Consider the following 57,671-nt stretch of genomic DNA (forward strand, 5'->3'; position numbering starts at 1 on the left):
TCCGTTTGAATGCAATATGGTTGTGCAGTCTTTCTACTTGGCGTCTGGCTTTTTCATAGTTTTTAGAACGCTTTTGTTTCTTGGATAACCTGCGTTGTAGCACTTTTAGCCTACGGTGCATATCCTTGAAGAATTTACGTCCTGGTTCTACGAAACCATCACTGGTTGCTAAATAACTATTCAATCCAACATCTACCCCAATAAAGTGACCATGCGGCACAGGTTCAGGAATGAAAATATCAGATTGAATGCTAACTACAGCAAACCAACCTACAGCTTTTTTAAGTATCCTGACTTGTTTGACAATAAACCCATCAGGAATCGGTCGATGGAGATTGACTTGTACTTTTCCTAGCTTGGGTAATTTGATTTGCCATCCCGTTATTGGATTTACCTTGAATTGAGGAAAAAGTATCGACTTCATTTGCCCATACTTTTTAAACCCATCTTCCCCATCTTCCAGACGTTCCACCGGAACGTCTCTACAACCTCATCTTCCCCATCTCCCCCATCTCCCTCATCTTCCCCATCTCCCCCACCTTCCCCATCTTCCCCACCTTCCCTCTGGAAAAAGTGCAGTTACTCTTGAGATGGGATATATAAGAGAAGAAGAGACATCGGATAAATGATCGACCCAAAGCAGTAGCTTAGTATGGGACTAACTGGGACTGTATTCCTGGCATAGCCCTGCTAATTACGACTTTTGGGATGCACCAACCGCCTAACCTAGCCATCATGCACCGCATACGCCAACACCCATGAACATCACTCCCACTCAAAACCATGTCCTTGAGCGACGTGAAGAATCGGTCAGGGCGGGTTTTGTACAAACGTTACCATCAATAGCGACAAGAAAGTCCCTAAACCCGCCCCTACGCACTCACGCACCCGGTTCTCTTGAAGGAAGGAAAAGGTTCAAACTCTCTGATTACGGATCAATGACTTGATACCCTGCATAAACGACTTAGATTAGACTATTCAGCTAGGCTGCTATTTTGAGGACTCCCATGACCACCCTCGTCATCGTCGAATCTCCCACCAAAGCCCGCACCATTCGCAACTACTTGCCTTCGGGCTATCAAGTAGAAGCGTCAATGGGTCATATTCGTGACCTCCCTCAATCGGCTAGTGAGATCCCCGAAGCCGTCAAGGGAGAAAAATGGGCGCAGTTGGGGGTCAATGTAGAGGCGGATTTTGAACCCATCTACGTTGTCCCCAAGGATAAAAAGAAAGTTGTCAAACAACTCAAAGACGCCTTGAAAAACGCCGAAGAGTTGGTACTCGCTACAGACGAAGACCGGGAAGGGGAAAGCATTAGTTGGCATTTATTGCAAGTCCTCAAACCCAAAGTACCCTGCAAACGCATGGTTTTTCATGAAATTACCCAAGAAGCCATTCGTGACGCCCTGCAAAATTGTCGGGAGATTGATGACCAACTGGTACACGCCCAAGAAACCCGCCGAATTTTAGACCGATTGGTAGGCTATACCCTTTCGCCTCTACTGTGGAAAAAAATCGCCTGGGGATTATCAGCCGGTCGGGTTCAGTCCGTTTCCGTGCGGCTGCTGGTGCATCGAGAACGCCAACGCCGTGCGTTCCGTCAAGGGAGTTATTGGGATTTAAAAGCCCTTTTAGACCAAGACAACACCCCCTTTGAATCCAAACTCATCACCCTAGCCGGGACAAAAATAGCCACCGGAAGTGATTTCGACGCCAACACCGGGCAAATTATTGAAGGGCGAAATGTGCGGCTGCTGAATGAAGCCGAAGCGCGAGACTTGCAGGCGCGGCTAATGGACAAAACCTGGACGGTGACTGACCTAGACGAACGCCCCGTCACCCGGAAACCCGCCCCCCCGTTTACCACCTCCACCCTGCAACAGGAAGCCAACCGCAAATTAAGCCTATCGGCGCGAGATACGATGCGGACGGCTCAAAATTTGTATGAACAGGGGTATATTACCTATATGCGGACGGATTCGGTGCATTTATCCGCACAAGCGATCGCGGCAGCCCGGAGTTGCGTCGAACAAATGTATGGTCAGCAATACCTCAGCCCCAAACCGCGTCAGTACAGCACTAAAAGTAAAGCCGCCCAAGAAGCCCACGAAGCGATTCGCCCCGCCGGAAACACGTTCCGTACTCCCAGAGATACTGGACTATCGGGTCGTGAATTGCAACTGTATGAGTTAATTTGGAAGCGCACCGTCGCCACCCAAATGGCAGACTCGCGCCAAACCCACATTACGGTAGACTTAGACGTTGAAGATGCCGGATTTCGGTCTACCGGAAAACGTATCGATTTTCCCGGTTATCTGCGGGCGTATGTGGAGGGTTCCGATGATCCTGACGCCGCCTTAGAAGACCAAGAAGTCGTCCTTCCCGCCTTAGCCGTTGGAGATCATCCCGAGTGCAAAAACCTGGAAGCCATCGGTCATGAAACCCAACCCCCAGGGCGCTACACCGAAGCCTCCCTGGTCAAAACCCTAGAAAGTGAAGGAATTGGGCGTCCCAGTACCTACGCCAGCATTATCGGTACGATTATCGATCGCGGCTATGCCCAAATGCAAAAAAAGACCCTGATCCCCACCTTCACCGCCTTCGCCGTCACCAGTTTATTAGAGAAACACTTCCCAGACTTGGTAGACACCAGTTTTACCGCCAAAATGGAACAAACCCTCGACGAAATCTCCACCGGGGAAGCCCAATGGCTACCCTATCTGGAGGAATTTTATCGGGGTGACAAGGGCTTAGAAACCCAAGTTCGCGAACGGGAAGACCAAATTGACCCCAATGAAGCCCGGAGTATCGAACTGGAAAATCTGGATGTCAAAGTTCGCATTGGTAAATTTGGTCCCTACATCGAAGCCGAAAATGGCGAGGGTTCCGTTACCGCCTCCATTCCCCAAGACTTGACCCCCTCGGAACTGGATGCAGAACAGGTGGAGGTGATTCTCAAGCAAAAAACCCAAGGACCCGAAAAACTGGGACTACATCCGGAAACAGGCGAACCGATTTATCTGTTAATCGGGAGTTATGGTCCTTATGTGCAATTGGGTGAAGTCTCGGAGGAGAATAAGAAACCGAAGCGGATGTCTTTACCCAAAGGGGTGAACATGGAAGATGTCACTCTAGACATGGCGCTGGGTTTATTATCGCTTCCACGTACCCTGGGCGTTCATCCTGCTACTGGGGGTAAAGTTCAGGCGGGATTAGGACGCTTTGGTCCTTATGTTGTCCATAACCAAGGTAAAGAGGGCAAAGATTATCGTTCCCTGAAAAAAGAGGACGATGTATTGACAATTTCCATGGATCGTGCATTAGAGATATTGTCTCAGCCGAAAAAATCCAAAGGAGGTAGTCGCAGCAAGTCTAAGACTCCTTTAAAGGAATTAGGGGAACATCCGGAGGACAAAGAACCCGTCAATGTCTACGAGGGTCCTTATGGGACTTATGTCAAGCATGGTAAAACCAATGCGGGACTCCCGGAGGATTTATCGGTTGAGGATATTACCCTAGAAAAAGCCGTGGAACTCTTAGCGGCGAAAAAATCCAGCAGTCGTTCCAAAAAATCAAAATCCTCAAAATCCTCAAAAAGTCGTAAAAGTACGAAAAAATAGGTTGGTGTAGAGACGTAGCATGCTACGTCTCTACCTAGCGTTTAGGTTGAGGTAGATTCAAATGAGAGAAACGACACTAAAAATGATGTAAAAATACAGTGGCGAGAAAAGGGGATTATAAGCGTGTTGCAAGCATTACATCTCAAGCAAGTAGGACCCGCCCCTGAATTTGATGTCGAATTTGCTGAAAGACTGAATATTTTCACAGGAGATAATGGCTTAGGAAAAACCTTTCTACTTGACATTGCTTGGTGGACACTAACCGGAAACTGGATTGATCAACCTGCTTATCCCCAAAGACAAGGGCAACCTGAAATCACTTGCCACGTAGACAGTCCAACCGCTTCAAATAATCAGGACTATCATAGCTCTTTCGATTTTGATAAGCAACAATGGCGTAAGCTGCTAATACCAGATCGTTTTAAAGGAATTGTCATTTACGCTCGTGCTGATGGTGGTTTTTCGGTTGTCGATCCAGCTCGGAAACGGGATACGGCTTATAACTTTACTGCCAACACGCTATGGAACGGTTTAAGATCAGGGAAAAAAGTTCTTTGTAAGGGTTTAATTGATGATTGGGTGAAGTGGCAAATTCAGCCTGATCAAACCCAATTTAATTTACTCTCTCAGGTTATCCACAAACTTGCCCCCCATCCAGGAGAATGGATAGAACCTGGAGAACCCACCAGAATTTCTGTAGAAGATGTCCGCGATATTCCAACGGTTAACCTTCCCTATGGAAATGTGCCTATCGTTCATGTTTCAAACGGCATGAAGCGGATTCTGGGACTGGCTTACTTGCTGGTTTGGACATGGTATGAACATAGCCAAGCCTCAAAACTGCGTCAAAATAAAGCATCAGATCAGATCATTTTTCTCATGGATGAGGTAGAGTCTCATCTCCATCCTCGTTGGCAACGAACAATTTTACCTGCCATTCTAGAGGTAATTAAGGGATTTCAAGACAATTTAAACGTCCAAACCCTAATTACTACTCACTCTCCCCTTGTCCTCGCATCTGTTGAACCCATTTTCCAAGACGAGCGCGATCGTTTATTTTTATTCGAGTTACAAGGTGACAGAGTAACCTTAGACGAAATTCCTTGGACGAAGCAAGGCGATAGTGTCGGATGGCTAACCTCAGAAATTTTTGGACTTCAGCAGGCGCGTTCAAAGCAAGCTGAACAAGCCATAGAAGCGGCGGAAGCTTGGATGCGACACGATGATATGAGCAACTTTCCTGACTATTTGAGAACAAAAGAGCAAATTCACCAACAACTACTGCATCTTCTACCTGGACATGATCCCTTCTTTCCCCGTTGGATTGTCACAATGGAGAAACGGCAAGCATGATTCCCGTTTCTCCCCCTCCTGAACCACCTAATTTTGATGCTCAAGTCAGACAACCTGGTAATAGATGGTTAGCTACCCATCGAGACAAAAAAAGACCAAGAGATTATTGGTCATCGTTTAAAGGTGACTTAGCCAATGGGTTTAACCATCTTTGTGGCTACTCAGCCATGTATGAACCGATTGGAACAGTCGATCACTATCTCAGTTTCGAGAATTATCCCCATCTCGCTTACGAGTGGAGCAATTATCGCTATGCGGCACAGTGGATTAACAGTAGTAAACGAACCTTAGATGAGCAAATTCTTGATCCATTTCAAGTTGGAGACGATTGGTTTGAGATTCTTCTACCCTCCTTACAATTAGTTGTAACGGACAAAGTACCACCATCGGAACGAAAAAGGGCAGAATTCACACTACAACGCTTACACCTACAGGATGATGAAAGAGTGATTCGCCAACGTCAACAGTGGTATCAGTTGTATCTGGATGGGGATTTAACGTTGACAGGATTAGAGAAGAAAGCCCCGTTGATTGCCCGTGCGATACGAAAACAGCAGTAGTCTAACAAGGCATAAAATCAATAAAAAAGGACAAATGACATGAATCTGATACTTTCTTTCCTTATTTATTCACTCAATTGAATAAATTATGGAATGGCTATAGGGCTTGATCTACCGACTGACAATAGAATCGACGGATATACTTATATCAGGAAACGCTAGGGGATAAATTATCCCTCCAGTTAAGGTAGATCGGGAAGCGTATTCTCCATCTTGGGGATCTCGAAATACAATCAGTTGTCTTCTTTTCAGGTTAACAACCCAGTATTCAGAAATACCAACTTGGGCATAAATTTTACGTTTTATCTCTAAGTCTTTCTCTAAACTGGACTCGGAATACTCAATTAACCAAAAAATGTTGTCTGGATAAGGGTGATGGTCTAGGTATTCACGCCCCAATCGTTGCACAATGGCGATATCGGGTTCAGGTTCAGAGTTGTTTGGGAGTGTTATCGGTTTAGCTAACCGAACCATCGCGCGATCGCTTAACCACCGCATCAGATATTCCCCGGCTTCACTACTGAAGTAGGCGTGGGGTTCTCCTTCTGGTGACATCTCGATAATTTCTCCTTGGAGTAGTTCCACCCGCCGATCCTCTAAAATCCCCGCCGCAATCATGCGATGATACTCGTCTATTGTCCATTTTGCTGTGGTGATTGCCATTGCGATCGCGTTTCTGTTGCTTTAAAGATGAAACAGTGATTAGGGCTTGCTGCACAAAGCCAGAACCCTTAGCTATCAATACTTTGAGCTTTATTGACAGAGGGTTTAATTCAAGGAAATCGGGTAGTATTCTTTAAATGTATGGCATCACCTTGCTCAGGAAAAATGTATCCTTGCTCCCCCAGCTTCCCCAGCTTCCCCAGCTTCCCCCGCTCTCCCTCACCACAACACCTATTCAGCAGCCCCTGATTATTTTTAGGTTTCCTTCAATCTAAATCCTTATGGGTAAAGGATTTGGCATCCTTGCCACTATAACTCGCAACAACCTGACCTTGACCTGTCATTTGATACTTATACGTCACCAATCCCTCCAATCCTACAGGACCACGGGGCGGTAATTTATTTGTACTAATTCCCACTTCCGCGCCAAACCCATAGCGGAACCCATCTGCAAACCGAGTCGAACAGTTGTGGAACACATTCGCGCCATCGACTTGATTGAGGAATATCTGGGCAATGTCTGGATCTTCGGTGACAATAACATCGGTATGCCCAGAACCATAATGATTAATATGGTTAATGGCGTCTTCTAAGGAATCGACTATTTTAATCGACAGTATTAAATCATTGTATTCTGTAGACCAATCCGCATCTGTGGCGGCTGAACAATCGATCATTTGGCAAGTCGCTTCATCGCCACGAAGTTCAACCAGCCGTTCTTGCAAAGCTTTTGCAGCCAGGGGAAGAAAGCTAGGCGCGATCGCCCGATGTACCAGTAGCGTTTCTATCGCGTTACACACCGCCGGATACTGGGTTTTCGCATCAACGGTAATCTCCACCGCTTTTTGCAAGTCAGCCGCGCGATCGATATAACCATGACAGATTCCATCAGCATGACCCAATACCGGAATTCGGGTATTATCTTGAACGAAGCGGACAAAGGAATTCGATCCTCTGGGAATAATTAAATCAATGTAGTCATCCAACTGCAATAGCGCCATTGTCTCCTCTCTGGTGGTTAAGAGTTGCACCACCGCCGGATCAACAGAACTCGTGGATAATCCTTTGTGAATCGCGTTAACAATCGCTTCACAGGATCGAACGGCTTCCTTCCCACCTTTGAGAATCACGCCATTCCCCGATTTTACCGCCAGGGAACTAATTTGCATCACCGCATCGGGACGTGCTTCAAAGATAACGCCTAAGACTCCCAGGGGACAAGTGACACGCTTGAGAACTAATCCTGTATCGAGTTCCCGATGAATTTGGATTGCGCCAATGGGATCAGTCAACTTCCCCACATCCCGCACTCCCGCGATCGCGGCGTTCAGTTTCGTCTCATCCAGCTTCAGGCGATTGTACAGGGGTTTAGGGATACTCTCCGCTTCTGCGGCTTGACAATCTGCGATATTCGCCGCCAAAATATCCGGTGCTGCGGTTTCTAAGGATTTCGCGATCGCTTCAATGGCTAGATTTTTGGTATCAGTGGACATAACCGCCAACTGTCGTGCCGCTTGGCGAGTGGATTGTGCGATCGCGCTGAGGGATTGGGATGGTACTGGAGTCGCTGTCATGGCTGGAGATACAAATACCAACTAAGTCATCTGAAGTCTAGCAAAATCCTGGGCTGGGTTGAAATTATGATTGATGTCGTTCCCGGAAGCCACAAGTCCCGTGTTAAGACAACCCTATAAGTTCTCAATTTTTGTTCGTAATTCCATCAAATCAGGATATTGAGTAATATCAAGTTGCTCAATTGCCCAAGCAAAAAAGTTTTTTAAAGAGATGTATTGAGATTCTTGCTGCTGCATCGCTTTTTGCAAATCTTTGCCATGGAACCAGATCATGTACTGCTTCTGTTGCCAAAATTCGTCTTGGCTAAACTTAGCATGATAGATACCTAAACTTTCCTCAAATCTGTCTTGGGTGACTTGATCAACAGCTTCTCTGAACGTCTGAATTAGTTTTTTAGCTTCAGCTTCACAGTGTTGTAAACCTAAATCAGCCGGAAGTTCACCGCTATTTTTTTTCCAAGTTGTTTTAAGGTGCGATCGCGCCACACTCGGCTTCGCTACATCAGCCAATGCCCATCGTACCGCTTGATAATCTTGCAACGTTCTTGCTGACCTATCAATCCATGCTGTAATTGTCTCAATTCCCACTGAATCGCCATGTCCCCACTTTGATAAAGGATTTTCCGATTTTTCGGCAAATTTAGCTTGCCAATAATTATGAATTAAATCAGCATCTAAAAGATAATTTTCAATACAAGCACGATGAGTTAAAAAACAGCGTTGTCCCAGTTTTAGCAATTTAACCTCTGAGGTTGGCTGAACATCAAAATCTCTATCCCTAAAAATGATGTATCGTTTATTTATTGCTTCATCAGGAAAAAAGTAACCTTGAGCAAAAACCGAAAATGTAAACTTCCCACCAGCCGACACAATTGTTAGTCGCTGTCCAGGTTGTTTTGCTAAAACGCGCTCTAGAAGTTTGATATCTAAACTGGTTTGTTTTCCCTCACAGAAAATAACCTTATCAACGACACTCACAATTACACTCCTAATCGAATAATATGTGCTTCAGGTACTAATTGCTCGACATAATCAGAGTGAGTTGTGATAATGAATTGATTATTTTTACCCAATTTAGGTAAAGTTCTCAGCAATGCTTGTTGCATTGGCGGATGTAAATGTAATTCCAGTTCATCAATCAAAATGACTGAATTATGAATATTCCAATTTGCAAAGTCCATTAATATGGGAAAAATAGCCCGCTCTCCCCCAGACATTTCTGAAATTTCATACTGGTTTTTGCTATCGTGGAGATAAAACCAAGGTTCACTCAGGATGTCATCAATATTCTCACGAGGAACCGGACCTTCAAAACTACGTTCGGGAAAAACCTTCTGGTAAGCTCGTTCAATTTCAGCATACACATCTTTTTGTCCTGGACGTAGTTGCTTAATTCTACCTGTTTCAACATCTTGGTGGAATTGCCGCCATTTTGATAGGCGATCGCGTAAAATGTTTTCAGTTATTTCGATTGTATGACCGGGATCTTCACTGGTTAAACTTGTTGACGTTCTTTGTTCGGTATACCAGAAGACTGTACCCACTCGTTCAAACACATAGAAGCCTTCAGATCGAAGTAGTTGTTTAGCATAGTCTCGTCCTTTAAATTGGAACAATTGAGCCGCCGTATCTGCTTGGACTCGCTCACCTTGCCATCTCAAAGTTGCTAGATAATCCTCTGCTGGAGGAACGGGGAAATGACAACCCATTTCTTGTAATTTTTGATGGAACTCCTGAACAGCTTGGAGTTCTTGAGATGAAAATTGTACCTTTAGATTTACCTCTTGCTCAAATCGACCCCAGTTATTTCCTAGCAATTCATAATTAAATCCTACCCAATCTAAATCAGTAAGTTTTTGTAATCGCCCAGTTGCTACTCCCAGCGTCGCCGCAATTGCCTGTAAAAGACTGGTTTTTCCCGTACCATTCATGCCAATTAGGACAATAATATTTCGTGCCAAACCAGTTTCAGAATCCGTAAAATCAAAGGTATAATTCCTAATTTTCTTGAAATACTTCAATTCGATAGATTGGACTTTCATGGCAAACTATTTAAATCTTTACGTGTTTACTCACCTGAATCAGTCTCAGTATATAGTTGGGCAATTATATCATTCAGTAGCATAACCTAAAAACACTTGTATTTATTTACTATTTCAGTTTCATGTTTTTTGTCCCTTTGTCCACTCAATTAAATAAATGTTTGAACAGCCAAGCGCTCCAAAACATGATATGAAAAGCCACAATTGCCCAAAATACGACTTGGTAAGAATTTTTGCTACTTTTGTGGCGTAGAGTGCGTTGAGCAATGAATGCGCCTAACCATCCACCTGCTAGTTCGCACAAATGTAATGTTTTCTCAGGTATCCTCGATTCTCCGGTTCTAGCACGGGACTTATCGTGAGCATAAAGGACAAAGGTTAACCCACTCATGATCAAATACAGCAGGAGAGGAATTAAATTTGATGTTATTGATGCCAAGTGAACCGATCCGCCGATAGGAAATAGAGATAAAAACAAAACTTCCCAGACTAATGAAGACGATTTTGTTCTCTTTTTCGATCGCTTTCTTTTAACAGAGATTTTGGACAAATGTTTAGGACTAGGCTGAGATGCCGTTCCTTCGATGACAGCATGACTAGCACGAAGTTTTCCTTTCTTGCCAATAGTTAATTGATAACGGATAATGTCACCGACTTGGGGACGGCGATTAGGATTCTTTAATCCAGTGATATGCAGAAAAACGTTTTGATCGCCATGATCGGGTTTGATAAAGCCAAACCCTTCTTCGTCTTTCCAAACTATTAATTGACCTTTATGCGTTTTGGGTTTCATCCATAAAACTCAATGCTAACTATAGAGGCGAATCCAGCGCTTACTACGAACGAACCGCGATCGCGTTTATGAAAGCTGGCTTTATTATAGACGGCGCTAACTATAGAGGCGCTGAAGCGCCTACTACGAACGGCACACTCACCCTATATTCAAAAAGTGAATATATAATGAGATCATGAATATAAAAGGGATGACCCGATGGCTACTCGCAACAAAGACGACACGCTGAATCTGACGTTAATCGAAGAGTCGATCCTGAATGCGCTGATGTATCGAGAACGTTATGGATTGGAGATTATGAGTGCGATCGCGCAAGCTAGCAATGGTGAACGCACCATTGGCTTCAGTTCTCTTTACCCCACCTTGCGAAAACTGGAAAAGCGGGGTTTCGTTACCTCTCGCTGGGGTGATGAAGCGCCGGAGGAAACCACAGGCGCACGCCGACGTTATTACAAAATCACAGGTTCTGGCTTGCAAGCCTTGGAGAAAAAGCAACAATTCCTCACCGCCTTACAGCATTTGCAACCTGCACTGGGAGAACTCTAATATGATGCACCGAAACCGTCACCGCCGCCGTGTTGTTCCGCAAATAGTACGTTTGATCTGGCGTAGTGTACAAGCGATCGCCAAAGCGTTGATTTATCTGGCTGTTGAATTTACCGTCTACGTTGCTATCGGTGGACTCGCGATCGCGCTTTTCTGGCTGGGATTACCCAGCTATGTCGCCTTAGGATTAAGTATCGGGTTAGTGATCCTCAGCCTGATCGTGAGTTTTCTGGCTTACCGACAACATCGCCGGATCACTAGGCGATCGGTCAAAACCGATGCTTCTCCTATGATTAAAGGGGATGTTCAATTAGCTGACTGGATTGCTCAAACCCTTGCCACAAAAGCACCTCAGGAGTGGGAGGAATACCAAGATTGGCTACATGATATTTTACTCGATCGTCGCCAACGTCTAGATCAGGGTGATCCTTATTGGCGGGTAACGGCTTTAACCTACTGGCGATTAACTGGACTCTGCATTACCGTCAGTTTGATCAAGCTGAGACGACTTGCGATCGCGGCGAGACGAATGCGTTAAGAATTTCCCATGATTGCGATCGTTATGGATGAATGATCCAAAACACCTGTTCCGTGTAGGGGCGACCCGCTTGCACTAATTCAAAACTCCATTCCACTCAATTGGATCGGGTCGCCCTCTACTCAATGAATGTCGAGATCGGTTCGTCCTGATTCGCCAAGGACAAAGGACAAAAAAAAAGAGAGTCACCTAAGCAACTCTCTAGATTATCAGGGTGCATCTACTAAGCATAATTATAGTCATTGGGGGTGAGGGGTGTCACCCCCTATTTACCAAAAATATGTTTAGTTTTGTAAAGAAGTGGCAGCGTAACCCCCGATCTCTGACCCCTGACCGATGAAAATAAAAGCTGTAGTGTAGGTAGTGCGTGAGGAGACAGCCATGGAACTGAAGTCAGTTCCCGTAGAGCTTCCGGAAGGTGTAATATCATTATCGGTCATAGCCACTTCATTAAGGAGGTAAAGCAGCGCCAGGAATTTCTACGTCAGATTGGCTATAAGCTTTAGTCAGTAATTGGGAGGAATTCAAAATTCACGTTTACTCATCGGCTTAGAGAAATTTTGGCGTATAACTTAACTTACCCAAGACAAAGGATGATCCTCTCCCGTTGTGGACGTGGTAAACAGCATCAATTGTGACAGTTCTGGCTGAGATAAATTCGCGCCTTGTCGCCCAAAAATAAACTCGCTGTAATCGGCTAGATTATCAAGTCCTAGGAGATTGAGCAATATCTCAGCCGCTAACCATACCGTTGTTTTTGCCAGTAATGCTTTCCAGTTTACCGTCATGGATTTGTCCCCCTTGGAATAAAAAAGTGGCGAGTGGTGAACGCCAACGATTTATTGCATCACCAGCATAGGGGGAGACTTGGGAGAACAGACACCGTGATTTTATCCAACTTAAGGGGTCAGTTGAATCAGCATCCGTAGATCTACCGAGAACACGGCTTTAACCCGAGAAAATTAAACAGAAGGGTTAATCCATAAAAATCGATAACAATTCCAGATAAGTCATAATCATGTCCGCATCTAGCCATAAGAATCAGTCTGCCCCGAATTACACCCAACAGTTACAATACCTCATGCAGCAGGTAGATGTGTCCAGTTTTCGCCAACTGAGTCGCGTCAGTGGTGTGTCTGAACGACAACTGAAACGTCTGCGACAAGGAGAGGTATCGCAAATGCGGGTAGAGACGCTGCTGAAATTATCGCAGGTATTGCAAATATCGGTCGATCAATTGCTAACCTTATTTTCACCCGAATCAATCTCGCCGATGACGCCGCCGCCGCGCGATCGCACTCCATCGAGTTCTGAGATTCCCACACGGCAAAGCCTTGATAACCTCAAGCAGGAATACCACCGACTACAACAGCAATTCGCCGAACAACGCGAAACCCTGCTACAGGAATTTCAGCAATCGAGTGTGCAGGTATTAGAATCATGGTTATTACAGTGGCCCACAGCCGCTTATGCCGTAACTCAGAATGACCAGTTACCCGCTATCCGATTATTGCCCCTAATCAAGCCAGTGGAACAACTTCTGCAACAATGGGGCATAGACGCGATCGCCTCAGTTGGTGATGAATTGGCGTATAATCCCCAATGGCATCAATTAATGTCGGGAACCGTTCAACCCGGAGAGGTGGTGCGAGTTCGTTATGTTGGCTATCGGCAGGGTGATAAATTATTGTATCGGGCTAAAGTTAGTCCGGTGAATAATGAAGGATAAAATATTTTTTTTAGCCATTATTATACTCGCTCCCTTGAGAAGCAAGCTATGTTTAAGTAGGTGGGGACAATTAAAGTTAACGGTGGGGATCGTCATTCGTCATTCGTCATTCGTCATTTGTAAGGGTTTGAGGCTTGTTAACATAACTTAACATGGTTGAGTTTATTTCCACCAACCTACTTATGTAAGGGTTTGAGGCTTATTTACAAAACTTAGTACAGTATCCTCAGTAGGAGTAATATCGTGTCCGGTCAAACACCCCGAATAAAAATGCCTGAAACCCTTGTTATTACGGTATTGTAATTATGGGCAATCGTCAGGACATGATATAATTCATGAATTACCCCTACAACTAGTGGTTTTAATCTTGATAAAGCTTGCCCACATTACAGGCTTCTTCGGTAATCCAAAAGCGAAAATCTAAAATTGAATAGTCTTGTTTTTCCTGTCTGCGGGAACTGCCTCGACATTCAGAACGGGTCGGAAAATTGTGCGGGGAAGGTCGAGGCTCTTTATTACTACTTGTCGTTGTTGGATTCAAGGTTAAATCTCCTGTAGGTTTAAAAATTAGCAGTTTTTGATTTGGTAAAACCACCCATTTAGAATTAGCACAAATAATTGCTTGGTTAGTTGATAAATCGTTAAATGCAGGTATAGCATGACTAGCGGCGGCAAAGGTTAAAGTTCCTAAAATGCTAGTGCTAGCTAGACGAAGTAAGCATTTAGTCATTTATCGACCTAGGGTTAGGTTGCTGATTTTTATTGTGGCATTCTTATTTAAACTAAAATTCGGTTTTATTGAGGAGTTTAAAAGACCCAATTTAGGCGTAGTCAGAGTTGACATTAATGATTTAGGGTTTTTGTTCTAAATTTTTAATGTTTTCTGAGAGTTACCTCAATTATCCTGAATTTAACTCAACCGGAAACCGTAGGGACGCACGTCGGTGCATCCGTGTCAACTTAAAGCCACAATTCTTGCCAACTCCCGGTAGATCCCCGACTTCTTCGTTGAAACCCTGATTCTCACCAATGAACTAGATTTGATCTGGTTTCTGCCCATTGCAAGAAAGCCCAGCGCGTAGCGCTATACTCCCCGCACCCCTGCACCGCCACTTTTTTACATGACGCTTCAAGCATTGGTCAACAAGCCCTATAATTAGTGTTCCTTTCCTAAGCAATCCAGTTTAACTACTAGATGTAGTGTAGTCTTGCGTATGAACCCCTTAATCTCTAATCCCGTGAATTATCTGCAAGAATGGAACAATAGCTGTATCGATGACCAACTCACGCGCCTAAACGTTATCCCTTTAACTGGCACTTGCCCATCGAACTATTTATTTTACGCGGATACATTACCACGACGGAATGATGGTCGGGTCAGTCACCGCATCCTGAAGCGCTACGAACATACGGAACAAGGAGGATGGTGGTGTTCCGGAATTGACGTACTCACGGGTAATGATGACCTTTGGGGTTGTTTCAAGCCTAGTTCTCCTCGGCGCAATACTCAGACGGGAAAACCGATTAAATACGAACATCCGCCCCTAGCCCCCACAGGTGTTTTTGCTCTGCGTGTCCCCCTACATCTGTGGCAGGATATTGCTAATCGCTATAACCTGACGCTTCCATTTGATGCGTCTGGGGGTGGGTTTAATCACGTCATCGACAATCGTGAAAACCTCGCCGACACATCAGTCAGGGCGGGATGTGTACTAACTTTACCATCAATCGCCCCAAGTAAGTCCCTAAACCCACACCTACAAACCATGCCCTTGATCGTCGCCAAGGGTGAACATTCGGTCAGGGCGGGTTTTGAGGAAACGTTACCATCAATCGCCCCAGGCGAGTCCCTAAACCCGCCCCTACAAACCATGCCCTTGATCGTCGCCAAGGGTGAAAATTCGGTCAGGGCGGGTTTTGTACAAACGTTATCATCAATCACCCAAGGCGAGTCCCTAAACCCGCCCCTACAAACTCAAAATGTCTCCGGCGGATTTTGGCAGTGGTTGATTGCCCATCCCGAAATTCCGTTGTGTATTACTGAGGGCGCAAAGAAAGCGGGGACTTTACTCACCGCCGGCTATGCGGCAATTGCCCTCCCTGGTGTATTCGGAGGCTATCGTGTCCCTAGAGATGAACAGGGAAATCGTATCGGCAAGTCTCGCCTCATCCCCCAGTTACTCAAATTAGCAACACCGGGGAGAACAATTTATATTGCCTTCGACCAAGACACTAAACCCAGTACCATCAAAGCTGTTAATGCCGCTATTCGTCAGTTGGGATATTTGTTAACCCAAAAAGGATGTTCTGTCAAGATAATCAGTTGGCATCCAGACCAAGGGAAAGGGGTGGATGATTTAATTGCCAACCATACTCAAACAGCATTTGACGAAGCCTATCAAACGGCTGTCCCCCTAGATACCTGGAAAGCCCAATCCTTAACCGGGCTGACGTATCCGCCCACGATACAGATAAATCGTCGCTATTTAGGGGAATTATCGATTCCTGAGGATGCCAAGTTGATTGGAATTAAATCCCCCAAAGGGACAGGGAAAACTCAGTGGTTAGAAACAATTGTTAAAGAGGCGATTAAGCAGCAGAAATGGGTTTTGGTGATTGGTCATCGGGTGCGACTCGTGGAGGCGTTATGTCAGCGCTTTGGCTTGAACTATGTCACTCAGATACAGGATACAGAAACGGGTGCTAGGTTAGGCTATGGTCTCTGCGTTGACTCTCTCCATCCTACCTCTCAGGCTGGCTTTGAGGCGGTGAACTGGTCAGATGGAGTGGTAATTATTGATGAAGTGGAACAGGTTCTTTGGCATGGGTTGGATTCGGATACTTGCAGTAGTAACCGAGTGGCGATTCTGAAATCTCTGAAGACATTGATGCAGAATGTTTTGGGAGATGAGGGACAAGTTTATGTGGCGGATGCGGATTTGAGTGATGTTTCTATCGATTACTTGATTTCTTTATCGGGGGTTCCCCACCATCCTTATATTATTCACAACACCTGGAAACCCAGCGAGGCTGAATCCTGGCGGGTAAACTATTATCCAGAACGTAAGCCAGAACGCTTGATTCAGGATTTGGAACGACACATTGCCGCAGGTGGGAAACCCTTTGTTTGCCTTTCCGCCCAGAAACGGGGGAGTCAGTGGGGAACCTGTACGTTGGAAGCCTATCTACGTTCTCGATTTCCTGAGGCGAAGATTCTCCGCATTGATTCAGAATCTCTGACTGAACCGACTCATCCGGCGTATGGCTGTATGCGTGATTTGGATGGGGTGTTGAGTCAGTATGATATTGTTCTGGCAAGTCCGGTGATTGAAACGGGCGTAAGCATTGAGTTGCAGGGACATTTCACCTCGGTTTGGGGAATTGCGATTGGGGTGCAAAGTGAAAATTCGGTGCGTCAGGCGTTGGGGCGAGTGCGGGAAAATCTGCCTCGGTTCCTCTGGGTGGCGTCTTGTGGGTTTAATCGGGTGGGAAATGGTTCTACGTCGATTCCAGCTTTGCTGACATCGGGACGACGTTTGACTCAGCTTAATATTCGATTATTACAACAATCTGATTTTGATGCCTTGGATGATATTGAGACGGGTTTTCAGGCGGAATCCCTATTGTGTTGGGCAAGAATGGCGGTGAGACATAATGCGTCGATGTTTCAGTATCGGGAATCGGTACTGGCGGCGCTGCGTAGGGAAGGGCATCAGGTGGTTGAGGCTACGGATCAGGAGATGGGAGGAGGGGATAGTGTGTCCTCTGTTTCCCAGACACAGGGGAAGAGTGAACCCAATTCGTTGACGGCTGCGATCGCGGCGGTGAAAGACCAAAATTATCAGGCAGAATGTTTAGCGATCGCGCGGGCTAAAAATCTGAGTGATCATCAATATCATACTGGGCAAAAACGATTAGTGAAAACTCTTGCCCAACGACGGGCGATTCGCAAATATGAGTTAAAGCAGCGTTATCGAATTCCCGTAACTGCCCAACTGGTGGCTAAGGATGATGAGGGTTGGTATCAAAAGCTATTGCTGCATTATTTTCTCACCTTAGGGCGAGATCATTTAGCGCAACGGGATGCGATGATGGCACGTAAATTGATTGAGTTAGGCGGTGGGAGTATTTTCTTGCCCGATTTTAATCGTTCCCAATTGGGGGCGGCGGTAGGGACAATGGAACTTTTGGGGGTTCCCGTGTTGCTGACGGATCGGGGGCGTGAGTTAAGAGGAACAGATGAGGATTTGCAGGCGATGGCGCGATTGGCATTATCGAATCGGGCGTCGATTAAAACCACGTTGGGGATGGGATTAGCCCGAAATGCGACACCGATTCGGATTGTCCGGCGTTTGTTGGATAAAATTGGCTATGGACTTCAATGTATTGGTCGTGAAAGTAAACGTTTAAATCGCGTGCGTGTCTATCAGGTGGTTCATCCCTCGGATGGGCGGTTTGAGGTATTTCAGCAATGGTTGGCGCAAAGTTGTGAGGTGTTAGAGAAGTCTCATCAACGACTTGATGCTTGTTCAAGAGAGGCAAAAAATAACGCTGACGTTGATGCCGGGGTTGACTATGTTCAGCTTTCTCTTAATTTGTCGGATTGTTGATTGTTATTTGTCATTTGTCATTTGTCATTTGTCATTTGTCATTTGTCATTTGTCGTTTGTCGAAGATGACCTGCACTTTAATCGGGGCGGGTTTAGTTATATCAGGGTGAAAACCAAATGTTAATGGTAAAACCCGCCCCTACACATTCTTTCCCATTGCCCATTGCCCATTGCCCATTCCCGAAAATTACCAGATTTTTGGACACGACTCAAATAGGATTGCTATATAATAAAGGATCTAACTTGCCTTGACTATCTAAACTGTAGAGATCATCACAGCCACCGATATGCTGGTTGTTAATAAAAATCTGGGGAACGGTTCGCCGTCCGTTTGCTCGTTCTGCCATTTTCATTCTGGCACTTCCATCGCCGTCGATTTTATATTCTGTGCAGTTAACGCCTTTCCACCACAGTAATAGCTTGGCACGAATACAAAAGGGGCAAGTTTGCCAGGTGTAAATTTCCACGTTGGCGTTGATGCGTTCGGGATGACGTCCGAGGAGGGAGTTGATCAAGTTGAACATTTTATCACTATTTTCAAGGGTTCTATTTTCTAGTCTAAGATATTAAGCTGTGTTAAGCAAATCCTTGTACTCTATCATTTTTACCGCTAGTGCTAGGGTAATTTAAAATTATCAAAGAATAATATTACATTAATTTATATAACAAATAAACATTATTTTTGCGGGGTTACGCACTAGGGAATACAGCAGTTCGTTTCATCGATTAAATGACCGCCTAACCCACCCTACAGAGAATTAATGGCTTTGCAATCAATGGTCTCTCAGTCTAGATTAAGTTATTTAGTTTACCGGAATTTTCACCAAAGAGCTTGATAGTAATGGTAGCATGTACCCTCCAATTGCTAGGTTGGAGCTAGCTATTGGAGATGGAGGGATTCAGGAGGGAGATATCTGATGGGTTCAAAGCTGAAAACCTGGATTAAGCAGTGGCAAGGAGTATTATTAATCGCGCCGAGTGTGACGCTGATTATTCTTGCGCTGAATGCGGCAGGTTTATTTCAGCTATTGGAATGGGCAACGCTGGATCAATATTTTCGGCTGCGCCCTCAAGAATCTCCAGATTCTCGCATTCTCCTGGTTTCAATTGATGAAACGGATATTAATCGAGTGGGGCGGTGGCCCATTCCGGATGGGGTTTTGGCTGACTTAATTACTACGCTGAAAGCGGCTGAACCACGAGTGATTGGTTTAAATCTGTATCGAGATTTACCTGTAGAACCGGGACATCAGCAATGGGTGGAGGTGATGCAGTCTACGCCGAATTTAATCGGAGTAGAAAAACGAGTGGGCGATCGCGTGGCTTCTCCACCCACTCTGGACGCTTTAAACCGAGTTGCTTTGGCGGATCTGATGGTGGATGCGGATGGCAAGATTCGCCGAGGGTTATTGTCGATTAAACAGGAAAATGATGAGTTGCAATTAAGTTTAGCCGCCCGTTTAGCGTTACTGTATTTAGAGGATGAGGGGATTAGTTTAGAGGTAATTAATGCGAATCAGCAGCATTATCGCTTGGGAAAAACTATCTTTACGCCTTTCCAGACTCATGATGGGGGGTACGTGGATGTAGATGCGGGAGGGTATCAGATTCTCTTAAATTATCGTGGTGTTTCAGGCAGCTTTGATACCGTCTCATTAAGGGATGTTTTAGCCGATCGCGTTCCCCCAGAAAAAATCCGCGATCGCATCATCTTAATTGGATCTAAAGCCCAAAGTACCAACGATTTATTTTTTACGCCTTATGATAGCACAATATTTGCCCCTCCCCGTCGCGCTGCTGCTGTTGTTATTCACGCGAATTTGACCAGTCAAGTTATCAGTAGTGCCATTGATGGACGCCCATTGATTAAAGTCTTAGCCAATCCAGTCGAAGGGGTAATGGTTTTGTGTTGGTCGTTTCTGGGTGCAGCCGGAAGTTTAGTTTGGCTAAAGAATAAATGGTTGAATCCCAAAACCTTACTTCAATTATTTGCCCTAGGCATTTATATTATATTGGCAAGTGGTTGTAGTTTAATCGGTACTTATCTCTTATTTCTAGCCGGGTGGTGGTTACCTGTAATTCCCTCATTACTCGCCTTGACGGGTTCAGCCGTTATCACTGCCGATTATCAGAGTCGGCGGTTACAGCAGGAAGCCCAACAGAAATATCGCCGTATCTTTGAAAATGCCCTAGAAGGTATTTTTCAGACCACTCTTGATGGACGCTATCGCAGTGCGAATCCGGCGTTGGCAAAGATTTATGGGTATAAGTCTCCAGAGGAGTTAATCGCCAGTATTACTAATATAAAAACTCAGCTTTATGTTGACCCAAAGCGGCGAGATTATTTTATTCAACTGATGGAAGAACAAGGAGAAGTTGTCGGCTTTGAGTCCCAAGTTTATCGCCGGGATGGCAGCATCATTTGGATTTGTGAACATGCGCGATCGGTTTGTGATGATCAAGGAAATGTTCTCTACTATCAGGGATTTATTGAAGATATTAGTGAACGGAAACAGGCGCAAGTCGAGCGTGAAGCGTTTACTAGAGAACTTTTCCAGTTGAATCAATCCTTCTCTCAATTTGTACCCCGGCAATTCTTGCAGTTACTAAAAAAAGACAGTATTTGTGATGTTAGACTAGGCGATCAATCTCAGCAAAATATGTCAGTCCTCTTTGCGGATATTCGCAACTTTACGAGTCTATCAGAGGCGATGAAGCCGCAAGAAACCTTTAATTTTATTAATCGCTATCTTTCCTATATGGAACCTGCAATTATCGAAAATCAAGGCTTTATAGATAAATATATTGGTGATGCAATTATGGCGTTATTTAGTGGCAGTGCCGATGATGCGGTCAACGCCGCAATTGCTATGTTGCAACACTTAAAATGCTATAATCAAGAGCGACAAAAAGCTGGAGAATCTCCGATCGAAATCGGGATTGGTATTAATACTGGCTTGATGATGTTAGGAACAGTGGGCGGTAAAACCCATATTAATAGTACGGTGCTTAGTGATGCTGTGAATTTAGCCTCTCGCTTGGAACATTTGACTAAAGAGTATGGGGTATCGCTGCTGATTTCACATTACACTTTTGACCATTTGCGTGACCCTTCTAACTATTCGTTTCGTCTCATTGGTCGGGTCAAGGTTAAAGGTAAATCCCAAACCGTGTCGGTGTTTGATGTGTTTGATGCTGATCCGCCTCCGGTTCGTCAGCGGAAGCTGAAAACAAAGACAATGTTTGAACAAGCGTTATGCCTTTATTCGCAACGAGAGTTTAGTAAAGCGGCTAAATTATTTCAATGGTGTCTAGAGTTTGTGCCTGAGGATAAAACCGCTAAAATCTATCTGCAACGCTGCCATAGGTAGAGATGTAATAGGCTAGATTGACACACAGGTAACACACAGTTTTAATTTTATAAAAATTTTAATCTTCCTCCAAAAGAGTACGGGTATGGTTACGACGGGACTGTATAGAGAAAAAGAACCGAATCATTGGGTTTAACCTCTTGTCAATGAATTTTACCGGATTTTTTGTCTCAAATCCAGTTCAACTGATGAATCCAGTTAATCTTATAGCAATCGCCATAGCGGTTAGGACGCATCATTTTGTAGAGACGTTGCATGCAACGTCTCTACAACTCAAAAGCCTAAACAGTCGGCAAGCATTAAAATGGTTCTGCTATTTTGGACTTGTATCCAGTCAGATTTTTTATGCAGCAAAGATTAATGCCCAACTGGTTCCTGATGATACGTTAGGTGCAGAAAATTCAATCGTTGTTCCCCAAGAGGCGCGGGATTTGATTCAAGGCGGGGCAAGACGAGGGAGTAATCTGTTCCACAGTTTCCAGGAGTTCAATGTTGATCCCGGACAGCAGGTTTACTTTGCCAATCCTACGGATGTTGACCATATTCTCACTCGTGTTACGGGAACGAATCTATCCAATATTTTTGGCACTCTCGGTGTGGAAGGGGCGGCAAGTTTATACTTAATTAATCCTAATGGAATTATTTTTGGTCAAGACGCTAGGTTAGATGTAACAGGGTCATTTGTGGCGAGTACGGCGGATGGGATTCGCCTGGGTGAACAGGGATTATTTTTGGCAACAGAACCGGAAAAAAGTACCCTTCTATCGATTCAGCCAGGGGTATTCTTTTTTAATTATTTGACAGGTGAATCGGCAACGATTACCAACGCAGGGAATTTATCGGTGGGAGGGAATCTTACTCTAGCGGCTAATACTCTTAATTTACAAGGTCAGCTTATCGCTGGGGAGAATCTTACTCTGCACGCTAATCATACTGTAAATATTCGAGACAGTCTGGTAAATCCGTTCATCGCTAAGGCTGGCGGAAATATGCAGGTACAAGGCGATCGCACAATTGATATTTTTGCCCTGAATCATCCGGATAGTGGTGTTTTCGCCAATGGGGATATGGTATTCCGTTCGGCTAATCCGGTGCAAGGAGATGCCCATTTTTGGAGTGGTGGCGAGTTTCGGATTGAACAGCTTGATGGGAATCTGGGAACTCTGAGGAGTCCCAATGATCCGGTGATTCGCAGCCGTGGGGATGTTTTAATGGGGGCTTATCAAGGCGCTTCACTGCATATTTTTGCTGGTGGAAGTGTGACGATTCCGGGTGGTGTTTTGATTGATAATGTCGATGCCGAAAATGGCATTGTTGAGACGATTACTCTATCTGATGGCACATCCATATTAATTGATGGGAAAACTCAACCCACTCTGGATATCCGCGCTGGAACAACCGCTTTTGGGATTCCAGGCGTTAATGGGATTCCATCGAATGGAATTATTGTTCCGCCGTTCCCCAATCTCCTGGAAAGTCCCACCCGTGCGACGATTTCCATTGGCAATATTGTTAACCCAGGTGGAACTGTATTTTTAACTAATCAGTATCAGCCGAATCCATCGTTAGCCGGGGGGATAACGGTTGGTTCAATGAATACCCAAGGAATGATCGCAGGGGGTACGATTATTATCGACTCTAAAGGATTAATTGATACCACGTCTGGTACAATTGATACCAGTTCTTTGGGTGAAGCTGGTGATATATTACTTCAAGCTGTTGGTGATATTGGAGTGAGTGATATAAATACCAATGGGCAAATTGGCGGTCGTATTTCTCTGAATAGTGGCGCAACCCTAACTATCGATAATTCAATTATTACTAGCGTTACCCGTTTAGGCAAAGGCGGTGATATTGAACTTTTTGCCCCGTCTCTGGTGTTGAGTGGTGGGTCGAAAATTTTTAGCGTTACGGTTGGTTCTGGACAAGGGGGTAATATTCAGATTAATGCTGATTCAATTCGCGCCGACGATAACTCGGATATTAATACGATATCAGCGAGTCTAAACGATAACGCTGATATCAATAACATTATCGAAATTCTAGGTTCACCGACGGGTGACATTGCAGATCTCATCCAATTTTTACCCGCTAATAATACATTGGGTAGCATTTCCGGTTCAGGAGGTAATATTCAGGTTAGCGCAGAATCTATTACCTTGGCAGATGAATCGAATATTGCCACAGCAACCTTTGCGAATGGTGGACAGGCGGGAAATGTGAGGATTAATGGGACGTCAGTTAACCTGTTGGATGATGGTACTGTAGGTTCACTAACCTATGGGGCGGGTGATGCTGGACATTTAACCCTAAATAGCCGCCAGTTACTGATTCAAAATAATAAAATTAAGTCAGAGGTAGGAACGGGAATTTCTACAGCAGCCCGCACCAATAGTAGTGGTGATGCTGGAGATTTAATCATCAACGCCGAATCCATAGAAATTATTGGCAATGAACCCGGTGCGGCTGTTGCGCCAACTGACCTCAATACCCTCTTAGAGTTAGCTAAGTTGCGAACAGGTTTGACCTCTGCAACTCAAGGAAGTGGAGATGCTGGAAATGTCACGATTAATAGCGATCGCTTGGTGGTGCGAGATGGTGCTGGAATTGCGACGTCGGCTGACTTCACGAGTACAGGAACCGCCGGAACTTTGCGCGTGAATGCGACTCAGATAGAATTGCAAGGAAAGGGAGGAATAACCACGTTAACCCTAGGTTCTGGTGATACTAGAGCCGGCAATTTGTACATCAACGCTGAGCGTGTGACGCTTTTGGATGGCGCCGGAATTGGTACGGGGACGCTATCAGGTAATGGTGGTAATATTATCCTCACCGCAACGGATTTATTACTGATGCAAAATAACAGTTTAATCACCACTACAGCCGGACAAGCTGGGGCGGGTGGAGATGGTGGCGATATCAATATTGATGCTAAGTTTATCGTCGCGGTTCTGGATGAAAATAGTGATATCGCGGCTAATGCTTTTGAGGGAAATGGCGGAAATATTGACATAACTACGCAAGGCATTTTTGGCTTGCAGGTGAGTGATAAACTTACCCCAAATAATGATATTACGGCGAGTTCTCAGTTAGGCATTGATGGCAGAATTACGATTAATACTCCCAATGTTGACCCCTCTCGTGGCTTAACTGAATTGCCTTTTAATTTTACTGATCCATCGAATCAAATTATTGCGGGTTGTCCGGCGGATACCGGGAATCGCTTTACGGCTATCGGACGCGGCGGTATTCCCGATAATCCCCGTGACTATTTGCCAGGAAATGCGGTTTGGCAAGATCGGCGAAATGTGGCAGCGTTTCCTGATAATCAACCTACTGTAACCCTTCCATCTGAGACACCTGAAAAGCAGATAATTGAAGCCCAAGGTTGGATTGTGAATGAAGAGGGTACGGTGATTCTAACGGCTGAATCGAGTGGAGGAAACCGAGGGGATTTTGGGGGAGTATCGTCTTCGTGTGGGGGCATAAATGACTTAGATTAAATTTAATGGGTGAGATTGCAATTATATTTTCTTAACGCAGAGGAACGCAGAGGTTTTCGCAGAGGGCGCAGAGGTGATTGAAGGATTGGGGGCGAAAATTTTATAGAATGGGGGAAATAACTGGAGATGATTGGACAAATAACAAAGGACGAATAACCAATGATAACAGTAACTCGTACTGATTTACCCCCACCATTTCCTGATCATACTCAACTTCCCGAATCAGATGGTACGTTTGTGAAAAATTTCCAGGCGCATCCCCAAAGCATTATTTTAACCGATTCTATTGGCTCAGTTTTGCGGCAACTTCATCCTGATAATCAATATGCTATTGGACAAGATTGTGGGATTTATTGGCGTGAAACTGATCCCCCAGAAAAAGGTGCTGAAGCACCGGATTGGTTCTATGTTGCTAATGTTCCGCCGCTTCTGAATGGAGAAATTCGCCGTTCTTATGTCCTGTGGCGAGAATTCATGGCACCAACGATTGCGATTGAGTTTGCTAGTGGAGATGGAGAAGAGGAACGGGATGCTACACCCTTATCCGTTTCGGCGGAGGGAAAAACGACGAAACCGGGTAAATTTTGGGTTTATGGACATATTATTCGCATTCCTTACTATGCCATTTACGAAATTAAAAATGGCAAATTAGAGGTGTATCATTTGCAAGATTTTTCCTATCAACGGATAGACCCGAATGAACGGGGTCATTATTCTATTCCACCGTTAGGAGTAGAACTGGGACTTTGGCAGGGAACGTATCAAAATCAAACTCAACTCTGGCTGCGCTGGTGGGATAGTGAAGGGAATCTTTTACTGATTGGTGAAGAACGGGCGGAATTGGAACAGCAACGAGCAGAAACTGAACGACAACGAGCGGAAACCGAACGACAACGAGCGGAAAAAGCCGAACAAAAAGCGGCAAAATTAGCTGCACGATTACGGGAAATGGGAATTGACCCGGATGCCAACGACTTAGAGTAAATGAGGGGTTATGAAACGGTTAAGAAGAAGCAGTAAAAAGCAACTATTTTTCTGGGGATTAGTCCTAGTCACTTGCTTCGTGATGGTGACGGTTCGTCCTGTCGCGGCACAGGATTCTTCTAACCGTTTTTTGACCTCTCACCCTACCCTTCTCCTACAAGGAGAGGGGAGACAGATAGATAATTCTAACCTTGTCAGTCAAGGTAAAACTGACGATGAAACTGGACATTTAGCTGATACAATAAAGACTTGGCAAGAGGCGGTAAAGAATTATGAAAAAGCTGGCGATCGCACGAATCAAGCGTTAGCCTTACATTACTTATCCTTAGCCTATCAAGACGTGGGACAATGGCAACAAGCAGAAGCGGCAATTACTCAAAGCCTTGACTTACTCCAACCCCAAGCCAATCCCGCGATTCTAGCCCCCATTTTAAATACCAAAGGAAGTCTGCAACTGGTAATGGGACAACCCCAGGCGGCGCTAGACACCTGGAAACAGGCGGAAACTATTTATGCCCAAGCCGATGATCAGATGGGGGTATTGGGGAGCAAAATTAATCAGGCTCAAGCATGGCAAAGTTTGGGAATGGTTCAGCGATCGCGGCAACTTCTCGAATCGGTACAGCCACAGCTAACCACCCAACCGGATTCTATCATGAAAGCGACTGGATTACGCAGCCTGGGTAGGGTCTGGGAAGCCATCGGTGATTTGTCAGCCGCCCAGACTCTCTTACAGGAAAGTTTAGCTGTAGCACAACTCCTTAATTCTGCCCCCGATATCAGTGCAGCTTTGTTGAGTTTAGGTAATATTAGCCGCAACTTGGCAGAAATGCCAGCAGCATTAGCCTACTATCAACAAGCTGCCGAAATTGCCACGACTCCTCTGTCTCAAGTCCAAGCCCAACTCAACCAACTTAAGCTACTGATTCATCTAGAAAAGTTTACCGACGCCCAAGAATTAGTTCCCCAAATTCAACGCAATCTGTCCCAGTTGTCTCCGAGTCGAGAGGCGATTTATGCCCAAGTTAACTACGCTGAACGTTTAATCGAACTCGTCGAAACCTCCGGCTTAGGTTCTCCAAACCTTGCCAATTATCAAACCATTGCCCAACAGTTAGCTGATACCCTACAAGCGGCAAAAACCTTAAACGATAAACGGGCAGAATCGCTGAGTTTAGGCATCCTCGGAAAAGTATACGACAAAACTCAACAATGGTCTCAAGCGCAAGATTTAACCGAACAAGCCCTATTTTTGTCTCAGAGTATCAACGCTGCTGACTTATCCTATCAATGGTACTGGCAACTGGCACAAATCCTGACAAAGGTAGGCGATAAACAAAGCGCGATCGCGGCAAATAAACAGGCATTTGATACGGTACAATCCTTACGGGGGGATCTGGTTGCCATGAATGCGGATGTGCGGTTCTCCTTTCAAGAGAAAATTGAACCCATTTATCGTCACTTCGTCAGTCTTTTATTAGACTCTCCCTCACCCGAACATCTGCAACAAGCCCGGACTGTGATTGAATCCTTACAATTAGCGGAACTAGAAAACTTTTTCCGCACCGCCTGTTTAGAGACGCAAGCCGAACAAATTGATACCGTCATCGAAAAAGGTGATACGAAGGCGGCGGTGATTTACCCGATTATTTTACCCAACCGTTTAGCGGTGATTCTTTCTTTACCGGGACAACCTCTACAGTCTTACCAAACCAATGTATCTTCCCAAGAAATTGAAGCCACAATCAGCCGTTTACGCCAAACCATGAGTCCGGCTTTATCGAATAAAGAACGGCTCAAGCTTTCTCAAACGGTTTATGATTGGTTGATTCGTCCGATTGACAATCAATTAACCAGTAACCAGATTAAAACCTTAGTCTTTATTCTGGATGGTGTTTTGCGGAATATACCCATGACAGCCCTCCATGATGGTAACCAATATTTGATTGAGAAATACAGTGTGGCGTTAACACCAGGATTGCAGTTACTTGAACCGCGATCACTCAGACAAGTGGCACTATCTTCTTTAACAGCAGGATTAAGCGAAGCCCGTCAAGGCTTTGTCGCCTTACCAGCAGTTGAACAAGAAATTAAACAAATTAGTAATGATTTACCTTCAGAAATTATATTGAATGAAACCTTTACTCGTGCAACAATAGAAAAGGAACTCAAAAACCCTTCCTTTAACATTCTCCATCTTGCCACCCATGGTCAGTTTAGTTCTCAACCCGAAGACACGTTTATTCTTACCTGGAATGAACGTGTCAATGCTAATACCTTATCTGAATTGCTTAAAACGAGAGAACAAAGCAATTCTGAACCGATTGAACTGTTAGTCCTCAGTGCTTGTCAAACGGCAACTGGAGACAAACGAGCCGCGTTAGGATTAGCTGGATTAGCTGTGCGTTCTGGCGCTCGGAGTACGATTGCTACGCTTTGGTCGGTGAATGACCAATCTACTGCCGATGCGATGATTGAATTTTATCATCATTTGCGCCAAGGTGATGGCAACCGAGCGGAAGCACTGCGTCAAGCTCAGTTATCATTATTAAAGCAAGAAGCCTATCAGCATCCCTATTACTGGGCACCTTTTGTTTTAGTGGGGAATTGGCTGTAATTATTAATCAGAAAAACCAGGTTTCAAAAACGTATTACTTTTGGGTCAGAGTTTGCTCAATTCCAACTAAACATAAATCTGAGGAGGATTGAAATCATGAACATAGTTAAATCTTTATCCCTATTCGGCATAGCGTTATCCTTGTACGTGTTAGTCGGTTCGGATTTAATGGCACAATCTAACTCAATTAATACCCAGTTGTGGGTAACCTTTGATCCGCCAAAAGAAGGAACTCCATACGATACAACTGGTGGCGCATCTCGGGGAACCTGTCCGGGGGATGAACTCATAGGCGATGAAGGCTTATCCTCGTTAATGCCCACCCATAGCGAAACGGATATCGAACGTCCCAGTTTTGCCGTATATCTTCCCAAAACCGGAGCTAAACAAGTATTTTTCAGCTTAAAAGATGCTGATGAAGACTATTTTTATCAGGCACAATTGCCACTACCGACAACTCCGGGTACGTATCGTTTAGAGTTGCCAACCGATGCTCCAGCACTAGATTCTAATATAGAATATCAGTGGTCTATAGGGTTAATATGTGGGCAAGCTGTCGATCCTAATGATCCGAGAGTTGGTGGGATGATTCTGTATAGGAGTCCCTAATGCAGGGTGGCAGAAATAGAGGAATGTTAGGGGTCAGGAGTGAGAGGTTATAGCGGTACTAAGACAGGTTATTCTCTGTGTCAATCTGTGTCCCTGACAATTCAGTGTTCTCAATTGTGGATAATTTCCATACCCTAAACCGACAATGTTTCCTCCCTGGTAAGTTTCTAGAACCCAATCCAACCCACGATTCCCTTACGAGATAAGGCGAAGAATTTGTTCGTGGATTCCCCCTCCCATCACCAACGCTGTGAATATGTGGCGCTGGTGAACAAATTTTAAGGATGGGAGAATTTCACGATGTCATTGGATGGTAAAAATAAGCCGACTCGAACGGGAATTGGATTAACGATTATCGTCTTGGCGATTGAAGGATTAGACGAACTTGTGGATGGCGTGTGGGGTGCAGCCTATCCGTTGATTCGTAATGATTTGCATCTTTCCTACCTGCAGGTGGGACTGTTGCTGACTATACCCACGATCGTCAGTAGTCTGATCGAGCCAATCTTAGGTATTTTAGCTGATTTAGGTCAGCGACGGCAATTAATTTTAGGGGGAGGGATAGCGTTTGCGATCGCGCTAGTCCTGATTTCCCTAAGTGATCACTTTTTCGGATTATTAGCGGCGCTCGTGTTGTTTTATCCCGCATCGGGAGGCTTTGTCAGTCTTTCTGAAGCAACGTTAATGGACATGGAACCCACACGCCACGAGTATAATATGGCACGTTGGGCATTAGCGGGTTCGGTGGGAAACGTGATTGGACCCTTGATTTTAGCGAGTGCGATCGCATTGGATCAAAGTTGGCGAAGTGTGTTTCTCGGATTGGCGGTACTCACGGTATTACTGGTAAAAACACTGTGGCACTACCCGATTGTACCTGCAACAGCATCCGCTACAATTGATCAACCCCTGCACAGCTTCAACCAGGGTATCCATCATGCTATCAACGCCTTAAAACGCCCTCAAATACAGCGTTGGTTAACGTTATTACAATTTGCGGATTTAATGTTAGATGTTTTGCAGGGTTTTTTAGCTTTGTATTTTGTCGATGTTGTCGGCGCAACCAGTACGCAAGCAAGCTTGGCTATCACCGTCTGGTTAGGATTTGGCTTGTTGGGCGATTTTTCGCTTATTCCTTTACTTGAACGGATACGAGGATTAAATTATTTGAGGGTTAGTGCCATCATAGTCTTGTGTCTTTATCCAGCGTTTTTAGTTATATCCAATATCCCGATCAAGCTGATTATGCTTGGCTTATTGGGTTTCCTCAATTCAGGTTGGTACTCAATTCTCCAGGGGCGACTGTACACAGCAATGCCGGGACAAAGTGGTACAGTGATGACGTTAAACAACCTGGCGGGTTTAGTGGGGGGTTTAATGCCGCTTGTCTTGGGTTGGGTTGCTCAACAGTATGGTTTGTCACAGACAATGTGGATGTTACTTGCAGCGCCTATAACCTTGCTCATTGGACTTTTTGTCGAATAGGTTGTAGGTTGAGTTGACGCCTGTTTCCCAAGAAAATCTCAGGTTCGTATAGGAGATATAAATGGGGATGGTGTTGATGACTTGATTATTGATACCAAGGGGGGTGAAGCAAACTTGCGTTAGCTAAAGATTTTATAACAACCAGGCATTAAGCGAAAATTAATTCAATCTTAACCCCAAAAATCCTTTGTAAAAACTATGGCTATTTTTTTAAAGTTTAAGTTAAACTAATTATAAGAATAAAATACATTTGTTATGATGGGCTTGATTCAAACAATGAACTTTGCTGGAATCAAACCTCAAACTCTCACCCCATCAATTAAATTAAGTGCATCAATCTCCTAATTTGAGTAAACCCTAAAAAAACTGAATTAGAATTGTGCTTGTTCAACAATTAGATAAGCTGACGCTCGATTCAACCTTGGCTCACCTCCCTAGCCATGACTTTCAAGTGGAATTAACCACATTAGGTCAGGTTGTCGCCCAAGAATTCCAGCAGCATGCAGAACTCCCCGGTGTGATCATTACGGATGCCAATCAAATTATCGGCGTGATTTCCAGAACCCAATTTTTTGAGTGGCTCAGTCGTCCTTATGGGTTAGAGACGTTCCTCAAACGCCCGATTCGCTCGTTGTGGAAGATGATTGCCAAAACAGAAGGAATTTTAAATACCGAAAAATTAGCCGAAAAGTACCTGCTGCTGAGTAACACTTGTTCCATAGAAAAAGCTGTAAAATTAGCACTCAATCGTCCTGCATCGTTAGCTTATGAGCCGATTATGATTGAAAGAGAAGATGGGCAGCAACGGTTGCTGAATATGCAGGTTTTGCTTTTAGCTCAATCTCGCTTATTTGCCCTAGCTAAAGAAGCTGCTGAAGCAGGGAACAGAGCTAAAAGTGAGTTTTTAGCTAACATGAGTCATGAACTGCTCACGCCTCTGAGTACAATCCTTGGCTTCAGCCAACTGATCAGCCGCGAATCATTTCTTTCTCCTGAACACCAGCACTATTTAGACGTAATTAAGCATTCAGGGGAACATCTATCGAAATTACTTGATCAGATTCTGTTGGGGAAAAACACAACATCGGCGTTTGATAGTCAGATTGCCATTGCCAAAGCCGATAAAATTCAGACCTCTCAAAAAAATCGCCAAGTGATTAGACTAGCACCAGCTCAACTCCATTATCGGGTTTTGCTGGCGGAACATCGTCCACAGATGCGGATTTTTTTGGTTAAGATGTTGACATCTATTGGCTTTTGTGTTCGCGAAGCTGAAAATGGTCAAGAAGCAGTGGAAATTCGCTCCAGCTATTTACCTCACCTAATTTTAATGAATATGCGAATGCCGATAATGGATGGCTATCAAGCCACTCGCCGAATTCGCTCTGTCGAGAAGTTCCGCCGCAGCTTTTCTCAAGAACAAGCAACCGTGATTATTGGCTTGATTTTTAGTGCTTTTTCTGAAGACAGTTCCCAGGTTTTATCAGTCGGATGCAATGATTTTATTTGTCAGCCTTTCCGCGAGGAGGTGCTTTTGGAAAAAATCGCTCAACATTTAGGAGTGCGCTATCTGTACAAGGAGTAATTTTCTGCCTATCTACGATTAATTTGAAAGTTTATATAAAAACTTGCCTACTGCAAAAGTGAGAACTTAAATTAATGAAGATAGCCCTCAAGACGTACAGAAAGAGAACTACACAGTGTCTTTGCTTCCCGTTGTCGAGTAGATCCCCGACAACTCCTACGAAGTCGGGGATCTGGCTTGGACTTGGTAGTAGTATTAGACCGCTACGAAAGACTCCTGAGTCAGATTACTCGCATCCACCTGATTCAGAATCGCCAACGTCTCGTTGTCTAACCCAATCAGCGTATTGTCGCCATCCTGAGTGATAGTTAACTCTCCAAATGTCAGGTCTCCGACCAAACCGATGAAATCTTCACCACCATTGAAATCAACAATCGTGTCGGTTCCTTCACCCGCAGCCAGGACAAACGTATCACTTCCCTGACCCCCAGAGAAGTCATCGCCGGTCAAGGTATCATTACCCAAACCGCCGCGCAGGATATCATCCCCATCATCACCCCAGATTTGGTCGTCGCCGTCTTCACCCAAGAGGATATCATTACCCCCTTTACCGCCAATCCGGTCATTCCCGTTACCACCGTAAATCACGTCATCCCCGCCGACTTGACCGCCAGAAGAACGACTGTTGCGATCGCCCCGCAGTACATCGTCACCATCTTCACCGACAATGATGTCATGACCCATCTCGCCAGCAACGGTATCATCGCCGTCACTCGCCAAGATCAAGTCATCCAGGTCAACCTCACCCACGAGGGTGTCACCATCAGAACTGGCTTGGATAATACTACCTTCGGGATAACCCGGTTCAACCCCACCGATGTCTGGATCATAACCCAGCGTCGGGTCAAAACCATTGGTGTCATACGCCGGTAAGTCATGCACCGAGGCATACTTGTTATAGGTCGTCACATCCCAGGTAGACGAGAAACCCGTCCAGCCATCACTCAGTTCACCCCAATCATGCCAAGCAAGTCCATTATCTTCTCCATACAAATAACGGCTACCCGCAATTTCATGCTCAATGTTCATCCCGTCACCGATGAACAAGATCACATGTTCCACCCCGTCTTGAGTGGCTTGATTCATCGCCTGGTAAATCTGGGTATTATCCACGATATCTGTCCCCGGATACCAGGAACCCGCATACTCTGAGAACGACGTCGCACCTGCACCACGAGCGGACAAAGTTACCAGTTCATTGGTATGATTCGTGGTGTGGTAGGAGACTTCCCCATCCGGATACAACCAGGGACTGCCATAACCACTATCCCCACTGGCTTCCACCTGCTGCGGTAAGTCACCTTTACCCAGTACCTCTTTGTTGCGGAGATAGCTGTTGGAATGGTCAGAGGTGACGATCATTAAAGTATTAGACCAGTCCAAATCATCGCCAGGTTGAGCGATAAACGCTTCTGCGGCTTGCACAGCTTGGTCTAAATCCCAAACCCCGCCAATCATCGTTTCAAAGTTATTACCGTGGTTTGACCAGTCGATATCCCCCTGCTCAAACATGACGAAGAAACCATCGGGATCTTGATTGAGTACCGATAACGTCGCATTCGTTGCTTCCGTCAACGTGGGATTCTCCACACTACCGGGAGTGACAGATGGATTCCCTGGCGTATCAGACGCCTGATGGAAATCGAAATTGCCACCCTCACCACCAAACAAGCCGAAGAGTTTCTCCCCAGCATTAACATCGATCGTCTCGGCGGCTGTCAGTAAAGCATCACCGCCATTAACATCGGCTGTCCATTCCACAAAGGTATAGCCAGCGTCACCAGAGTTCAGCGCATTGTAATCCGACTCTGAGAGATAGCGAAAACGACCATAGGTATTGGGATGACCCCCACCAATCACCACATCAGGCTGAGTGGTGTTGATGATTTCATTGGCGATTTCAAAGTAGTTGTTACGATTAACGTTATGGCTCACAAACGCCGCAGGTGTGGCGTGGCTGAAGGGTACGGTGCTAACGACACCGATGGAAAAGCCTTGGTCACTGCGTAATGTTTCTGCAATCGTTGTTAATGCACCATCGGCTGGATCACCCGTTAGCCAAGCAATATTGCCAGCATCGGTTTTCTGCCCTGTGGCGATCGCGGTGGCGGCGGATGCTGAATCGGTTGCTGGTTCTTTGCCGTCGATCTGTTTCAGGAAATAAGCGTCACGAATTAGAGTTTCTGACATGGGTAAGGTAAAGTAACCTACCATAAAGCTACTCCTAGAATGCTTATTGAACGTGTCTGGAAAGATCGACCTCTCTAAGTAAATACTCCTAGTGCAAGTTTAACTCGTTATTATTATTCGGTTAAAAAGGGTTTGATTGTAATGTTTTGAAAATTATCTACAAATTATTTAATCGACTCAATGAAACGATGGGCAATAAGAGAGTTTTTTGTATCTTTGGATGAAGGTAGGTTAGCTGATCCGGCGATCAGTTCCCCACGCTGAATTAACAGCGTGGGATGAATCCGGTTTTAAATCACCAGAAAAGAAGTCTCAGTTAAATTAGCGACATTCACCTGATTGAGAATAGCCAACACCGTATCATCTGCCGATTTAATTAAGGTATTCCCGTTTTGTTCACTAAAGGACAACTGACCGAAGGTGAGACCATTCGCCAAACCGATCGCGTCAGTTCCCACTTCAAAATCAACAATGGTGTCCGTTCCTTCTCCCACAGCCAACACAAAGGTATCACTCCCTTGACCACCAGAGAAGTCATCACCCGTTAAGGTGTCATCACCCAGACCGCCGTAGATAATATCATCGCCATCATCGCCCCAGATTTGATCATCACCAGCTTCACCCCATAGGGTATCATTACCACTCTTACCACCGATGCGATCGCTCCCTGCACCCCCGTAGATGATATCATCACCCCCAGCTTCACCCACTTGGGCGCTACGGCTATTCCGATCGCCCCGCAGTACATCATCACCATCGCCACCTCGGATCACATCATCACCAAGTTCACCAGCAGCGAGGTCATTCCCAGCAAAGGCGAGAATTAAATCCTGATTTGGGGTGCCAACCAGGGTATTTGCCGCATCCGTTCCCGCGATCGCGCCTTCACCGAGGACGGTATCGCTACGAACGTCTAGGTTTTGAATGCGAGTGTCGAGTGCAGGAGGTACATCTTGATTATCAAAGGGCGTTTGGCTATAATTATCAGCCAAATACTCCGCTAATGCATCTTGTTCAGAACCATCAACTGTAAAGGTTGCTAACCCTGTGCGAGGTGCATCGTCGGTTTTTGCCAAGTTGACTTGATTGGCAGAGTCTCCCATGGGGAAGGGATAGCCATCACCACCACCCGCGAGAAAGCCTAATGTGACCATACGGAAGCTGCGATCGGGATTGCCAATTAGTTCACCATTGGCAACAACCACATCCGTGACATTACCATCACCATCCTGAATCGCTAAGGATTGAACCCGATCGCCGACGGGCAAATCAGCATCAAAACTAAACGCCATCCCTCCAACTTGGGGAAACCGCCCCGGCGTTGCACCGGGTTCTGTCTGGGAAACCCCATGTTCAATAATCTCCAGGAGTTCTTGGGCGGTTACCGTGACTAAGGTTAACCCGTTGTTGAAGCGGAGGGAGTTGGAAATATCCAGTTGAGAAATATCGCCTTCTTCCTTACCAGCGAGGGGGTTGGGTTGGGGCGGGAGTTTGAGTATATCTTCGGGTTCTGTTGAACCAGGAGGATAGGTGACGACACCGATGTTATCCCGAATCCCGCCACCATTTTTCAGGGAAATCACCACACTGGGGTCAGACTCTTGCGCGATCGCTAGGTTCGCATCGGCGGTAAGATTTCCCAAGTTGGTTTCTTGGGTGCGAACATCGCTGCGTGTCCCATTAAGAAAGACATCGGTATTACCAAAAATATTACCCTCTTGGCTAGCGATGACATCCCGCAACTCCTGGGTAATGTCCACAATATCGGGGTCAGGAGTGCCACCCACAGCGGCGACGCCTTCCTCATCGGTGGCGTAAGCACCACTGATCTTGGGGTCGATGCTATCAGGAATAATCACACCGTTCTCGTCAAAGTCAACCACCAAGCGACCCACATATTTATAGTTCCCATCGGTGTTAACTACAGCAACGGGATTGCCATCAGCCGCTGTCTTTAGAATCGGATAAGCACCTTCCACTTCATCGCCGGCGCGAAGGCGATCCGTTTCATCAGCTAGCAGCGTATTGGAACCCCCAGCGACAATAATGTCTACATCTGCCAAAGCGCTAGCCAGTTGTTCTTCAATCCCAATCTGCTGCATGTGCGCCAGCAGGATAACTTTGTTAATATCCGAGTTATTGGTCAGCAGGGTATCTACAGAGTCTTGAATTTCTGTGGCTAACGCCTGAATATCGGCGGGATTAGCCGAATCAAATTCAATCGGCGCAACGCCGACATCACCGGGAGAGGAAATCTGGGGTAATGTTGGCGTCGTCGCACCAACAACACCAATGCGTTCCCCATTCACAGTAATAATGGTATTGCCAGCAATACTGTTCGGAATGGTATCGGCTTCTTGCTCATCTTCAACCACAAGTGGTGCTAAATTTTCATCACTGCTAAAGTCCAGGTTAGCGCTGAGATAGGGAAACTGGGTTCCCGGATAATCACCCTCCGCCGCAATCAAATCCGCGATCGCACCCGTACCCAGGTCAAATTCGTGGTTACCAAAGGCGATCGCTTGAAAGCCTAACTCATTTTGGATTAAGATATCGCCTCGTCCAGCACCACCAAACGCGGTGCGACTGGCGGAGAAAAAGGGACCGGGAATATAGGCATCTCCGGAAGACAAAACGAGGGTATTGGGAAAGTCAACCCCAGGGATACCATCAATATCTTGAGTTTTCAGGGCGTTGAGGACAGCCGAAAAGCGCGGCGCGTCGTCTATCGCTGGGATTCCCCCTTCTTGGTCTGCCGCATGTAGTAACTGGAGTGTAAAGTTAGCCATGTTTAATTAACAAAAAACTCAGGTTGTTCAGGTGTTATCCTCAGCTAGGGCATAAAAGGGAAGAGAAAGCGAATAGAGGAATTTATGCACAGCCCTATCACGGCGGAATTGACCTCTTCTTGTTTTCCCGTGTTTTCCCGTCCTTTTATGTAACCTAAATTACAGATGCCAAGCCGCTTACTTGGTAATATTTCTATTTTTTTTGAGTACAAATATACTCTGCCAAAGTTTTGTAAAGAAATGGTTAATTACTTTTTAAGAATTTACATCTTTATCAAGTCTTTATGTTAAGTGTTTAATCTTTACAGAATCTTCACATAAGTCAGGGTGAGCGCGAGTGCTAGCTTTCGCACCAAGGTGCAGGAGTATCGCCCAAATCCGGGAAGTACGTTAGCAGGATTTTGGCTTGACAGGTGCGATCGCAAACTTTGAGGTATATTTCGTCAATATACAGAACCGTCAGACTCGGATTCACTACCCAATGATTGAGGCGACGTAGGGGCGCATAGACGTGCGCCCTTTTCCCCCGGTGCGCCCTTTTCCCGACGTGCGCTATGAATTCCCCTCATAAGTATAGGAAATTTCTCCATTATTTATAAAAAGTTTAGCATTGTGTTTTTGTTTAAATTTTCTTTGAATTCTGTATTTCCGTTGAGTTAATGGGACATCTTGTGCTTGAAATAAAGCAGAGTTTAATCAGAGATTTACAATTACAGGACAACAACTCAATCCCTCGTTCAATTTGCTCCACTGCATGCTGAACATTAGAACCTTTTAACTCAATATAAACCTCTTGTCCATTAGGCAATATGAGCAAATAGTCGCATCTGACACCTTCTTTAATCACACAATCATCTACATGAACAACTTTTATGGTATCCCGATTTGGATTATGTAATCGAAATTTACTTCGTTTATTTCGACTTCCAGGATCAGTCACAACAATATTAGTATCACTCTTGATTGTTTCACATCCGGCAAAATTTTTCATGGATTGATATCGAGAAGTTGATCAAACTGAATGGCTAGTTCATTTGATACGGCATCAATAATATTCGTATCTATTAATCCGGTTTCAAGATCAAGAATGGAATGGCAATAACCATCCGCTAAAGAATAGACAGCCAGATCATTAGGCTCAAGGAATCTTGATGTCGGAACATAACGCGCTATTTCTTTTTTCTTTTCTTCAGTAGCATTAGCCGCCAAGAATCCGGCTTGAAGGAGATTATTGAAAGCTGTCAATATATAAGGACTATGAGTTGTAATGAAAAACTGTAAGTTATCTTTCCCAGAGTTATAGACTGTAGAAATTAACTCCACCATATCTCTCTGAGCGGCTGGAAAAATATGTGCTTCTGGCTCCTCGATATATATGGATTGACCCCCTATTTTAGGTTTCGACAATGCAATTGATCTAAGAATAAGAGCTAATGGCAATACTTCTTGCTGTCCCGAAGAAGAATTTGAAACACTAATCTTTCTGCCTCCATCCATCTCCAGATAGTCTTCCCCATCTTCTTGAAAATACTTGCCGCAAAGAATTTTTGTATTGAGTATAGCTATTTCTTTATTTAACTGTTTATTATCGCTCCTTCTTCCCAACCTTTCTAGTCTAATCGGATTTTTCACTCTTTCATAGTAATTCCCGAACTCAACCAGAAATGGATCGACAGCTTTGTTCTCAGATAAAAAAGTGAATATACTACTTTTTAGATTCGCAAAAAATGATCGACCTGCTGGAATATACAATTGTGAAAACGTGACAACTTTAGGAACTTTTTGGGCTAAATCACGTAAAAATAAGTGCCGTATATCATAGATTAAATCGAAACGAGAGAGAACACCAACTGGCATATCTTGTTCAGCGGCTTTCTCATTTTGTTTTTGAATGATATTTCTCAAATAAACAAATTCATCTTTAAAAAATCCTGAATAGTTAAGTACCACTTCCGGTGAGCTTTTCTTGTTTTTTCGTTTTCGGTAAATCTCAATAAAATCTTCACCGACATAATAACAAATTCTAAAATTTGCGTTTCCCCAGGATGATGACGGGAAATATTCATAAAATCGGCTTTTGAAATCTTGATCAAGCTCTCTTGTATGTTTTGATCGTTCTGCTGCGTTAATGATTTCAGATATAAAGCTCTTGAAGTAGAATAGTAACTTGGCGACGACACTCTTCCCGCTGGCTTGGGGACCAATCAAAATATTAATGGGTTTGACATCTAGAGTAATATCTTTAATTCCCACAAAATCTTTGATTTCAATTCTTTCCATAATTCACTATCAGTAATATACTCTCAGATTAGTGACAAAAGTGTTATCAGATAAGAGGTTCAGCCATCGCATCAGAAGATTGTATCCAGTAGGATTTTAACCGATCATCGTTCACACTATTACTGGATAAGGCGTTAAGCTAATTGTAGTACATCAGCATCAGAGAAACTTCAGTATAAAATTTTCACCCAAATACAGCAAATTTCTCTGCGTACCTCTGCGCCATCCTTTGCGTACCTCTGCGTTAAAAAAATATAATATGAGTGCGAAGTCTCATGTACGGTTCTCAGGGGAGGGGAGAGGGGCGACCCTCAAACTGTTACCCGACCATTACGCCCAGAAAACATAAGAAATTAGGGCTAAGGTTCCCTTACTACGAACCCAAGCTAATCTACCAAATTAGGTGTGCCACGCCACTACAAAAGTGACATGCGTATCAGGTCATACAGAAAAGGGGAGAAATTTCTCCCCTTCCCCTGCTCCTCGGCTCTCCTGCAAGCTTCACCGAAAACGTTTTAGTCTACTGGCTGTTGCATCTGGGTTGAAGGAGATGCTTCTGGAGGCACAGATTCGATCACATCGACTTCACCTACCCGATTGAGGGGCCAAAAGCGGACGATCGCTCGTCCAATAATATTGTCACGCGGGACAAAACCCCAATAGTGAGAATCGTAGCTATTATTGCGATTATCTCCCAACACCAAATAATTGTCCTCTGGCACCGTCACAGGTCCATAGCTGTATTCGGGTTCCTCTTCGATATATTGTTCCCGCAAGGCTTGATCATTGACATAGACTCGTCCTCCCTTCACCTCCACGGTTTCGCCAGGAAGACCAATCACTCGCTTGATAAAGGCGTCTTTGAAATTTTGCTGCTTGAGTGCATCTGTGGGAGAAAAGACCACAATATCTCCGCGCTGCGGTTGACGGAAGTTATAGCTGATCTTATCAATAATCAAGCGATCGTTAATCTGAAGGGTGGGTTCCATAGAACCCGAAGGGATATACCGCGCTTCTGCCACAAAGCTGCGAATCCCGATCGCGAGAAAAACACTCAAGCCAATGGTCTTGAATCCCTCTACCCAGGGATTTTCTGGCTTTTGTACCGATTGTTTTTCAGGGTCTCGATTTTGGGCACGAGTCATAGCCGTTGAATCACCTTAAGCAATCACGAGTTGGACGATGGAGGAAAATCGGCGGAGGAAAATCAGCCGATTAGTCGGCTCATCTCTTCTAATGTAACCGAAGCGGTTATAACCGACGGGGTTCCTCTAGTAACTGGACAAAATTCGCTCTAAAGTAGGAATACTGAAGCTATTGGGAATTTTAGCATTTTCTTATGTCCTCTGACTCAAGCTTACTCATCCGCCATGCTCGTATTCTCATGCCCACAGGGGACATTTTGCTGGGAGATGTCCTCACTCGTGGTCGAGAAATTGTCCAAGTTGCCCCAGACATCTCAGCTTCGGCAGATAGGGAAATCGACGCGACAGGGTTAACATTGTTGCCGGGAGTCATCGATCCACAAGTTCATTTTCGTGAACCGGGCTTAGAACATAAGGAAGACTTATTTACCGCCAGTTGTGCTTGTGCCAAGGGAGGCGTTACCTCATTTCTGGAAATGCCCAACACTCGCCCCCTAACCACAACTCAAGCCGCCTTAGACGATAAGCTGAAACGGGCATCCGAGAAGTGCTTGGTTAACTACGGCTTTTTTATTGGCGCAACGCCAGCAAATTTGCCTGATCTGCGTGAGGCACAGCCGACCTGTGGGATTAAGATATTTATGGGTTCGATGCGTGGGGGGCTATTAGTGGATAGCGAGGAAGCCCTCGACCCAATTTTTGCCGAGGGAACCCGGCTGATTGCCGTTCATGCCGAAGATCAAGGGCGAATCCGGGAACGGCGGGAAAAATTTGCCGGAATTAATGATCCGGCAATTCACTCCCAGATTCAGGATAATCAAGCCGCCCTAAATGCGACTCAACTCGCGCTGAAACTCTCGAAAAAGTATCAGCGACGGCTGCATATTCTGCATCTGTCTACCGGGGAGGAAGCTGAGTTACTGCGTCAGGATAAACCCGGTTGGGTAACGGCTGAAGTCACCCCCCAACACTTGCTACTTAATACCAGCGCCTACGAGAAAATCGGCACCTTGGCGCAAATGAACCCCCCCTTGCGATCGCCCCAGGATAATGCCACCCTTTGGCAAGCGCTATTAGATGGCGTCATCGACTTTATTGCCACGGATCACGCCCCTCATACCCTAGACGAAAAAGCTCAAACCTATCCCAATAGTCCATCGGGAATGCCGGGAGTGGAAACATCCTTAGCCTTAATGCTAACCCAAGCCATACAAGGACGCTGTACCCTTGCCCAAGTCTCGAACTGGATGTCTACGGCTGTAGCTAAAGCCTATCGCATTCCCAACAAAGGCGCGATCGCTCCCGGTTATGATGCCGATTTGGTCTTAGTAGACTTAGAAAATTACCGTCCGGTGCGGCGAGAGGAACTATTAACTAAATGTGGTTGGAGTCCCTTTGAAGGCTGGAACTTAACCGGATGGTCGGTGATGACTATTGTTGGAGGTAAAGTGGCTTATGAACGGGGCAAACTGCACACAGAGGTACGCGGTCAAGCCTTAAGATTTGATGGGTAAAGTAACCCTTCCCTCTGCCTTTTGCAATACCTTAACCTTACCCTATCCCCTAACAAATGACAAATGACGAATGACAAAGGACAAACACCATGACATTAGAAGCGCAAAAGCGATCGCCACTTAAAGCTATTTTGATCGTCTTGATTGCTTTAATTTTCATTGTTGCCTGTTCTATAGGCGTAACCTTAACTGTTTCAGGAGGAGAGATGTTTGCTGGAAAACGACCCACGAATCTTGGCATTGAGTCAGGGAAATTAACTGCCTGTCCCGAAAGCCCAAACTGTGTCAATAGTCAAGCTCAAGATGCCCAACATAAAATTGATCCGTTAACCTATAAATCAGCACCAGCTAAGGCAATAGCTGACCTGAAAACCGTGATTGAGAACATGGAAAGAACCAAAATTATCACGGAATCAGAGAATTATCTCTACGCCGAATTCGCGACTAAGCTGATGGGGTTCGTCGATGACGTAGAATTTTTCCTAGATGAAGGAGCGAATGTTATCCACGTTCGTTCAGCATCGCGTTTAGGACAATCCGATTTAGGCGTAAACCGTAAACGGGTGGAAACCATTCGCACCAAATTCAACGAACTGCAAACCTAACAGGACTTACGCACAAACGCCACATATATATAGTAGGGTACGGCAATGCCGTGCCCCTACAGGTAGCGCCTGTGCTGTATGGATTATCGATATAGGTAAAGAAAATCCTCGATTTGTTACCGCTAGACCCTTTATAGAAAGTAATGGATAAAGAGGATATGCTTAAAGAGTTAGATGTAGTAACATTAACGCACGATATTCAAGAACATGGACTGAACAGGGGGAGTAGGGGCGCGATTGTTCATTGCTATAAAGATGGACAGGCGTTTGAGGTAGAATTTGTCAGTGAAATGGGGGATACACTGGCTTTACTAACGTTGGAGAAAGCCGATATTCAACTTGAACGAGAAGCAATTCGAGGACAAATTGGGAAAATTCTTGATACTTTACCCGCTGATTTATTGGTCGAGGTGCGAGATTTTGCTGAATTTTTACAACAGAAGCATCAGTGAGTTACTTCAGATCCCCGACTTCTTGCAGAAGTCGGGGATCTTGCTTGGATATACTACACTTCATCAACCAGCAAATAGGCTGTAAGTGATGGGGACTCACTGCTTTTTCATGTCACGAGCCATTTTGCGGAACATATCCATGCTAGAATCGCTAGAATCAGCGCGGCGGCGCTCAAAACGGTTTGGCTGGGGCTGACTCACTGGTTGGTTTTGAGGAGCTGGCAGCGGTTCAGGAGTGGCGCTGATTTGTTTATTGGAACGGATGACTTGCCCAAAAGCAGAGGTTTCTACCTCCTGCTGTAAACCCTCCCCTAGGTTGTCTTTCTTTTTCGCAAACCGCTTCTTCACAGATTTGGGCGATCGCATATAGTTAATATCACCGAACGTCTTGGCGTCGTCTGGCTCTAAGAAGTAGGCTCGCCGTTTTTGGGCTTCTGCTGCTTGTTCTGCTTCGTCTGTCTCCTCATCGACGTACTTGCTCTTTAACCCAAATAAATTACTCAGAAATCCCATAGCGAACTAATCCTGCCTTTAATTGATTACCTTTGTTACTTTATGTTAACAAAGATTAAGGATTATGTCTTTGACGAGTAGAACAGATCCCTTGTCACCATCTCGACGCCGAGGTGTTGTGCCTCTCCTCCATCCCAAATTTCGTGAGCGCTGTTGCTCAAGCTAGCATAGGTTCGAGACTATTATAACTAGGTGTATGATCAGAACTATCATCAAATTCATTCATCGATCCCCACTCAAAATTCTCTAATAAGTATGAGAGCTTATCGTAGGTACTTTTTAGACCGACATAAGATTTAAACTGACGTAGAGGTGGTAGATTGAGACGGGGCTGATTGGGATCTATATCTCTGGGATGAATATAAAGGACAAGCGGTTGCAGGTGATCGTGTTGAATATGAGATAATTGGCTAAGTAAGGTCAAGGGTAGACAACGCAGGTAACCACCACCTAGATATGGAAGTCGTTTTTTACCAACATTTAAGGTAGATGTAGGAAATTCTAGAAGACCATTCGTTAGTCTACAGGGAAGGGGATTAGCAGTGGGAATGCCACCATAGGCGCCATCAGCAGGAAGAATTGAAGCATCGTACTGATATCCCGCTTTGGCAAGAATATCCAGTGCCCACAAAGTAGAAGCAGTGATTGAAAACCCTGGAGCGCGATATGCTTTTGGTTTTTCACCACAGGCAGCTCGGATAGCATCTTCAGCTCTAGTAATATCTTGTTTAAATTCCTCTGGTGTTTGTTGATATACAAGAGTATGAGAATATCCGTGACTACCAATCTGGTGTCCCTGAATTTTTATTTCCTTAACCAGCTCAGGATAGTGTTCAGCCACCCAGCCGAGGATAAAAAACGTCGATCTAGTCTTGTGTTTATTTAGAAGATTGAGAAGCTTTACTGTATTGGATACAATACGGCTTTCCATATTTATCCAATGATTGATATTAGGGATTTGGTCAGTGTTCAAGATGTGAAACCATTCTTCCAGATCTACAGAAAAAATGTTGATAGTCATATTATTTTTATTGCTGTCAAAGCTCACCTCTTGATAATTACTCTAAAACTTACATTGAAATGGTGGGATTTTCTTTTAAAATTTCAGGAAATTTATTTTTATTAATTTTTCTTCAAAATATTTCAATAAAATTAATTAAATCATCTAATTTATTAAGTTAATTTAAGCCTTAAAAAATATTTACTTTTATGTTTTTTTGTCAACCCCCTGAGGAGAGTTAAACTATACAGCCTATCTTCATGTATACTAATAAAACAAGTTACAGAAAGACAACCTAGAAATAACTCTAAGTAAGAGAGGGTCAAATGGATAAGCTAAAACTCCTCAATATTTATTTAGACAACTTATCTAAATCAGAATTACTAGAAAATTTAAAAACTGGTATTCTTTTTACTCCTAATGCAGATCACATGATTAAGCTTCAACAGGATAGACACTTCTTGGAAGTTTATAAGTTGGCTGACTATAAAGTTTGTGATGGGCAAATACTTTTATTTATAGCTAGGCTTATCGGTTTACCCATCAAAGAAAAGATTTCAGGGTCTGATTTTCTTCCAGCCTTCTATCACTATCACAGAGACAATGAAGATATCCGCATATTTCTTTTGGGGGCAAAGGAGGGGGTAGCCAAGAAAGCTCAGACTAATATTAACTCTAAAGTGGGCAGAGAGATTGTGATCGGCGCACATTCTCCATCTTTTGAATTTGAAAAGAATAAAGATGAATGTTCGCAAATAGTAGAGATTATTAACCAATCAGGTGCAACAGTTTTAGCCGTAGGAGTGGGTGCGCCAAAGCAAGAGAAATTCATTTTGCAGTACAAGAATAAACTTCCAAATATTAAGATTTTTATGGCAATAGGTGCAACAATCGACTTTGAGGCAGGCACAATAAAGAGATCGCCAAAATGGATGAGTAAAATGGGACTAGAATCCTTGTATAGATTGTGGTGCGAACCTCGCCGATTATGGAAAAGATATTTAGTCGAAGATCCAGCTATTTTCGGGCTTTTGCTCAAACAAAAACTTAATCTTTATGTTAATCCTTTTGAGACGAAGGAACCTGATAGTATGACAGATTCTGTAATGACAGTTTGATTAGCGGTTCATACCAAATCCGCTTAAGTAACCCTTTTTATTCCTTGGGTACTTTTTCCTTGAAACCTTCTGCCTTCTGCTATAACGCTAATGCTGCGACAAAAAAAGCCCGCCTGTGCGGACTGAATTATAAAAGGGGTAGTAAATTTGGCTTTGGTATGAACAGTCATCTGGACGGTTCACGATGGGATTTAGCTCGATGGCACTAGCCGCTTGCGGAGGGATTCAGCTCGCCGCTTCGCCGTATCATTCTTCGGTTCATGCTTGAGCGCTGCTTCATACGCCTCTAACGCTTGAGCGGTTAGCTGCTTGCGCTCGTAAACGTGACCCAAGTTATTGAGAGCTGTCACATAATCTGGCTCTAGTTTTAAGGCTTCCTTATACTGGCGAATAGCAATATCGTATTGATCTTGGGCAAAGTAGGCAAAACCGAGAGCATTATGAACCGGAGCTAGATTGGTTTCTGAAGCATCCGGAGCTTTAAGTCCCTTTTGGAATAGAATAACGGCTTGAGCAAAGAGTTTCTTGTCCAGATAGATGCTACCCAACTCGTAGTAGTCTTGGACTGATCCTCGCTCTTTTTGCAGCTTTTGCTCCAGCTTGGAGAGGGTGCTTTCGATTTTACGGGTTTTGAACACTTGGCGAATTACTGCCAAAGCTGCAACTCCAAGCAGGACTAACAATATGATTAGATAAATTTGTGGCAGGGTTTCATCCATAATCCTGTGCAACTTATACGGGACGGGTTTCAATCTTTTATAATGGTAAACCCCAAGCGGCAGCACGTTCAGCTAACCACCCTTCGGCGTGCCAACGTGCGATCGCCTGATTGACTTGTTGTCGCAGTTCGGTATATTGCAATCCTTTAGGCATTACCACTGCCAAAGCTGCACCAGATAAGCGATAGGGGAGCAATCGATACTCTGGGTATTGCTGTACCCATCCAGTCAGAACCGTCTGATCAGCGGCAAAGGCGTTAGCGTCTCCCGCCTCAAGGAGAAATAGTGCTTCTTGGTAGGAGTCAACGCCGACTAATTGGGCATTGGGTAAAGCATACTTGATCACCGAGATTGTACTCGAACCCTTGAGAACCGCGATGGTTTGGTTGTCTAAATCGCTCAACAGATTAATTGAGGCATCTTTGGTAATAATTCCTGCACCATCCAAATAATAGGGGATACTGAAATCAACCAAGCGGGCGCGAGACTCCGTTACCGTTACTCTAGCGATCGCAATATCAACCTGATCCTCAAGTACCACACTCAAGCGATCGCGATTCGTCACTGGCTGCAAAACCACAGCCTCTGGACTTCCTAGCAATTCTTTAGCCAGTCGTCGGGCAATATCAATTTCGAGTCCTTGTAGCCTTCCCGTCGCATCGCGAAAGCCCAAGGGACGCAAATTATCTTTTACCGCAACAATTAATTGACCCCGTTGCTCAATTTCTGCCAATTCAGCCGGATAAGCGGATGGAGGTGGTAAAACAGCCACCCCCATCAATCCAAGTGCCACACCGACATTAATAAACCTTTGGGCGATCATCGGTTTCATTTGAGATTAGTGATTGAGCAGCAGGGATTGGAGAAGTGTTGAGTGTGTAGGGGCGGGTTTAGCGAATTAAAGCGCAAGCTATTGATGATAACCTTGGTTCAAAACCCGGCCTCATCTCCCCCTGCTCCCAGACGTGCCATGGCACGTCTCTACATTGCTTCCCCTGCTCCCCCTGCTCCCCCTGCTCCCCCTGCTTCCCCTGCTCCCCCTGCTCCCCCTGCTTCCCCTGCTCCCCCTGCTCCCCCTGCGATCTCAACCGACACACTCTAACGAACTTACTTTGCGCCTTGGCTAGCAAGTTCTACAACCTTTTGAAAGCTGGCGGGATCTAACACAGCTAATTGTGCCAACATCTTGCGATTGATCTGAATATTCGCCTTTTTCATCTGACCCATAAGCTGACTGTAGCTTATGCCATTCTGACGAGCGGCGGCATTAATGCGAGTAATCCAGAGGCGGCGAAAATCCCGCTTGCGCTTGCGGCGATCGCGATAAGCGTTCCGCAGTGCTTTCATCACCTGTTGATTGGCTGTACGGAAGAGTTTGGAGTGAGCACCCCGATATCCTTTCGCCAGCTTGAGAACTTTCTTGCGTCGTTTACGTGCGACGTTACCGCGTTTTACTCTTGTCATTGACTCTTCCTTGACTCTTCCTAATTGATACGAGCTAGATGGTTATACCTGCCACAGTTAGAGTCTGTCATTCTGAACGAAGCGATAGCGGAGTGAAGAATCTCACCAGATGTTTCGCTGCACTCTGTTCGATTCAGTATGACAAAAGCTCAATTTGTGACCATAAACAGTATATTCGTCTAAAGCAGTCTAAAAATAGGGAAGCATCAGGCGCACATTATCGGCATCCCGTTCATTGACCAAGTTCAATTTCGACAGACGCCGCTTCCGTCCTGAGTTTTTGCGCTCCAGCAAGTGGCTCTTAAACGCCTTGCGTCGTCTAATTTTACCGTTTCCGGTGGGTCGAAAACGTTTGGCGGCGGCTCTACGGCTTTTCAGTTTCGGCATAAACAACTTTGAATAAGGACACAATCTACAATTGTACTACTGTTTTGGTCTGTATCGTAAAGATTTAGTCTACACCCTGATCCTGGGTGAGTGTATGCTGAGGATGGTGGTTAGCGGCTGTGATGTGATCACTCCTGTTGAGTCATCAGCTAGTAAGCTTTATCCTGTGGGGGTGTAGCTTTTAGGGTTTGGGTTTTAGGTTAGCACCATCCCCTGTCCTCCTTTTACCACTGGAGTGTACTGGAGATAACATAGGAAAACCCAGCAACTCGTCCAACTCAGCATCGGATAAAGATAGGGACTTGCGACTTAATAATGTACCAAGGAAGCTTGGCTGAGTTCATTAATTCAGCTTTCCTCACTGGTACTTTATTTTTACGCAGCTCCCATATCTTAATATACACTAGCTGGGATCACCATATCTGACCTAATGGTTGCAACCATTGATGTGATAATTACCAAGCAGGATTTTCTGCTTGCGTGTCAATTTCATCTGCATGACTGAATGCCTAGCCAGCGATATATTAAACAGTGCAACAGAAGTATTATCGTTAATATGACTCGAACTAGCTTGTTTTCCCAACTTACGCTAAAGGTTCTCACCCTTCTCGGATTAACCGTTACCTTAACCTCCCTCAATGGAACCAATCCCTTTGCTGTCTCACAAGTCTTAGCGCAAAGCAGGAATCCCTCAGAGGCTGAAGCCAATAGACTATTACAGCAGGGGATTCAGCAATTGCAAACGAGTCAATTTCGGGAGGCGATTGAGTCTTGGCAAAAGACGTTGACTATTTATCAAGACATTGGCGATAGACAAGGTGTCGCTAATTCCCTTAGTAATTTGGGACGAGCTTACGAGGCACTTTCCCGATACCAGAAAGCGATTGATTTTTATCAGCAGTCTTTGTCTATTTATCAAGACATTGGCGATAGACAAGGTGTCGCTAGTTGCCTCAACTATTTGGGAGGAGCGTACAGGAAGCTCTCCCAGTACAAGAAAGCGATTGAATTTCATCAGCAGGCTTTATCTATTTTTCAGGAAATTGGTGATAGACAAGGTGAAGCTAAAGCTCTCAATAATTTGGGAGGAGTTTACACCAATCTCTCTCAATATGAGAAAGCGATTGATTTTTATCAGCAGTCTTTGTCGATTTTTCAGGAAATTGGCGATAGACGAGGTGAAGCGAATTGCCTCAATAATTTGGGATTAACTTACAAAAATTTATCCCAGTACGAGAAAGCGATTGATTTTTATCAGCAGTCTTTGTCTATTTTTCAGGAAATTGGTGATAGACGAGGTGAAGCGAATTGCCTCAATAATTTGGGATTAACTTACAAAAATTTATCCCAGTACGAGAAAGCAATTGATTTTTATCAGCAGTCTTTGTCTATTTTTCAGGAAATTGGCGATAGACGAGGTGAAGCTAGTTCCATCATAGGTTTGGGAAGTGCTTACAACAATCTCTCCCAATACGAGAAAGCGATTGATTTTTATCAGCAGTCTTTATCTATTTTTCAGGAAATTGGCGATAGACAAGGTGAAGCTAGTTCCATCATAGGTTTGGGAAATGCTTACAGCAATCTCTCTCAATACGGGAAAGCGATTGATTTTTATCAACAGGCTTTGTCTATTTATCAAGAAATTGGCAATAGACGAGGTGAAGCTCAATCACTTGGTAATTTGGGAAATGCTTATAACAATCTCTCCCAATACGAGAAAGCGATTGATTTTCATCAGCAATCTTTACCTATTTTACAGGAAATTGGAGATAAAATAGGTAAAGCTAGGACTCTTAACAATTTAGGAGTGGCTTACCGCGCTCTAGGACAAGAACAGAAAGCCAGAGAATTCTTTGAGCAGTCTCAAGCCATTAAGGAAGAAATAGGGATAGATTAGAATAAAGGTAAGTAATACGTCATAAAAAAGACACCGCTAATCCCTATATTAGAAGGCTTTTAAGTCACTTTTAGGACGGAGTGTGATCGCTGGCAAACAGCAACCTCCAATCTCATGGTCCCAACATTTGATGCGAACAGATTCGAGAGGACACTCAGTACAGGAAAAGTCGGTACATGCATGAACAGATGACACTTTTGTTGATAACAAGGGAGTTTGAGCGGCTAAACCAACCCCTACAATTGACAGACATAGCCTGCTACGTCTGGAACATGACTTCTTTACAATTACTGAACCGACACTCTAGACAGTTGAGACTGCGCCGCTTCATAACAATCCAGCTTACCTAGATTACGGCAAAGTTGAGCCGCTTGCTGTAAATCGTTGATCGCGGCTAATCGATTTCCCAGTTGGGCTTGGGCTAACCCTCGTTCGTAGTAAGCTAAAGCATAATCAGGATTTCGTTCAATGGCTTGGGTGTAATCCGCGATCGCACCTAGAGGATCTTCGATTTCCTGACGGGCTACTCCTCGGTTATAGTAAGCGTCTGCCGCCTCTGGATTCAATTGAATCGCTACTGTATAATCCGTTATCGCCCCGCGACTATCTCCCCGACGCTGACGGGCTAAACCACGGTTTTGGTAAGCTAGGGCTTGATTAGGTCGTAAATTAATCGCGGTGGTACAGTCGTCAATCGCACCCTTTTGATTACCTAAATTAGAACGAGAACGACAGCGTTTCAGGTAAGCCGTGACCAGATTGGGTTTAAGTTGAATAGCTTGGGTATAATCATCAATGGCAGCTTGTTCCTGTCCTAACTCGGCTTGGACTTGACCTCGATTCACCCAGGCTGGGGTAAAATTCGGGTCACGTTGCAAAACTTGAGTATAATCAGCTTTAGCCCCTTGGCGATCGCCTAACTCCAAGCGTAGATTTCCTCGTTGGTAATAGGCGTCAGCATTTTGGGGATTGAGTTGAATCGCCTGAGTCAAATCAGCCAAGGCGGACTGAGTTTTTCCCTGATTCGCGTAAATCTTTCCCCGATAATAGTAAGCTGTCGCGTTTTGCGGCTGATAGGTAATCGCTTGAGTATAGTAGTCAATCGCCGCCTCAGATTGTTGTTCTTGTTCTTGGATTTTTCCTTGATGGAGAACGTATTGCGCCATTAGGCGTTGCGGAAGGCGCAGGGTATAAGCCAGAACTAACGCCATGATTCCCACTAATCCGATAGCCGTGAAGATAACCCAGGGTTTAAACTGACGACTAGGATAGGTAACTGTCGCGATCGCCGGATTGATATCCGGTAACGAGGGTAGGGAAAATTGAGTAACTGTGTTCCTCTCCGGGATACGACTGAGATCCGCCAGCACTGTTTTAGCGTGGTGATAACGGTTCTGGTGATTATCATGCACCATTTTCTCCAGAATAGCGGCTAACTCTGGGCTAACTTGGGTGTAAGCTTGCCAAGCGCTGGTTTCAGGTTGACCCTGGTTTGCTTGTTTGAGTTCTGCTAACTCGCTAACGGATAATCCAGTCATCGCTTGAATGGCGATAATCCCCAAGGCGGACAAGTCACGATTAACGTGGAGGGGTTCTGGGAATGGTTTAGAGGAGTGATCAACAAAAGTCGGATTGGGGGGATTGGGGGCTAATTTGTGGAATGACTGGGCGATTTGGGGACTCAATTGGTGGATAATTCCCCAGGTTGTTAGCACTAATTTGTCATCTCCTTGGCGGCGGATAATTGTAGAAGGTTTGAGGTTTCCCAAAACTGCACCCTGTTGATGGACAAACACTAAGAGGTTGAGGAGTTCGTTTAACAGGCTAATCACCTGATTTTCGGTCAGCGGATCACCGGGTATGAGTTCGTCAGTTAAAGGATGACCGCGCATAAACTCTTGAACAAGATAAAACTGATTCGTTTGGGCAAACGTGGTGATCAATCGGGGAATTTGGTCATGTTGACCCAGCTTTTTCAGCAATTCTGAGGTTTTTTCCAGACGGCTGAGAATAGATGATCGAGTTGGAGAGGAGTTCGGCGGGAGTCGAATTTGCTTGACCACGCATTTAGGATGCTGGGGAGAGTGAATATCTACCACTAAATAAGTGCGACCCAATTCATCGGTATCCAGGACTTTAATAAATTGGTAACGTCTTGCTAAGAGTTTGCCCATATTGATGCACGCTGACGCTCTGTGCAAAAATTATGACACGAAAGGCAAAATCCCCATTTTTGAAAAAAATCTGTTATGATAGCACGACAGAAAAAGCTCCAGAGGCTATCTGGAGCTGTTTTGAACCCGTGAATGTAGATGAACCCGTGAATTAAGATTCAGTCGAAAGAGAAATTGTAATACATGTTGGACAAGATTGGCTACACATAAGCAGCCAATCTTTTACTTTTTGAGAAGCATTTTGGGTTGAGAGGGGCGGAGGGAAGCTGGGGGAGATGGGGAAGCCGGGGAAGCTGGGGAAGCTGGGGGTGGATGTAGAGACGTGCCATGGCACGTCTGGAAGCTGGGGAAGCTGGGGAAGATGGGGAAGCAAATAACCAATGACGTAGCTTGCTTCTCAAGGGAGCGAGTAGGACGAAGGACGAATGACAAAGGACAAATGACGAACATTTCTGTTAATTTTTCGTAACTTATTAGTGATCCCAAATTTTTTATAAAGCTACACTTAAATTATACGGTTAAGAAAAAAAAGTTATGTTAACCTCAACCCCTCAGACCTCTACCCCAGTCCCTAAAGATAAATCATTGATCCTCTGGTTTGATCAAATCCGACTGGATGACCTACCCTTTGTCGGGGGCAAAAATTCCTCTCTGGGTGAAATGATTGGACAACTCACTCCCCAGGGAATCAATGTACCGACTGGGTTTGCGATTACGGCGTATGCTTATCGTTACTTTATCGAAAGCGCCGATTTAGAAGTCAAACTGCGCCATCTGTTTGCAGATTTGAATGTAGATGATGTGAGTAATCTGCAACAGCATGGGAAAAAAGCGCGACAGTTAATCCTCAGCATGGAGTTTCCCCTAGAACTGACCCAAGCCATTCGGACAGCCTATCAGGAATTGTGCGATCGCTATGGGGAGGGAACGGATGTGGCGGTTCGTTCCTCGGCGACGGCGGAAGACTTGCCAGATGCGAGTTTTGCGGGTCAACAGGAAACCTATTTAAATGTAAATAGTTTTAAAGGCGTGCTGGAATTTACCCATAAATGCTTCGCCTCCCTGTTTACCAACCGCGCCATTGCTTATCGGGAACATAATGGATTTGACCACTTTGATGTGGCACTTTCGGTGGGAATTCAGAAAATGGTGCGGTCAGATTTAGCCTGTTCCGGGGTGATGTTTTCCATTGACCCCGAAACGGGATTCAAAAATACCGCATTAATTACCGCCGCTTACGGCTTGGGCGAAACGGTGGTTCAAGGTGCGGTTAATCCCGATGAATACGTAGTCTTTAAACCGACATTAAAACAGGGATGTCGCCCGATTTTGGAGAAACGCCTGGGAACCAAAGAAATTGAAATGATTTATGACGAAGGGGGGTCGAGACTGACGCGCAACGTGCGAGTCGCCCCCTGTGATCAAAAGAAATTCTGCCTTAAAGATGAAGAAGTCTTACAATTAGCGCGTTGGGCGGTACAAATTGAAGACCATTATTCCCAACTGCGGGGACTCTATACCCCCATGGATATTGAATGGGCAAAAGATGGGATAACTGGGGAGTTATTTATTGTCCAGGCGCGTCCGGAAACCGTACAATCCCAGAAATCAGCACAGGTTCTCAAAACTTATCAGTTGAACCAACGCAGCGAGGTGTTAGTTACGGGGCGTAGTGTAGGCGCAGCCATTGGTCAAGGAACTGCCCATATTATTATGGATGCGTCTCACATTCATCTGTTTGAGCCGGGGGAAGTATTAGTTACCAACCGCACTGATCCCGACTGGGAACCGATTATGAAAAAAGCCAGCGCCATTGTCACCAACCAAGGGGGACGTACTTGCCATGCGGCAATTATTGCGCGAGAAATGGGAATTCCAGCGATTGTCGGCTGTGGGAATGCAACCGAGGTATTAACCACGGGTCAAGGGGTGACAATTTCTTGTGCGGAAGGGGATGAAGGACGAGTTTATGATGGATTATTACCCTTTGAAGTCCAAGAAACTCCCCTAGATAATTTACCCCGCACCCGAACCCAAATTTTAATGAATGTAGGTAATCCAGATCAGGCTTTTGGTTTAGCCGCAATTCCCTGTGATGGTGTGGGTTTAGCACGGTTGGAGTTTATTATTGCCAATCATATTGAAGTTCATCCTCTGGCGTTGATTCATTATCATCAATTGCGGGATGAATCGGTGAAAGCGAAAATTACTCAAAAGACCAAGAGTTATGCTGATAAACCTCAGTTCTTTGTCGATAAATTGGCGCGGGGAGTGGGGATTATTGCAGCGGCGTTTTATCCCAAACCTGTAATTGTGCGGATGTCTGATTTTAAGAGTAATGAATACGCTAACCTTTTAGGCGGTCAAAGTTTTGAACCCAAGGAAGATAATCCCATGCTGGGATGGCGAGGGGCGTCGCGGTATTGTGATCCGAAGTATCGGGAAGCCTTCGCTTTGGAATGTCAGGCGATAAAGCGGGTAAGGGATGAGATGGGATTAACTAATGTAATTCCGATGATTCCCTTCTGTCGCACTCCTGATGAAGGGCGTCAGGTGGTAGCGGAGATGGCGAAAAATGGTTTACCCCGTGGGGTGAATGGGTTGCAGGTGTATGTGATGTGTGAGTTACCCAGTAATGTGATGGAGGCGGATGAGTTTGCTGAAGTGTTTGATGGGTTTTCCATTGGGTCAAATGATTTAACCCAATTGACGTTAGGATTAGACCGAGATTCGGCGTTAGTGGCGCATATTTTTGACGAACGCAATCGCGGTGTAAAACGGATGGTGAAGTTGGCGATACAAACAGCGAAAGAGTGTGGGCGTAAGATTGGTATTTGCGGTCAAGCGCCTAGCGATTATCCGGAGTTTGCCAAGTTTTTGGTAGAAGAGGGAATTGATTCGATGAGTTTGAATCCCGATTCAGTGTTAAAAACGCTGTTGATGGTGGCTGAAGTAGAACGTCATTTGTAGGGTGAATTCGTAGGGTGCGTTAGCGTTCGCGCAGCGTTCCCGAAGGGTAGGGTAGCGTAACGCACCGACTGATCCCATTAGCTACAATTGTCTGAGGTGTTTGTAGTAAGCGCTTTAGCGCTTGTGACCACCATAAATCTAAAAGGTTTAATGAGATGAAACGCCTAGTATCCTTATGTGTAAATAAAATATCAAAGGGCTGTGTTCCTCAGAAGTTTAATGGGTTAGCTAAATGAGAAATTTATGCCTTTCTCGAATCGTGCGATCGCTTGGGTTGGTCGTCAGTGATTCAGCGATTATGGCACTAAAGTGCCTACTACGAACGGTGCGATCGCTTCTCTTGGCTCTGTTGGGGTTAAGCTTAAGTTTGGGTATCCATACAGTAACTCAGGTAAGGGCAGAACTTCCCGCTACTCCGGATAATTTAGCCTTAGTACAAGTCGGCAAAAATCACTACGATACAGGAAAATTTACTAAAGCTGTACAAATTTTACAACAAGCAGCACAGGGGTATGCTGAGACGGGGAATACCCTTCAGCAAGCTCAAGTATTCAGTCTGTTGTCATTAACGTATCAGAAATTGGGACAGTGGCAAGCGGCGGAACAAGCGATTCAAACCAGTTTGTCTTTACTCAAAACTTTATCTGAAGCCAATCCCATTGTCCGCGCTCAAATTCTCAATGCTCAAGGGCGTCTCCAACTCGCTAAAGGCAATGCTGAAGCGGCTTTAGCTACCTGGGAACAGGCAGAAACTCTCTATCAGCAAGCGGGTGATCCCGTCGGGGCGATTGGCAGTCAAATTAATCAAACCGAGGCAATGCAATCTCTTGGATTATATCGACGCACCAAGCAACTTTATCAACGGCTAGAACAAGCCATTTTCGGGTTAGATAATTCACCCGTTAAGGTGGCTGGATTACAAAATTTTGGGACTATTTTGCGACAAGGAGGGGATTTAGAAAAATCTCAAGACATTCTCAGCCAGAGTTTAGCCTTAACCCAAACCTTGGGCTTGCCGCAACAGGAAAGTAAAATATTGCTAAGTTTAGGGAATACAGAGCAAACCTTAGCTCAACGCGCTAAAGTGTTTGAAAATTCCTCAGGCGAAGACTATATCCAAGCTGCTCTAACTCACTATCAACAGGCGGCAATGAAGGCGACGCTTCCGTTAACACGAATTCAAGCTCAACTCAATCAATTGAATTTATTAATTGAGACTGATTCTCTATCACCGAATCAAGACTTATTGTCCTCAATTTCAGCCGGATTATCCACTTTACCCGCTAGTCGGGCTTCTGTCTATGCTCATGTTAACTTCGCTGAAAGTTTGCTCAATATGTCAGAACTCATGACACAGCAGCAAGGCACTAATGATAGTGTGGCAATCTTAAATACAGCGATTCAACAAGCTGAAGAGTTAGAAGACAAACGGGCAATATCCTATAGTTTGGGGACTTTAGGTAAGCTCTATGAAAAAAAACAAGATTGGACAAATGCCAAAACTGTGACCGAAAATGCACTCCTAATTGCTCAACAGATGAACGCAGCAGATATTGCCTATCAATGGCAATGGCAAATGGGGCGATTACTGCAAGCCCAAATCCAAGAGAGTTCTCAAAATCTGCCTGTTAATCCAGACGCGATCGCCTACTATGATAAAGCGGTTAAGACACTCAATAATTTACGCGGAGATTTAGTTGCTCTCAATCCCGAAATTCAGTTTTCCTTCCGAGAAACCGTCGAACCCGTTTATCGGCAATTCGTCGATTTACTCCTGCGTTCTCCCACTCCCAGCAAAAAAAATTTGATCCAAGCCCGCCAGATCATGGAAGACTTGCAACTGGCTGAATTGGATAACTTCTTTCGGGATGCTTGTGCCACACCAGAAGCCGTGAATATTGATAACGTCGATCCTCAATCCGCGATCGTTTATCCGATTATATTATCTAATCGCTTGGATATCATTATTAAATTACCTGGACAAGATAACCTGCGCCACTATGCTCATCAAGATGTCTCAGAAACACAAGTTGATCAAGCCGTGGAAAAATTTCGTGATGATTTAACTAAACGCAGTACGAGTATCAGTGGCATTAAACAGGATGCAGCCCAACTTTATGATTGGTTAATTCGCCCCTTTGAAGCTGATTTAGATGCAGCCAACTCAGATAACCCCGCCGTTAAAACCTTAGTCTTTGTCCTCGATGGTTCCTTACGCAATATTCCCCCTTCTACTCTTTATGACGGAGAAAACTATTTAATTGAGCGGTAT

At 44.8% G+C, this 57,671-nt stretch carries 43 protein-coding genes and 1 pseudogene (1 of these 44 running past the window's edge); 23 read left to right on the forward strand and 21 right to left on the reverse strand.

The annotated features are described in order from the left end of the window. Positions 1-424 (reverse strand): RNA-guided endonuclease InsQ/TnpB family protein (locus RIC07_RS24140; RefSeq protein WP_446396808.1); only part of this gene is annotated, 424 nt, incomplete at its 3' end. Between the two features lie 583 nt (positions 425-1,007). On the opposite strand from RIC07_RS24140, the gene topA reads away from it, so the two are divergent. From topA to RIC07_RS24155, 3 genes are all read left to right on the forward strand, one after another. Further along, the gene (gene topA, locus RIC07_RS24145; protein ID WP_446396725.1) at positions 1,008-3,620 is read left to right on the forward strand and encodes a type I DNA topoisomerase; all 2,613 of its coding nucleotides are present in this window, start codon (positions 1,008-1,010) and stop codon (positions 3,618-3,620) included. Between the two features lie 123 nt (positions 3,621-3,743). Continuing rightward, positions 3,744-4,973, forward strand: a complete 1,230-nt coding sequence (locus RIC07_RS24150) for an AAA family ATPase (protein WP_446396726.1) — start codon at positions 3,744-3,746, stop codon at positions 4,971-4,973. Then, the gene (locus tag RIC07_RS24155) at positions 4,970-5,533 is read left to right on the forward strand and encodes a hypothetical protein (protein ID WP_446396727.1); all 564 of its coding nucleotides are present in this window, start codon (positions 4,970-4,972) and stop codon (positions 5,531-5,533) included. Before RIC07_RS24150 ends, RIC07_RS24155 begins: the two co-directional genes overlap by 4 nt. 111 nt (positions 5,534-5,644) lie before the next feature. Here RIC07_RS24155 and RIC07_RS24160 read toward each other — a convergent pair whose 3' ends face one another. The 5 genes from RIC07_RS24160 to RIC07_RS24180 all read right to left on the reverse strand — a co-directional run bounded on the left by RIC07_RS24160 (position 5,645) and on the right by RIC07_RS24180 (position 10,605). Next, a complete protein-coding gene (locus tag RIC07_RS24160; RefSeq protein WP_446396728.1) occupies positions 5,645-6,196 on the reverse strand; it encodes a Uma2 family endonuclease in 552 nt (183 codons plus the stop codon). Positions 6,197-6,462: 266 nt separating this feature from the next. Further along, entirely contained in the window at positions 6,463-7,770 is a 1,308-nt protein-coding gene (locus RIC07_RS24165; RefSeq protein ID WP_446396729.1) for a glutamate-5-semialdehyde dehydrogenase, read from the reverse strand. Positions 7,771-7,884: 114 nt separating this feature from the next. After that, complete coding sequence (locus RIC07_RS24170; RefSeq protein ID WP_446396730.1) at positions 7,885-8,748, reverse strand: hypothetical protein; 864 nt, start codon at positions 8,746-8,748, stop codon at positions 7,885-7,887. Positions 8,749-8,750: 2 nt separating this feature from the next. Then, the gene (locus tag RIC07_RS24175; protein WP_446396731.1) at positions 8,751-9,812 is read right to left on the reverse strand and encodes an AAA family ATPase; all 1,062 of its coding nucleotides are present in this window, start codon (positions 9,810-9,812) and stop codon (positions 8,751-8,753) included. A 145-nt stretch (positions 9,813-9,957) separates the two neighbouring features. Further along, positions 9,958-10,605, reverse strand: coding sequence for a DUF1294 domain-containing protein (locus tag RIC07_RS24180; RefSeq protein ID WP_446396732.1), 648 nt, complete (start codon positions 10,603-10,605; stop codon positions 9,958-9,960). Between the two features lie 198 nt (positions 10,606-10,803). On the opposite strand from RIC07_RS24180, the gene RIC07_RS24185 reads away from it, so the two are divergent. Together RIC07_RS24185 and RIC07_RS24190 are read left to right on the forward strand one after the other, a co-directional pair. Continuing rightward, positions 10,804-11,151, forward strand: coding sequence for a PadR family transcriptional regulator (locus RIC07_RS24185; protein WP_006100165.1), 348 nt, complete (start codon positions 10,804-10,806; stop codon positions 11,149-11,151). Position 11,152: 1 nt separating this feature from the next. Further along, positions 11,153-11,689 carry a hypothetical protein gene (locus RIC07_RS24190; protein WP_446396733.1) on the forward strand — a complete coding sequence of 179 codons (537 nt, stop codon included), beginning with the start codon at positions 11,153-11,155 and terminating at the stop codon, positions 11,687-11,689. Positions 11,690-12,261: 572 nt separating this feature from the next. Here the strand turns inward: RIC07_RS24190 and RIC07_RS24195 are convergent. Continuing rightward, positions 12,262-12,477 (reverse strand): hypothetical protein, encoded by a 216-nt coding sequence (locus tag RIC07_RS24195; protein ID WP_446396734.1) that lies wholly within the window; start codon positions 12,475-12,477, stop codon positions 12,262-12,264. A 230-nt stretch (positions 12,478-12,707) separates the two neighbouring features. Between RIC07_RS24195 and RIC07_RS24200 the strand changes: the two genes are divergently transcribed. Continuing rightward, complete coding sequence (locus tag RIC07_RS24200) at positions 12,708-13,418, forward strand: helix-turn-helix domain-containing protein (protein WP_446396735.1); 711 nt, start codon at positions 12,708-12,710, stop codon at positions 13,416-13,418. 361 nt (positions 13,419-13,779) lie between these two features. Here RIC07_RS24200 and RIC07_RS24205 read toward each other — a convergent pair whose 3' ends face one another. Next, on the reverse strand, positions 13,780-14,148 hold the full coding sequence (locus RIC07_RS24205; protein WP_446396736.1) for a hypothetical protein: 369 nt from the start codon (positions 14,146-14,148) through the stop codon (positions 13,780-13,782). Between the two features lie 484 nt (positions 14,149-14,632). On the opposite strand from RIC07_RS24205, the gene RIC07_RS24210 reads away from it, so the two are divergent. After that, complete coding sequence (locus tag RIC07_RS24210; protein WP_446396737.1) at positions 14,633-18,028, forward strand: plasmid replication protein, CyRepA1 family; 3,396 nt, start codon at positions 14,633-14,635, stop codon at positions 18,026-18,028. Positions 18,029-18,237: 209 nt separating this feature from the next. Here RIC07_RS24210 and grxC read toward each other — a convergent pair whose 3' ends face one another. After that, on the reverse strand, positions 18,238-18,552 hold the full coding sequence (gene grxC, locus RIC07_RS24215; RefSeq protein WP_446396738.1) for a glutaredoxin 3: 315 nt from the start codon (positions 18,550-18,552) through the stop codon (positions 18,238-18,240). 393 nt (positions 18,553-18,945) lie between these two features. Between grxC and RIC07_RS24220 the strand changes: the two genes are divergently transcribed. The 8 genes and pseudogenes from RIC07_RS24220 to RIC07_RS24255 all read left to right on the forward strand — a co-directional run bounded on the left by RIC07_RS24220 (position 18,946) and on the right by RIC07_RS24255 (position 32,182). Beyond that, the gene (locus RIC07_RS24220) at positions 18,946-21,399 is read left to right on the forward strand and encodes a CHASE2 domain-containing protein (protein ID WP_446396739.1); all 2,454 of its coding nucleotides are present in this window, start codon (positions 18,946-18,948) and stop codon (positions 21,397-21,399) included. A gap of 188 nt (positions 21,400-21,587) precedes the next feature. Next, a complete protein-coding gene (locus RIC07_RS24225; RefSeq protein ID WP_446396740.1) occupies positions 21,588-24,902 on the forward strand; it encodes a two-partner secretion domain-containing protein in 3,315 nt (1,104 codons plus the stop codon). A 159-nt stretch (positions 24,903-25,061) separates the two neighbouring features. Further along, complete coding sequence (locus RIC07_RS24230) at positions 25,062-25,886, forward strand: Uma2 family endonuclease (RefSeq protein WP_446396741.1); 825 nt, start codon at positions 25,062-25,064, stop codon at positions 25,884-25,886. Between the two features lie 10 nt (positions 25,887-25,896). Continuing rightward, a complete protein-coding gene (locus tag RIC07_RS24235; protein WP_446396742.1) occupies positions 25,897-28,503 on the forward strand; it encodes a CHAT domain-containing protein in 2,607 nt (868 codons plus the stop codon). 96 nt (positions 28,504-28,599) lie between these two features. Further along, on the forward strand, positions 28,600-29,112 hold the full coding sequence (locus tag RIC07_RS24240) for a DUF928 domain-containing protein (protein WP_446396743.1): 513 nt from the start codon (positions 28,600-28,602) through the stop codon (positions 29,110-29,112). Positions 29,113-29,412: 300 nt separating this feature from the next. Next, positions 29,413-30,597 carry an MFS transporter gene (locus tag RIC07_RS24245; RefSeq protein WP_446396744.1) on the forward strand — a complete coding sequence of 395 codons (1,185 nt, stop codon included), beginning with the start codon at positions 29,413-29,415 and terminating at the stop codon, positions 30,595-30,597. 39 nt (positions 30,598-30,636) lie between these two features. After that, positions 30,637-30,720, forward strand: a pseudogene (locus RIC07_RS24250) (hypothetical protein); the annotation flags it as partial. A 256-nt stretch (positions 30,721-30,976) separates the two neighbouring features. After that, positions 30,977-32,182: a histidine kinase dimerization/phospho-acceptor domain-containing protein gene (locus tag RIC07_RS24255; RefSeq protein WP_446396745.1), complete on the forward strand. Its 1,206-nt coding sequence runs from the start codon at positions 30,977-30,979 to the stop codon at positions 32,180-32,182. Positions 32,183-32,377: 195 nt separating this feature from the next. Here the strand turns inward: RIC07_RS24255 and RIC07_RS24260 are convergent, their stop codons facing one another. The 5 genes from RIC07_RS24260 to lepB all read right to left on the reverse strand — a co-directional run bounded on the left by RIC07_RS24260 (position 32,378) and on the right by lepB (position 40,586). Beyond that, positions 32,378-34,396 (reverse strand): alkaline phosphatase, encoded by a 2,019-nt coding sequence (locus RIC07_RS24260; protein WP_446396746.1) that lies wholly within the window; start codon positions 34,394-34,396, stop codon positions 32,378-32,380. Positions 34,397-34,662: 266 nt separating this feature from the next. Continuing rightward, a complete protein-coding gene (locus RIC07_RS24265; protein ID WP_446396809.1) occupies positions 34,663-37,110 on the reverse strand; it encodes a 5'-nucleotidase C-terminal domain-containing protein in 2,448 nt (815 codons plus the stop codon). Between the two features lie 391 nt (positions 37,111-37,501). Beyond that, entirely contained in the window at positions 37,502-37,636 is a 135-nt protein-coding gene (locus RIC07_RS24270; RefSeq protein ID WP_446396747.1) for a hypothetical protein, read from the reverse strand. A 512-nt stretch (positions 37,637-38,148) separates the two neighbouring features. Beyond that, positions 38,149-39,441 carry an AAA family ATPase gene (locus tag RIC07_RS24275; protein WP_446396748.1) on the reverse strand — a complete coding sequence of 431 codons (1,293 nt, stop codon included), beginning with the start codon at positions 39,439-39,441 and terminating at the stop codon, positions 38,149-38,151. 515 nt (positions 39,442-39,956) lie between these two features. Next, complete coding sequence (gene lepB / locus RIC07_RS24280) at positions 39,957-40,586, reverse strand: signal peptidase I (protein ID WP_446396749.1); 630 nt, start codon at positions 40,584-40,586, stop codon at positions 39,957-39,959. Between the two features lie 194 nt (positions 40,587-40,780). Between lepB and RIC07_RS24285 the strand changes: the two genes are divergently transcribed. From RIC07_RS24285 to RIC07_RS24295, 3 genes are all read left to right on the forward strand, one after another. Next, complete coding sequence (locus tag RIC07_RS24285) at positions 40,781-42,100, forward strand: dihydroorotase (RefSeq protein WP_446396750.1); 1,320 nt, start codon at positions 40,781-40,783, stop codon at positions 42,098-42,100. Positions 42,101-42,189: 89 nt separating this feature from the next. Continuing rightward, positions 42,190-42,705, forward strand: coding sequence for a DUF1499 domain-containing protein (locus RIC07_RS24290; protein WP_446378851.1), 516 nt, complete (start codon positions 42,190-42,192; stop codon positions 42,703-42,705). Positions 42,706-42,848: 143 nt separating this feature from the next. Continuing rightward, positions 42,849-43,157: a DUF4926 domain-containing protein gene (locus RIC07_RS24295; protein WP_446396751.1), complete on the forward strand. Its 309-nt coding sequence runs from the start codon at positions 42,849-42,851 to the stop codon at positions 43,155-43,157. Positions 43,158-43,253: 96 nt separating this feature from the next. On the opposite strand, the gene RIC07_RS24300 is transcribed toward RIC07_RS24295, so the two are convergent. Together RIC07_RS24300 and RIC07_RS24305 are read right to left on the reverse strand one after the other, a co-directional pair. Next, positions 43,254-43,670, reverse strand: coding sequence for a hypothetical protein (locus RIC07_RS24300; RefSeq protein WP_446396752.1), 417 nt, complete (start codon positions 43,668-43,670; stop codon positions 43,254-43,256). 157 nt (positions 43,671-43,827) lie between these two features. Beyond that, on the reverse strand, positions 43,828-44,691 hold the full coding sequence (locus RIC07_RS24305; RefSeq protein ID WP_446396753.1) for a polysaccharide deacetylase family protein: 864 nt from the start codon (positions 44,689-44,691) through the stop codon (positions 43,828-43,830). Between the two features lie 305 nt (positions 44,692-44,996). Here RIC07_RS24305 and RIC07_RS24310 point away from each other — a divergent pair, with 305 nt between their 5' ends. Then, positions 44,997-45,788, forward strand: a complete 792-nt coding sequence (locus tag RIC07_RS24310; RefSeq protein ID WP_446396754.1) for a WecB/TagA/CpsF family glycosyltransferase — start codon at positions 44,997-44,999, stop codon at positions 45,786-45,788. A gap of 191 nt (positions 45,789-45,979) precedes the next feature. On the opposite strand, the gene RIC07_RS24315 is transcribed toward RIC07_RS24310, so the two are convergent. The 4 genes from RIC07_RS24315 to rpmI form a co-directional block, all read right to left on the reverse strand. Then, positions 45,980-46,507 carry a tetratricopeptide repeat protein gene (locus tag RIC07_RS24315; RefSeq protein ID WP_446383645.1) on the reverse strand — a complete coding sequence of 176 codons (528 nt, stop codon included), beginning with the start codon at positions 46,505-46,507 and terminating at the stop codon, positions 45,980-45,982. A 37-nt stretch (positions 46,508-46,544) separates the two neighbouring features. Then, positions 46,545-47,330 carry a transporter substrate-binding domain-containing protein gene (locus RIC07_RS24320; RefSeq protein WP_446396810.1) on the reverse strand — a complete coding sequence of 262 codons (786 nt, stop codon included), beginning with the start codon at positions 47,328-47,330 and terminating at the stop codon, positions 46,545-46,547. 284 nt (positions 47,331-47,614) lie between these two features. Continuing rightward, entirely contained in the window at positions 47,615-47,971 is a 357-nt protein-coding gene (gene rplT / locus RIC07_RS24325) for a 50S ribosomal protein L20 (RefSeq protein ID WP_446396755.1), read from the reverse strand. Between the two features lie 189 nt (positions 47,972-48,160). Beyond that, positions 48,161-48,358, reverse strand: a complete 198-nt coding sequence (gene rpmI / locus RIC07_RS24330; protein ID WP_446344649.1) for a 50S ribosomal protein L35 — start codon at positions 48,356-48,358, stop codon at positions 48,161-48,163. A 556-nt stretch (positions 48,359-48,914) separates the two neighbouring features. Here rpmI and RIC07_RS24335 point away from each other — a divergent pair. Next, positions 48,915-50,255 carry a tetratricopeptide repeat protein gene (locus tag RIC07_RS24335; RefSeq protein WP_446396756.1) on the forward strand — a complete coding sequence of 447 codons (1,341 nt, stop codon included), beginning with the start codon at positions 48,915-48,917 and terminating at the stop codon, positions 50,253-50,255. A 287-nt stretch (positions 50,256-50,542) separates the two neighbouring features. Here RIC07_RS24335 and RIC07_RS24340 read toward each other — a convergent pair whose 3' ends face one another. After that, positions 50,543-52,429: a tetratricopeptide repeat protein gene (locus RIC07_RS24340; RefSeq protein WP_446396757.1), complete on the reverse strand. Its 1,887-nt coding sequence runs from the start codon at positions 52,427-52,429 to the stop codon at positions 50,543-50,545. Between the two features lie 32 nt (positions 52,430-52,461). Here RIC07_RS24340 and RIC07_RS24345 point away from each other — a divergent pair, with 32 nt between their 5' ends. From RIC07_RS24345 to RIC07_RS24355, 3 genes are all read left to right on the forward strand, one after another. Continuing rightward, the gene (locus tag RIC07_RS24345; protein WP_006100076.1) at positions 52,462-52,584 is read left to right on the forward strand and encodes a hypothetical protein; all 123 of its coding nucleotides are present in this window, start codon (positions 52,462-52,464) and stop codon (positions 52,582-52,584) included. A gap of 379 nt (positions 52,585-52,963) precedes the next feature. Continuing rightward, positions 52,964-55,399 (forward strand): phosphoenolpyruvate synthase, encoded by a 2,436-nt coding sequence (ppsA, locus tag RIC07_RS24350; RefSeq protein ID WP_446396758.1) that lies wholly within the window; start codon positions 52,964-52,966, stop codon positions 55,397-55,399. A 232-nt stretch (positions 55,400-55,631) separates the two neighbouring features. Then, a protein-coding gene (locus RIC07_RS24355; protein ID WP_446396759.1) for a CHAT domain-containing protein crosses the window boundary here: on the forward strand, positions 55,632-57,671 show its 5' portion. 693 nt of this gene lie beyond the right edge of the window; only the first 2,040 of its 2,733 coding nucleotides appear in the window; it begins with the start codon at positions 55,632-55,634; the stop codon falls past the right edge of the window.

The organism is Coleofasciculus sp. E1-EBD-02 (genome assembly GCF_040218245.1).
In the GTDB taxonomy this organism is placed as follows: domain Bacteria; phylum Cyanobacteriota; class Cyanobacteriia; order Cyanobacteriales; family Coleofasciculaceae; genus Coleofasciculus.

Excerpts from the sequence above, each read along its gene's own strand:
- RIC07_RS24180 (WP_446396732.1), bottom strand. The coding sequence starts at position 10,605 with ATGAAACCCAAAACGCATAAAGGTCAATTAATAGTTTGGAAAGACGAA.
- RIC07_RS24230 (WP_446396741.1), top strand. The coding sequence starts at position 25,062 with ATGATAACAGTAACTCGTACTGATTTACCCCCACCATTTCCTGATCAT.
- RIC07_RS24235 (WP_446396742.1), top strand. The coding sequence starts at position 25,897 with ATGAAACGGTTAAGAAGAAGCAGTAAAAAGCAACTATTTTTCTGGGGA.
- RIC07_RS24165 (WP_446396729.1), bottom strand. The coding sequence starts at position 7,770 with ATGACAGCGACTCCAGTACCATCCCAATCCCTCAGCGCGATCGCACAA.
- RIC07_RS24210 (WP_446396737.1), top strand. The coding sequence starts at position 14,633 with ATGAACCCCTTAATCTCTAATCCCGTGAATTATCTGCAAGAATGGAAC.
- RIC07_RS24345 (WP_006100076.1), top strand. The coding sequence starts at position 52,462 with ATGACACGAAAGGCAAAATCCCCATTTTTGAAAAAAATCTGTTATGAT.
- RIC07_RS24260 (WP_446396746.1), bottom strand. The coding sequence starts at position 34,396 with ATGGTAGGTTACTTTACCTTACCCATGTCAGAAACTCTAATTCGTGAC.
- rplT (WP_446396755.1), bottom strand. The coding sequence starts at position 47,971 with ATGACAAGAGTAAAACGCGGTAACGTCGCACGTAAACGACGCAAGAAA.
- RIC07_RS24245 (WP_446396744.1), top strand. The coding sequence starts at position 29,413 with ATGTCATTGGATGGTAAAAATAAGCCGACTCGAACGGGAATTGGATTA.
- RIC07_RS24190 (WP_446396733.1), top strand. The coding sequence starts at position 11,153 with ATGATGCACCGAAACCGTCACCGCCGCCGTGTTGTTCCGCAAATAGTA.
- RIC07_RS24225 (WP_446396740.1), top strand. The coding sequence starts at position 21,588 with ATGAATCCAGTTAATCTTATAGCAATCGCCATAGCGGTTAGGACGCAT.
- RIC07_RS24160 (WP_446396728.1), bottom strand. The coding sequence starts at position 6,196 with ATGGCAATCACCACAGCAAAATGGACAATAGACGAGTATCATCGCATG.
- rpmI (WP_446344649.1), bottom strand. The coding sequence starts at position 48,358 with ATGCCGAAACTGAAAAGCCGTAGAGCCGCCGCCAAACGTTTTCGACCC.
- ppsA (WP_446396758.1), top strand. The coding sequence starts at position 52,964 with ATGTTAACCTCAACCCCTCAGACCTCTACCCCAGTCCCTAAAGATAAA.
- RIC07_RS24285 (WP_446396750.1), top strand. The coding sequence starts at position 40,781 with ATGTCCTCTGACTCAAGCTTACTCATCCGCCATGCTCGTATTCTCATG.
- RIC07_RS24220 (WP_446396739.1), top strand. The coding sequence starts at position 18,946 with ATGGGTTCAAAGCTGAAAACCTGGATTAAGCAGTGGCAAGGAGTATTA.
- RIC07_RS24175 (WP_446396731.1), bottom strand. The coding sequence starts at position 9,812 with ATGAAAGTCCAATCTATCGAATTGAAGTATTTCAAGAAAATTAGGAAT.
- RIC07_RS24300 (WP_446396752.1), bottom strand. The coding sequence starts at position 43,670 with ATGGGATTTCTGAGTAATTTATTTGGGTTAAAGAGCAAGTACGTCGAT.
- RIC07_RS24200 (WP_446396735.1), top strand. The coding sequence starts at position 12,708 with ATGTCCGCATCTAGCCATAAGAATCAGTCTGCCCCGAATTACACCCAA.
- RIC07_RS24315 (WP_446383645.1), bottom strand. The coding sequence starts at position 46,507 with ATGGATGAAACCCTGCCACAAATTTATCTAATCATATTGTTAGTCCTG.
- RIC07_RS24335 (WP_446396756.1), top strand. The coding sequence starts at position 48,915 with ATGACTCGAACTAGCTTGTTTTCCCAACTTACGCTAAAGGTTCTCACC.
- topA (WP_446396725.1), top strand. The coding sequence starts at position 1,008 with ATGACCACCCTCGTCATCGTCGAATCTCCCACCAAAGCCCGCACCATT.
- lepB (WP_446396749.1), bottom strand. The coding sequence starts at position 40,586 with ATGACTCGTGCCCAAAATCGAGACCCTGAAAAACAATCGGTACAAAAG.
- grxC (WP_446396738.1), bottom strand. The coding sequence starts at position 18,552 with ATGTTCAACTTGATCAACTCCCTCCTCGGACGTCATCCCGAACGCATC.
- RIC07_RS24195 (WP_446396734.1), bottom strand. The coding sequence starts at position 12,477 with ATGACGGTAAACTGGAAAGCATTACTGGCAAAAACAACGGTATGGTTA.
- RIC07_RS24205 (WP_446396736.1), bottom strand. The coding sequence starts at position 14,148 with ATGACTAAATGCTTACTTCGTCTAGCTAGCACTAGCATTTTAGGAACT.
- RIC07_RS24295 (WP_446396751.1), top strand. The coding sequence starts at position 42,849 with ATGGATAAAGAGGATATGCTTAAAGAGTTAGATGTAGTAACATTAACG.
- RIC07_RS24275 (WP_446396748.1), bottom strand. The coding sequence starts at position 39,441 with ATGGAAAGAATTGAAATCAAAGATTTTGTGGGAATTAAAGATATTACT.
- RIC07_RS24185 (WP_006100165.1), top strand. The coding sequence starts at position 10,804 with ATGGCTACTCGCAACAAAGACGACACGCTGAATCTGACGTTAATCGAA.
- RIC07_RS24305 (WP_446396753.1), bottom strand. The coding sequence starts at position 44,691 with ATGACTATCAACATTTTTTCTGTAGATCTGGAAGAATGGTTTCACATC.
- RIC07_RS24290 (WP_446378851.1), top strand. The coding sequence starts at position 42,190 with ATGACATTAGAAGCGCAAAAGCGATCGCCACTTAAAGCTATTTTGATC.
- RIC07_RS24320 (WP_446396810.1), bottom strand. The coding sequence starts at position 47,330 with ATGATCGCCCAAAGGTTTATTAATGTCGGTGTGGCACTTGGATTGATG.
- RIC07_RS24240 (WP_446396743.1), top strand. The coding sequence starts at position 28,600 with ATGAACATAGTTAAATCTTTATCCCTATTCGGCATAGCGTTATCCTTG.
- RIC07_RS24340 (WP_446396757.1), bottom strand. The coding sequence starts at position 52,429 with ATGGGCAAACTCTTAGCAAGACGTTACCAATTTATTAAAGTCCTGGAT.
- RIC07_RS24310 (WP_446396754.1), top strand. The coding sequence starts at position 44,997 with ATGGATAAGCTAAAACTCCTCAATATTTATTTAGACAACTTATCTAAA.
- RIC07_RS24155 (WP_446396727.1), top strand. The coding sequence starts at position 4,970 with ATGATTCCCGTTTCTCCCCCTCCTGAACCACCTAATTTTGATGCTCAA.